Here is a 55,342-nt window from a genome sequence, read left to right on the forward strand (position 1 = left end):
GCGTCCGACGGCAAGGCGTGGTCGTACCCGCTAACGCCCGACCTGCTGTAGAGCGGCTCCCGTTTTCACCCGACGCACTACCTTGCAAGCGACGGCACCGTCGCCATCGAGGGGCGACCGCCGGCGCCGGCGGCACCGCTCTACGGTGGACGGGTATCGAAAACGAAAACGAGCGTCGAACTCGAACGACCGACTTACAGGTCCGCCTCGAAGTCCTCGAGGGCGAACACGGTGTCGGCGCCGCGGCGGTCGAGCGTCTCGTTGGCGAGCAGCCAGTAGACGACCGACAGCGCGCGTCGACCCTTGTTGTTCGTCGGGATGACGAGGTCGACGTTCGACAGCTGGTTGTTCGAGTCGCACATGGCGATCACCGGAATGCCGACCGTGATCGCCTCCTTGACGGCCTGCGCGTCGCCGATCGGGTCGGTGACGACCACGACGTCCGGCTCGATGTAGCCGGCGTAGTCGGGGTTCGTCAGCGTCCCGGGGATGAAGCGACCGGTGCGTGCGCGGGCGCCGATGGCGTCCGCGAACTTCTCGGCCGGGAAGCGGCCGTACTGGCGCGAGGACGTGACCAGGATCTGCTCCGGGCTGTAGTTGGACAGGAAGTTCGCAGCCGTGCGGATCCGCTGGTCGGTGAGGCTCACGTCGAGCACGTAGAGGCCGTCGTCACGGACGCGGTGGATGAACCGCTCCATGGCGGCCGTCTTCTGCTGCGTCCCGATGTGGACGCCGGCGCCGAGGTAGTCCTCGACGGGGATGAGCAGGTCGACGTCCTCGTCGGGCATGACGTCGTCGTCGAACGGCGACGCCTCCTCCTCCTCGGCTTCGGCTTCGGCTTCTGCCTCGTCGTCGGCCGCCGCGGCCGCCGTCTCGGCGGGCTGTTCCTCGGTCGTGTCGGTCTCCTCCTCGACGGCGGCGTCGACCGCCTCGGCCTCCGCGTCCTCGTCGAGTTCGACCGCGTCGTTGTCTTCCGTCATTCGTGGGTCGTCTCCGTCATACCGCGTCGTCCGCGATGCGGATCAGTTCGTTGAGCTTGGCGGTTCGCTCGCCGCCGACCGTGCCGGTCTTGATGAACGCGGCGTCGGTCGCGACGGCGAGGTGTGCGATGGTGGTGTCCTCCGTCTCGCCGGAGCGGTGGGAGATAACGCTCTCGTAGCCGTTCCGGGTTGCCAGCTCGACCGCGTCGAACGCGTCCGACAGCGTGCCGATCTGGTTGGGCTTGATGAGGATGCTGTTGGCGGCGCCGACGTCGATCCCCTCCTGGAGGCGCTCGACGTTCGTCACGAACAGGTCGTCGCCACAGACCAGCGTCCGGTCGCCGACCCGGTCGGTGAGCTCGGCGAACGCCTCGTAGTCGTTCTCGTCGAGGGGGTCCTCGACGTACGCGAGGTCGTACTCCGCGACGAGCTCCGCGATGTAGTCGACCATCTCCGCGGTCGACTTCGTCTCGTCGCCGAGGACGTAGCCCTCGCCCTCCTCGTACAGCTCGGCCGCGGCCACGTCGAGCCCGAAGCGGACCTCGAAGCCCACTTCCTCCTCGACGCGGTCGACGGCCTCCTCGACGACCTCGAACGCCTCAGCGTCCGAGATCGGCGGCGCCCAGGCACCCTCGTCACCCTTCGCGGCGGGAACGCCGCGCTCGTCGAGCACGTCCGCGACGGCCGCGTGAACGGCGGCGTTCGCGAAGACGGCCTCCTGCACGGAGGGCGCCCCGACGGGGGCTGCGAGGAACTCCTGAATGTGTGTCGCCTCCTTGGCGTGCTCCCCGCCGCCGACGACGTTGCCGAGCGGGATCGGGAAGTTGGTGCCACGGAAGGCGCCGCCGAGGTGCTGGTACAGCGGCGCGCCGAGCACGTCGGCCGCCGCCTTCGCGGCAGCCATCGAGATCGCGACCGCGCTGTTGGCGCCGATCTCCGAGAAGTTCTCGGTGCCGTCGGCCGCACGAAGCGCAGCGTCGACCTCGCGCTGGTCGCCAGCGAATGCGCCCTCAAGTCGCGGCACGGCGTGGTTACGGGCGGCGGCGATCGCCTCTCCCGGCGGAAGCTCGATCGCCTCGAACTCGCCGGTTGAGGCACCGCTTGGCGCCGCCGCACGGCCGAAGCCGCCGGACTCGGTCAGCACGTCGGCCTCGACCGTGGGATTGCCCCGCGAGTCGAGGACGCGACGGAGTGAGACGCTGGTGATTCGGGTCATTAGTTGGTCTCCCGGCGAACGGTGAACGGAAGCGCGCCCGCGTCGTACTCCTCCGCGGCGACGAGGATCGGCTCCGTCTGGTTCGTCTCGATCAGCACGGGCGCCCCGTAGGACACCTGCAGCGCGCGTGCGCCGAGGATGCGGGCCTTCTCGTATCGGTTGTAGCGCTGGTCTGACATGGGTTACTGGTACGGCGAGACGACATCGACGAGGTCGCGGTGCGACACCATCATGCGCCGGCAGCAGTGGCGCTCAACGCCGAGCTCGTCGAGGACCTCGCCGGGGTCCTCATCGCCTTCGCGGGCACGAGCCTTGAACTCCTCCCAGTGTTCACCCACGACGTTGCCGCACGTGAAACACCGGACGGGAATCATCATGACTGGATCACCTTAGCGGTAGGACTTCTGGTAACGAGCACGTGCACCCGGTCCGCCCCACTTCTTGGGTTCGGACTGGCGAACGTCGTTGACCAGCAGCGAGCGGTCGAAGTTCATGTACGCGTCGCGCAGCTCGGCGTCGCCCAGATGTTGGACGACGCCGCGAGCGATGGCGGTGCGGACGGCGTCAGCCTGTCCGCTGAATCCGCCACCCTCCACGTTGACGTCGATGTCGACGTCGTTGCGAAGGTCCTCGCCGGCGATGCGGAACGGCTCCAGCATCTTCAGGCGGGCCTGCTCCGGTTCGACCAGCTCGACGGGCTGGGAGTTGATGCGAACGCGACCCTCGCCCTCGCGCACGGTGGCGCGGGCGACGGCCGTCTTCTTCTTGCCTGAGGTATTAGTTACCATGTGACGTTAGCTCCCAGAGACTCGGAGATGTCTCCGAGCGTGGTGAATTTGATGTTCGAGAGTCGGTCCAGCGAGGTGCCCTCGAGGACGACCTCGTCGGCGTCGTCGTCGCGCTCGTAGGGGTTGCCCACGTAGACGCGCACGTTCGAGAAGGCCTCTCGACCGTCCTCCGTCTTGTACGGCAGCATGCCGCGGATGGCACGCTTGAAGATCCGGTCGGGACGCTTGGGGTAGTACGGACCACTGTCGGAGCCGAGCTCCGCGCGCTTGTGGTACGTCTCCATCGTGGCTTCCTCGTTACCGGTGATGACGGCGCGCTCGGCGTTGACGACGGCGACGGACTCGCCGTCGAGCACCTTCTGTGCGACCTCCGAGGAGACGCGACCGAGAATGCAGTCGCGCGCGTCGACGACGACGTCCGCGTCGTAGTCGGCTGCGCTCATCGGATCACCCGCACGTTGTTGCCGTCGGGGTTCTGTTCAACGAACTGTTCCAGCGTCACTGCTTCGCCAGCCTGGTCGATCTTCGTGCGGGCCGTTCCCGAGAAGTCGACTGCGGCGACCGTGACGTTCTTCTCCAGCACACCGCTGCCCAGCACCTTGCCGGGGACGACGACCGTCTCGTCTTCCTGAGCGTACCGCTCGATGCGACCCAGGTTGACCTCAGCGTGCGTGCGCCGGGGCTTCTCGAGTCGGTCCGCGATGTCCTGCCACACGTTGGCTCCGGACTCGCGCGAGACCGACTTCAGCTCGGCGATGAGGTTCTGTAGTTTCGGATTCGTTTTGCTACTCATAGGTGTCCCTCCTGTTCGGAGAGTTTCGGAAAAACGGAGTGCAGGGAGCAGGATTTGAACCTGCGGACCTCTACAGGACAGCGCCCTGAACGCTGCGCCGTTGGCCAGACTTGGCTATCCCTGCGTGCACTCCATCGTAATCCGGCTCCCTTCAAACCACTTTCGGTCCGCCCGTCGTTCGACACACCGTCACTCACCGCGGCAGCGCCGAGGCTGTCGGCGCCGCACGCGGCGGCGAGCGGGGCGAACGTCGATTGGGTGGTGGTTCGAAGGGTGGACATTACTTAGACCGCGACTTTCGTTCGTAGTTCGTCCGCGCGCTCCTCGATGGAGTCGATCGCGCGAAGCAGCAGTTCGTCGACGGCAAAGGAGCCGTCAGTCTCGATGTGGAAGACGAAGGCGCCGGGGACATCCTCGACGCTCACCTTCTTGCCGGGATACTTCTTCGTGAGGTCGTTGTCGAACTCGTCGGTGACGATGACCTCGCCGTCTTCCGTCTCGATGACGCCGCGAAGGATGTTCGGCTCCTCGTCGTCGAACTCGCCGAGGTCGCCCTCGACGGTCACGCGCTGGAGGTGCCGATAGCCGACGGAGACGCCGCCCTGATGTTTGGCGTGCTCCTTGCCGGTGTCGAGGACCGCGTCGGCCTCGAACTCCAGCCGCTGGCCTTCCTTCAGCTCGATGATCGGCACGTTCTTGTCGGCGGGCTCGACCATCGGGTCCGAGGTTTCGATGTCCCCGGAGTAGGCGGTCGCCGGCCCCTCGACGTCGAGCGCGAGCGTGACCTCGTCACCGACCTCGAACTCGTCGCCCGGCGTCGTCAGGGGGATGAGCCCCAGACGGAGGCCGATCATCTCGTCGAACATCACCGAGGAGTTCTCGACGAACCGGACGGTGTCGATCGAGAACGTCGGCACGTCCGCGACCATCGCACGGCGGATGCCGTTGGCGAACGCCGGCGTCAGCCCACGCAGTAACACGCGGGCACTCCGGTCGTCCTGTTCGACGTATTCAACGTCGAAATCGGCGTCGGTCATGTTAGACTCGCTTGTTCTTCGGCGCCTTCGTCCCGTCGTGCGGGATCGGCGTCACGTCCTCGATCCGGCCGATCTCGACGCCGGCGCGCGAGAGCGCGCGGATCGTCGCCTGAGCGCCCGGACCCGTGGACTTGTTGAGGTTGCCGCCGGGGCCGCGCACGCGAACGTGCACGCCCTCGAGGCCGGCTTCCTTCACTCGTTCCGCGACGACCTCGGCCATCTGCATGGCGGCGTACGGCGAGGCCTCGTCGCGGTTCTGCTTCACAACGGTCCCACCGGAGGACTTGGCGATCGTCTCCGCGCCAGTCTCGTCGGTGACCGTGATGAGCGTGTTGTTGAACGATGCGTAGACGTGGGCGATTCCCCACTTTTCGTCCTGTGTCTCACTCATGATTGGTTACTCCTGTGACTCCGCGCGTTCGGGGTGGAGGTCGTCGGCGAGCGGACTCGTCTCGTCGAAGGCGATCGTGCCCTCGTCGGACACGTCGACCTTGACGGAGGGACGAGTGACGCGCGCGCCGTCCATCGTCACGTGACCGTGAACGATGAACTGTCGTGCCTGCTGCGGCGAGGACGCGAGGCCCTGCCGGTACGCGACGGTCTGGAACCGTCGCTCAAGCAGGTCCGTCACGTCCAGCGACAGGACCGCCGAGATGTCGTCGTTGTCGCCGAGGATGCCGATGCGGCGGAGCCGTGCAACGAACTCCGAGCCGGCCTCCTGGGCGGCGTCGACGTCACCCTGCGCCTCGCCGAGGAGGCGTCGGGCCTCCCGGCGCATGTTGCGCAGTTCGGACTGTGCACGCCAGAACTCCTCTTTGTTGGCGAGGCCGTACCGCGAGAGAAGGTCGGACTCCTCGGCGATGCGCTCGCCCTGGTACGGGTGGTTCGGCGTCTCGTAACCCTTCGTGTTCTTTCCGGTGCTCATTCTTCCTCACCGCCCTCTTCGTCCGCCATCTCCTCGCGGATCTCCTCGACGTTGACGCCGATGGTCCCCTCGGTACGACCGGTGGACTTCGTGCGCTGTCCGCGGACCTTCTGGCCGCGCTTGTGTCGGATACCCTTGTACGATTCGATCAGTTTCATGCGGTTGATGTCGTGCCGGCGCTGCTCGGAGAGGTCCGTCCCGATCTGGTGGGACGTCTCTCCCGTGAAGAAGTCGTTCTGCCGGTTGACCATCCACGACGGGACGTGGTCCTCGAGGTTCTCGACGACGTCGACGACGGTTTCAATGTCGTCCTCGTCGAGCAGACCGAACGTGGACGTCCGGTCCACGTCGGCTTCCTCGGCGACCAGCCGCGCCGTGCGCGTGCCGATGCCGTTGAGTTCTGACAGGCTTCGCTCGACCGTCTTCGTCCCGTCGAGGTCCGCTCCCCCGATCCGGACGAAATACTGGAGGTCCTCATCCTCCTCCGGCGAGCCATCCTGTGGTTCTTCCGAGCTCATGTTGTTGGTTGTGGTGAGTCCTACCGGAAGCGGATCCGGCGGTTCTCTGTCGTTCGAGCGTTACGGCGGGGATTCGAACCCCGGAGGCAGTGACGCCACAGAGTTAGCAACCCTGCGCCTTGGGCCAGACTTGGCTACCGTAACCCGCGTTGTATCATCGCCCTCGTGGACTCGGGACCCGATCGCCCCTGCAGTTCGTGCATCCTGATCAACCGCGTTTCGGTACTTAAACGTCACGAAAGCCGCGGCCGGCTGTAAGGCGTTCACACGCCGGACGGCGCGGGGTCCGTTCGGAGCGGCTCCTGCCGGAGTTCCCGTATCGCCGTTGCTCGTCGACGGCCTGAAACTGCGGCCGCCGTCCGGAGCCCCTGATCGGCCACAAAGCTCGAAAAGGTGCCGCCCGAAGGCGGGAGTATGCCACCAGAATGTCCGGACTGTGGCGGCGACCTCGTCGTCGGCGCGGCCCACGAGCCCGCGGAGGGCGTCCACCGCGTCTACGAGTGCAACGCCTGTGGAACCATGTACGAACTCACGGACGTGACCGAGGATCGGCGGCCGCCGGAGGACCCGACGAAGAACGTCGACTGACGGTCCGCCGGCCTCAGTCGGCGGCCGAGGGCGTGCCGAGGTACTTCTCGTTGAACTCGTACTCGCCCTCGTCGTTCTCCACGAGGTACTCGCCGTAGTAGGGGACGCGCTCGGCGACGACCTGCTCGAACGCCTCCGCGATCTCCTCGCGGCTCATCTCGCCCATCGACTTCAGGTCGTCGTTGCGGTTGAGACAGCCCTTGAGGTACCCCTCGTGAGTGACGCGGACGCGGCCGCAGTTGGCACAGAAGTCGGCGTTCTCGACGGGGTCGACGATCTCGACCATGCCGCCCTCGGAGGCGTCGGTCGGGTCGTTGGTGCCGTCGCCGACGAAGTAGCGCCGGCGGTCGTGCATCTCGCGGTTCTCGATGTGGTCGGCCTGCTCCGCCAGCCAGTCGTGGACGCGCTGGATGTCGATGTTCCACTCGGGTTTGCCCGTCAGCTCCGGCATGTACTCGATCAGCTGGAGCTGGAGCCCCTCGTTTTCGGCGACGTGGTCGACCATCTCCTCGACGTAGCCGGCCGTATGGGTGAACACGACCATGTTGAGCTTCACCGGGTCGAGCCCGGCGTCGACCGCCGCGCGCACGCCCTCCAGCACCTGCTCGTAGGCGCCGGACTTGGTGACCTCCGCGAAGTCGTCGGGGTCGAGCGCGTCCTGTGAGACGTTGACGCGGTCGAGACCGGCGGCCTTCAGGTCCTCGGCGCGGCCGGGAAGGAACGTCCCGTTGGTCGTCATGGACACCTCCATCGAGTCGGGGGTACGCCGGATGATCTCCTCCAAGTCCTGCCGGAGCATCGGCTCGCCGCCGGTGAACTTCACCTTCTCGACGCCGTACCCCTCGACGACCTCGAGAAAGCGCACGACGTCGTCCGTGCTCATCTCGTCGTCGCCGGGCTCCATCGGGCCGCGCGTGTCTCCCAGCCCCTCGTTGTGACAGTAGATGCAGTCGAAGTTACAGCGGTCGGTGAGGGACACCCGAACCCCCGTCACCTCGCGCCCGAAGTCGTCCGCAAGTGGACCGCTCATGGACGAAGGGTGCCACTACGCGTGCTTAAATAGCAGGGTCGATCGTGGATCTCCGTAACTGCGAACCGTTACGTACGGCGATCCCCGGCGGGCCGGTTCGCCACCCACGGTGCGTCCCGCTGGCGCTCCTACCGCCCACGTGAGTCGTACGCCGCGTCGAAGAACGCGACCTCCAGCTCGACGGTGCGTGCGAACAGCTCCGTCACGCGCTCCTGCCGACGCTCGGAGAGCGTGGGCCCGACACGGTCGAGCTCGCTCCGCAGGAACCCCACGAAGTCGGCAAACGCCGGAATCGCGTGGAGCTCGATCCACTCGTCGTAGCGGGCGTTCGCCGGCCGGTCGTCGGCCTCCCGGGTCGCCCACTCCAGGTACACCCACTCGGCAGGAACGAGGACGGCAAGGGTCTCCGCGTAGCTCCCCTCGTGACGGGCCCGGCCGAGCAGGTCGCGAAACGCCGCCGTCGGTGGCGCAAGCTCGGGGTCGGTCCGGTCGGCGGGGGTCGCGCCGACGGCGTCGAACGCCCGCTCGAAGAAGTCGTTCTCCTCGGCGGTGAGCGTGTCGAGGAACTCGACGTACGGCCGGCGCGCGTCCATCGTGGGGGCGTCCGCGGCCGCCGCGGCGAACGCGGCCGTCAGGTCTCCCACGAACGCGTAGTCCTGCACGACGTACCGGCGAAAGACCGCCTCGTCGAGCGTTCCGTCACCGAACTCGTGAGTGAACCGGTGGTCGACCGCTGCGGTCCAGTCGTCCGCGACCGACTCCCGAAGGGCCGTCGTGAAGCGGTCGCCGTCGCTCGGATCGCTCGTCGTCTCGCCTCGGTCCGTCATTCGTCCCACTCCTCTTGGGTGTACGCCATCTCCCAGAAGGCGAGTTCGAGACGGGCGCTCGTGCGGAACGCCTCGTGCATCTCGTCGTGGTAGCCGGGGTAGCGCTCGGCGTAGTCGTCGACGAGCTCGCGGAGCGCGGCGGTCTCCGCCCGGAACTCCTCGCCGGTGTACGTTTCGATGAACGGCGTGTAGCGGTGCTCCTCCGTCGCGAGGTCGGCCATGTGGTCGGCCACGTCGAGGTAGCCCTGCATGCAGGGATAGAGCGCGGCGGCTGCGACCGGAACGGGGCGGTCGTACGCCGTGCGCACGAGGAAGCTCGTGTACGCCTCGCAGGTCGGGCGCTTCGTCGTGGCGGCGAGCTCCTCGGCCGTGACGCCGTACTCCGCGGCGAACGAGCGGTGGAGGTCGAGCTCGCCGTTGAGCACGGCGTCGGCCCCGCCGAGCAGCGTCGCCATCGCGTCCTCGTCGCGGGCCTTCGCGCCGGCGACGGCGAACGTCCGCGCGTAGTCGAAGAGGTACCGGTAGTCCTGTGCCAGCCAGCAGCGGAACGCCGCCTCGTCGAGGGTGCCGGCGGCCAACTCGGTGACGAACGGGTGGTCGAACTGCGCGGCCCACACGTCGGCGCCGTTGTCGAGCAGATCGTCGGTAAACGCCATACGCCGGCTCGCCGTTCGCTGATTATAAGTGTGTGGTATTAGTGTCTAATACCCTTCAAAAACGACCGTCAAGCCGTCGTGGGGGATTTTCACGTCCCCCTCGAACCCGGCCGCCTGCACGCTGTCGACCATCTCGGACTCCTTGCCGCGGGTGTGTGGGTAGAGGTGCGAGAGGTAGAGCGTGCCGGGATCCGAGCCGGCGAGCGCCTCCCCGAGGGTGGTCGGGTTCGGATGGTTGGAGACGTCGATCCCGTCCGGGAACGAGCAGTCGTGAACGAGCGCCTCGCTCCCCTCCGCGAAGCGGGCGAGGCCGGCGAACGCCTCGGTGTCGCCCGAAAGCGTGAGCGGTCCCTCCGACGCCGGCGTGTCGGCGTCCGCGGGGGCGAACCGGTAGGCGTGACACGTCGGCATCGAGTGACGCACTTCGCGGGCCGTCACGTCGAAGCCGCCGGCGGTGAACGGCTCCGCGTCGGACACCTCCCGCACGGCGAGGTCGACCCGGTCAACGAGGTAGTCGTGCATATCGAGGAGCCCGTCAATGAGCGCTTTCGTCCCCGGCGGGCCGACGACCTCCAGGTGCTCCTCGCCGGCGAGCCAGCGAGCCTTCAACAGGGGGAGCACGTCGGCCACGTGGTCGAGATGGAGATGCGTGAGCAGCACCGTCGAGACACCCTCATAGCCGGGTTCCGTCTCCGAGAGCCGGTTGAGCACGCCGCTCCCGCAGTCCACGAGGAGCGCGCGGTCGTCGTGCGTCAGCAGATAGCCGGCCTGCATCCGGTCGGGAACGGGCATGGCGCTCCCGGTGCCGAGAAACGTGAGTCGCATGGCCGGGCTTCGGGCGCGTCCGTCAAGAATCCGGCTACTCAGGCGTCGGTCGCCAAACAGGCGGTGTCCCGACCCGACGGCTACTTTATCAGGAACACCGGTACGCCGGCGTCGTCTGCCACCCGGTCGGAGACGGAGCCGAGCGCCCGGATCCGCTCTCTGGGGGATTTTCCCTCGGGCGCCATCACGATCACGTCGATCGCCTCCTCGTCGGCGTACGCGACGATCTCCTTATCAGGGGTGCCGTGACGAACGTCGGTGACGGCGTCCAGCCCGGCTGACTCGGCCCGCTTGCGGACCGCCTCGACGGCGTCCGCACCCTGTGTTTCGAGGTCGGCGACCACCTCGTCGTGGAGGTCGCCGGAGTTCGCCGTCGCGATCCGGCGGTCCACCACGTACAGCGCGTGGACGGTCGCGTCGTGGTCGCTCGCGAGCCGAAGCGCGTGGTCGAGCGCGCGGTCGACCGCGTCGCTTCCGTCAGTCGGCACGAGGACGGCGTCGTACATGGTCGACGTTTGCACCCCGACCCTCAAAAGGGTCCCTCCGGTCGGGGGGTGGTCGTCGGACGCGGCGTCGGAGAAATAACGAACAGCGTCCCTCGACCCGGTTCAGGCGTCGCGGACAGGTTTTATGGCATCCGGTCCGCACTCACGAACATGACCAACACACCGGACTCGTCGACGGATGCGGCCGCGTTCGGTGAGGATGCCGGGACCGGCCCCGCAAGCGAGCGGTTCCGGTCGCTCGCCGACCTCGTCGACGGCGGCGTGTTTCTGCTGGACGGCGACGGGCGGTTCCTTGAGGTCTCCGAGGGGTTCCGCGAGCGGACCGACTACGATCCCGGCGAGCTCGCGGGCGAGCCGTCCACCACGGTGTTCCCGGATGCCGGCGACCGACTCCCCTCCACCGCCAGCGACGCGGCCGACGACGGTGAGGCGGGACGTGGCGTGGAGACGACGCTGCAGCTGGCGGACGGCGAGCGGGTGACGGCGGTCGTCCGCCAGTCGCCGCTCGACAGCGACGCCGACATGGAGGAAACCGTCGGCGTCGTCGATCGGCTGTCCCCGGAGACGGGACAAACGGGCAGCCGGAACGCGGTTGCAGAGACCAAAGCCGAGTTCGAGTCGCTGGTCGATGCCGTCGAGGAGTACGCCATCTTCCGACTCGACCCCGACGGGACCGTGATCAGCTGGAACGAGGGGGCGGCCGAGATCAAGGGGTACGAGCCGGCGGAGATCCTCGGCCGGAGCTTCGAGACGTTCTACACCGATGCGGACCGCGAAGCCGGCATTCCGGAGGGGAACCTCGGCATGGCCGACGCGCGCGGCTCCTTCAGGGACGAGGGGTGGCGGCTCCGGAAGGACGGCACCCGATTCCGGGCGAACGTCACGATCACGCCGGTCTACGACGACGACGGCACCCACCGCGGCTATCTCAAGGTGACGCGGGACATGACCGACCGCTACGAGCGCGAGCGCGAGCTCGAGGACGAGCTCCAGCGCATCCTCGGCCGGGTCTCGGACGGATTCTACGCGCTCGACGAGTCGTGGGCATTCACTCACGCCAACGAGCGCGCCGAACGCCTTCTCGGACGCAGCGGCGGCGAACTCCTCGGGCGCTCGATCTGGGACGCGTTCACGGAGCTTCGCGGAACGGCGTTCGAGGAGCGGTTCCGCACGGCGATGACCGACCAGGAGCAGACGACGTTCGAGGCGTACTACCCGCCGAGCGACGTCTGGCTGGAGACCCACGCGTACCCCTCCGAGACGGGCCTGTCCGTCTACTTCCGCGACATCACCGAGCGCCGCCGGCGCCAGCGCGAGTTAGAGGAGAGCCAGCGCCGATACCGGGCGCTCGTCGACAACTTCCCGAACGGCGCCGTCGCACTGTTCGACGCGGATCTGCGATACACCGTCGCCGGCGGCGAGCTGTTCGAGGAGCTCGCCGTCGACGGCGACGACCTCGTCGGCGAGCACGTCGGCGGGAATCACGCTGCGGCACTGTTCGCCGACCACACGGACCGGTTCCACGCGGCGCTCGACGGGGAGCCGAGCAGGTTCGAGGTGTCCCTCTCCACCCACGAGCTCGTCGTCCACACCCTCCCGCTGCGGGACGCCGACGGCGACGTCCACACGGGGATGGTGATGGCACAGGACATCACCGAACGCGAGGAGTACGAGCGAAAACTGGAGGCCACCAACGAGCGGCTCGAAACCTCCAACGAGCGGCTGGAAAAGTTCGCGTACGCGGCCTCACACGACCTCCGTGAGCCGCTTCGGATGGTGTCGAGCTACCTCCAGCTGATCGAGCAGCGCTACGCCGACGAGCTCGACGAGGACGGGGAGGAGTTCATCGAGTTCGCCGTCGACGGCGCCGACCGGATGAGCGACATGATCGAGGCGCTGTTGCAGTACTCCCGGGTCGAGACGCGTGGCGACTCGTTCGAGCCGACCGACCTGAACGAGCTGGTCGAGGAAGTCCGCGCCGACCTCAGACTGCGCCTCGGGGAAGCGGACGCGACGATTACCGTCGACGATCTCCCCGCAGTCCGGGCAGACCCGGACCAGCTCCGGCAGGTGTTCCAGAACCTGATCGACAACGGGGTCGAGTACAGCGGCGATGCGCCGCCCTCGATGCACGTCTCGGCCGAGCGCGCCGGCGACCGGGTCGTGGTCGCGGTCGCCGACGAGGGGATCGGGATCGGCGAGGACGGCCAGGAGCGCGTGTTCGACGTGTTCGAGCGGCTCCACACCCGTGACGAGCATCCGGGAACGGGGATCGGGCTAGCGCTCTGCCGACGAATCATCGAACGGCACAACGGAGAGATGTGGGTGGACTCCGAGCCCGGGGCGGGCGCGACGTTCTCGTTTACTCTGCCGGCGGCGGAGTGACCAGTTTCGGTCCGCGGCGACACCTTATCACCGGGTGGGCACTATCCGTCGGTGACACCAATGGCCTCCTCCACCCCGGAGCCGCGCGCCGACGGACCGCCGATTACGGTCCACGTCGGCGATGACGACGCACTCCTGCAGGACGCGCGCCGAGCGCAGTCTCCCGATCACCTGATCGTCACGCCCGTCGACCTCCACCAGCGGAACATCGAGCGTCGGCTTCGGGAGGCCGCCCGCCCGAAGAGCAGTCTGGCATTCGCCCGGATCCGTGACGTCGCCGAGCGCGTTGCGACCGCCGGCGACCTGCCCGACTCCGGGCTCGACCGCGTCGACCGGCTGGCGCTGATCCGCGAGGCGCTTGCCGACGCGCCCGACGACCGATACGCCGACCTCGCCGCCGTGCTCGGCGAGCCGCTTGCCAACCACGTCGAGAGCCTGGAGCGGACCAGAAGCGAACTCGAGCTGGTGACGGGGTTCAAGCAGCGACACATGGCGGCGTTCGAGGCCGCACTGGCGGAGACTCACGGCCCCGTTCACGACGACACGCTCGACCTGCTCGACGGCGTGGCTCGGCTCCACGACGACCTCCGGGAACGCCTCGCCGGCGCGGCGCAGGACGGTGCATCGGCTCCGGACGACGAGGTGGCGCCGGACAACGAGGCCACCCAGACGGTTTCCGAGACGGGATTGCTCGCGCGCGCATCGGACGCGATCGCGGACGACCCCGACCTCTGGACCGAGAGCTACCCCGACATCGAGCGGCTCTCGGTGGCGGGCGCGAGCATGCTGACGGCCCCGCTGGAGCGGTTCTGTCGCGTGGTCGCCCGGGAGACCGCCGTCGATGTTCACCTACACCTCCGTCCGGCCAGCGGTCCGGCCATCGCCGAGACTCTCGGTGCGGAGGCTACCGCCGGCGATCCGCTCGACCGCGTGGCGTCCCCGCCCGCGGTCGAGGTCGTCGCCCGAACCAGACAGGAGGAGGCACGCGCCGCGGTCGCGACCGTCGCCGGGCTCGTCGACCGCGGCGTCTCGCCGAGCGACATCGCGATCACCGCCGTCGACGTCGACCCCTATGAGGACGCGCTGACGCGAGCAGCCCGCCGGTACGGGATGACGCTCGCGGTGTGGACGCCGCTGCGGCTGAAGCGAACGGAGCCCTACCGGCTGTTGGCGAGCACGGTCGACGCGCTTCGTGCGCGTGACGCCGCGAACGGGGTCACGGCGGAGACGCTCGCCGAGCCGCTCCGGTTCGGCTGGGTGCCGGCGGACGGCGGACGGGGACCGGTCGACCCCGCGGCGGTCGACGCCCTCGTCCGCGACCACCCGGACGCAGCGTACACCCTCACCGACTGGCGGACGGCGGTCGCCGAGAGTGCACTCGACACCGGCGACACGCAGGCGTGGATGGCGTACTGCAACTGGCTGGACGCGCAGCCGTCCCGGCCGTCGCCCGAGGCGGTTCGCGAGACGCTCGTTCCCCTGCTCGACGGCTACGAGGCCGCCGTGCTCCCCGACCCCTCGGACGGAGCGGTGGTGAGCCGGGTGGCAGAGACGGTTCGCGGGTTCGACCGGACCGAAGAGCTGCTTCGCATGACCGGCCGGCGGTACGACAAGTGGCTCGACTACGGGCGCGCCGACCGGCGCTGGGACGACGTTGCCGGGCTCCTCGACGCGTTCGCCTCGACTGTCCCCGGTCGGCGGGAGCTGCCGACCGCGGCGGCGGTCGACGTGGTGTCGGCCAACGACCTCTGGGCGCTCGAAGTCCCGTACGTCGTGGCGGTCGGGCTGGTCGACAGCGAGTGGCCACGAACGCCGGCGTCCGCGGTCCCCTCCGCGGCCCGCGCTGCGACGGTGAGACGGGGCGGAGACGACGATGAGGGAACGCCGGAGCCGACCGGTCCCGCGATCCGGCCCCATTCCACGTGGACCACGGCTCGGGACCACGACCACTTCGTTGCCGCGGTCGACGCGGCGACCCAGTTGCTCGTCGCCACCCGCTACGCGGAGGACGGCGACGGCGTCGAACGGCGCCCATCCCGGTTCCTCGCGGATCTCGAAACGACGCCGGTCGAGGGTACAGCACGCGACGATCTCGTCGGTGACCCGACGGCGCTGCCCGCAGCCATCGCGGAACACGTCACGGGGGATGAGCGATGAGCCAGGAGAACCGCGAGGGGGGGCCCGGAAGCGACGACCGCGAGATTCCCGAGCTGGACCCTCATCAGCGCCGCGCGGTCGAGGCGTATCTCGGGATGGACAGCGGGTTGGTGACGCTCGCAAGCGTTCCCGGCGCCGGCAAGTCCACCGTCGCCGGCAAGGCGGTCGCCGCGGAGCTGCTCGAACGGACGGCCGCCGGCGACCCGCGCCCCCACGAACGGCTGGTGTCGGCGTCGTTCTCGCGCGAGGACGCCTCCGACATCGTCCCCGACGTTATCGCGTGGATCGAGACATTGTACGAACGCGGGGAGGCGCCGCCGGAGGTGGATCGCGCGGCCGTCGACCGGCTGGCCGACCAGCTCCGGGAGGCGCCCCGGATCGGCACCGTCGACAGTGTGCTCCGCTCCGTCTTCGGTGAGGTGGCGACGAGCGTCGGCTTCGGCCGCATGCCGACCGTGGGAAACGCCGCGCTGATCCGGCGCGTTCACGCGGACACCTTCGAGGCAGTCGCCGACGACTTTCCGGCCCGGATCGAGCGACTCCGGGAGGCGTACCCGGACGGCGAGTGGGACGACGGCGTCGACGACATGCTCCGGGCGGCGTTCCGGTTCACGCGCCGCCACGACCTCTCGATGGACGCCTTCGAGTCACGAGTCCGCGCGGCGGTCGAGCGCAACTTCGGGGGCGAAGAAGGGAGCGAGGGTGGCAAAGAGGGCAACGAGGGCGGCGAGCCGTCGTCGTTCGACGACCTGCTCGCGGACGTCCAGCGCTATCGAGGCGCCCCCCGTGCGGAGCGCGTCGCCGAGGAGTCGTCGGCCGACGAACGCGAGGCGCTCGTTGCCGCGGACCGGCGGATCTACCGCGAGTGGACGGGAATCGTCGGCACGTTCCGGACGGTGCTGGAGCGGTACGTCTCGCGCTACGACGCCCACTGCACGGAGCGCGGCGTGGTGTCGCACCTCGACTGCGCCTACTGGGTGGATCGCTTTTTTACCCACGAGAGTCACGAGGGACCGCGCCGGCGCCGGCTGCTCGCGCGCTACCACGACGAGATCGAGAGCGCGGTCGTCGACGAGGCACAGGACGTGAGCCGGATCCAACACGACGCGCTCGCGCACCTGATCGACGCCGACACGCGGGTGCTGCTCGCCGGCGACGTGCAGCAGTGCATCTACCAGTGGCGCGACGCGACCCCGGAGCTGTTCGGGCGAGCGATCGCCGACGGCGAGTACTTCGGCCGGGTCTGGGAGCCGCGGACCAACGAGACCGCTGACCGCAACTACCGGTCCCGACCGGGGATCGTCCGGCTCGCCAACGCGGTCGCCGAGCGCACGCTGAACCACCCGGAGCGCGGTGGGCTCGGCGACGTGGACGCGGCGACGCCGTCGCTGCACGCCAAACGCGATGCGGGGGAGGGGCCGTCCGTCCACGTCGCGGCGTTCGACGGCGACGGTGAGCCCGGCTCGAAAAACTGGGTGGACCCCGAGCTCGGCGGCAGGGAGGCGCCGGTCGTCGCCAACTACGTCGCGGGTGCGCTGGCGGACGGCCGGTTCGGTGGGGGCGAGAGGGACGACGGGAGGGACGAGGCCGACGACAGTGGCGACGGCGACCAACCGAGTATCACCGTCCTGTTCGCCAACCGGACACACATGGACGCGTACGCGACCTGCTTCGAGAACCGCGGGTTCACGGTGGCAAACGCCAGCGCGCACCTGTTTGCCTCGCAGTCCGTCCGAGCGGTCGTCGACACCGTAAGATGGCTGGTTGACCCGTCCGATCCGGCCCGAACGCGGACGCTGATCACGGGATCCGCGCTCGCCGGCGTCACGCCGAACCCGTACGCCGACGACTACGAGGGATTCGACTCGGCGCTCAACGTGCTTCGGGAGGTCGATTGGTCGGTGTCGGATGCCGCCGGCGCCGACGGACTCGACTCGGGCTGTGCGACGGTCCTCGCCGGGCTATCCGACCTGCAGGCGGACGCCCGCCGGCTCGCCACGGAGCCGGCCGCGGTCGTCGTCCGCGAAGTGGTCGACCGGCTGCGGCTCGAAGCCGACCCGCTGGAGATCGACCCTGACACCGACCAGCCACAGCGCGTCGCCACGCTCGACGCGCTGGTCGCACTGGTCGGGGAGTGGGAGGGTGACGACCGCTACGACAACGCGGAGCTCTGCACGCTGTTCGAGCCGTTCCTCGAACGCCCGCAGCGTGGCCCCACCCAACCCGTAGCCGACCCCGACGCGGTCGACGTGGTGTTCCGGACCATCCACTCGATGAAGGGCGATCAGGACGACGTGGTGGTGTTGGCCGACGCCGCCACTCGCATCGGGCCGGACGCGCACAACACCGACCGGTTCGTGGCCGCCGGCGCGGACCCCGCCCTCGCACCGCCCGTCTCGGCGGTGGAGGGGGCCCCAAATCTGCCGGCCGTCTCCGGCGGACTGTACGCGCCGGATGCAGACGTTCCGCGTCGGTCGGGTCCGAACGCTGCCGGCCTCCGGTGGCGGCCCGAGTACTGGCTCGCGGGGGATGCGAGCGAGGGCGAGGACGACCCCCACGAGGTGCTGGTGGGACCACCCGTCCGCCGCGAGGCGGCCGCCGCCGACCGGGCGGAGTCCTGGCGGACGCTCCACGTCGCGCTCACGCGCGCGTCGGATCACCTCGTCATCCCCCTCCCGCGGGACGACGACCGACTCCGCGGTCGGGACCACTGGGCGGCGGTGCTGTACGACGTACTCGGCAGTGACGCCGTCACGGGCAACGGCATCTCGACCGTCGACCTCCCTGACGGCGACGGGACGCTTCAGCCGACTCGCGTCGCGGTGAATGGTGTCACGCTCGGGGCCGTTCTCGGGATGGACGACACGGACCGCCCGACGCCGCCACCGCGTGGGCCGGATCCGGCGCCGTCGACCGACGTGTTGGGCGAGGCGTGGCTGCCGCGCTTCGTCGGCCCCAGCACGCTTGCTCCGCTGGTCGAGGACCCCGCCTCCGCGCTAGTGCCGTTCCTGCGCGGGCGGGAGGTCCACACCGTCAGCGAGTCAGTCGACGACGGGCTCCCGCTGTCGTTCGACCGCGTCCGGACGGAGACGGTCGGCACGCTCGTTCACGACCTCGTCGCCGCGCTCGCCGACGGGGAGTGTTCCGCGGCGGAGCTGGACGGGGACCGCGGGCGACGGATCGCGGACGAACTGCTGGAGCGGGCGGTGCCGGATGGGGTCGGCGACACGGAGCGTGAGGGGCTTCGGACGTTCCTCCACGAGTGGGTGCTTCCCGACCTCGCGACCTCCGCGCTCTGGTCGCGGGTCGAGCGCGCGGAGACGGTGTACACGGACGAGCCGCTCCAAGCAGTGACCCGGATCGCGGGCGTCGAACTGGAAGTGCAGGGAGAAGCCGACCTGCTGCTCGCGATGCCGGACGGGAGCTGGGCAGTCGAGGACGTGAAGGCCGCGCTCGCCGAGCCGACGCCGGCGCAACGCCGACGATACCGGATGCAGGTCGACGTGTACGCCTGGACGCTCACCCGGCAGCTCGACGAAGCAGCGACTGGCAGTGACATCGCGGGGGAGCCGCAAGTCGTCCCCCGAGTGACCACGGTCGGCGTGTCCGCCGAGGAGTACGGCCCGGACCCGACGGCAGGGTCGTGGCGCGAGGCGGTCCGTGGAATGGCGGAGTGAGCGGGAGGCTTACCCCGCCGGCGGCCGTCGGATCGGACGTAATGACCGAGACACAAACCGGCGACCCACCCACCCAGCGAGTCGCCGCGCACGACGACGCCGGCGACCTCGACGCGTTCGTGGCGGACGCGCCGGTGGCGCTGGTGGAGTTCTACACCAACGGGTGCGGCCTCTGTGAGAGCATGGACCCGGTGCTCTCGAACCTGACCCGCGCGCTCGACGACCTCGCGGTGGCGACGGTGAACCCGCGGGACGACCCGCCCCTTATCGAGCGGTTCGACGTGCGGAGCGTCCCGCTGCTCGTCCTGTTCGTGGACGGCGAGCCGGTGGCCCGAATCGCGGACGGGTTCGTCGGCGGCGACGAGCTGACGGCGTGGGTGCGTGAGCACGCTCCCGCCGGCGCGCTGTAACGGAAATACCAGTCCTCCAGGCCGACGCGAACCCTTATTCGCCGCCGAGCGAAACGGCTGGCATGGATGCGGAATCGGCCGACGACGATCCGACGTTCGACCGCGATCTGGTTCGCCGGCAGGCGCTGTACGTCGCGCTCACCTTCACCGGGATGCTCGTCGGGCTCGTCGGCGGGTGGCTCGACGCACCCGACACGGTCGTCTGGGGCGGCTACGCCGTCGCGTACGCGTTTGGTGGCTGGTACGGGCTGGTCGGCAGCGTTCGTGCCCTGCGCGCGCGCACCGTCGAGATCGACCTCCTGATGGTCACGGCGGCGCTCGGCGCGCTGATTATCGGGGCTCCCTTCGAGGGAGCGCTGTTGTTGTTCCTGTTCTCGCTGTCGGGCGTGTTAGAGGAGTACGCGATCGGCCGGTCGCGGACGGCGATCAAGTCGCTGGTCGAAATGCGCCCGGACGCCGCCGACGTGCTCCGAAACGGCACTGAAGTGACGGTGCCGATCGACGAGGTCGAGGTCGGGGACGTGTACGTCGTCCGTCCGGGCGACAGCCTGCCGCTCGACGGCGAGGTCGTCGCCGGCGAGAGCACGGTCGACCAGTCCTCGCTCACCGGCGAGTCCGTCCCGGTCGCGAAAGCGCCCGGCGACGAGGTGTTCGGCGGGACCATCAACGAGACGGGGAGCCTCGAGATTCGGGTCACGCGCGAGGCAACCGAGTCCGCCATTTCCCGGCTGATCCACATGGTCGAGGAGGCACAGGACAAGCAGGCGCCGACCCAGCAGCTGATCGACCGCTACGAGCAGCCGTACGTGCTCGGCGTGTTCGCGATGACGGCTATCGCCGTCGCGCTCCCCATCGTCCTGCTGGATCACGCGTTCGACCCGACCTTCTACCGGGCGATGACGCTCATGGTTGCCGCCTCGCCGTGTGCGGTGATCATCTCCACGCCGGCGGCCGTCCTCTCGGCCATCTCCGCCGGCGGCCGGCAGGGAGTGCTGTTCAAGGGTGGCGAGCACATCGAAACCGCGGGCAGCGTCGACGCCGTCGCGTTCGACAAGACGGGGACGCTCACGGAGGGGAACACGCGGCTAACCGACGTGGCGAGTCGGCAGGATGCCACCTTCGACGACGAGGCGGTGACGGACGACACGCTCTTGACGGTCGCGGCCGCGGTCCAGTCGCGCTCGGAACACCATTTGGCCGAGGCGACCGTCGAGGCGGCCGCCGAGCGCTCGCTGTCGCTCCCCGCGGTGACCGGCTTCGACGCCGTCGTCGGGAAGGGCGTCCACGCCGACGTGGAGGGGCGGACCATCCACATCGGAAACACCCGCTACTTCGAGAGTTACACCACCGAGCAGGCGATTTCGGGATACGATGATGGTCTCGACGCCGTCCGCGAACACGAAGCCGAGGGGAAAACGAGCGTGTTCGTCGTGGGTGAGAGGGACGGCGAGATGACCGTGCTCGGCTGGCTCGCCTACGCGGACACCGTCCGCGAGGACGCCGCGGAGACCGTCGCCGCGCTTCGGGAAACCGGCGTCGAGAAGGTCGTGATGCTCACCGGTGACAACGAGCGCGTCGCCCGCCACGTGGCCGACGAGGTCGGCATCGACGCGGTGTACGCCGAGCTCCTCCCCGAGGAGAAAGTCGAGCACGTGGAGGCGCTGAAGGAGCGACATCGTGGCGTCGCGATGGTTGGCGACGGCGTCAACGACGCGCCGGCGCTCGCGACCGCCGACATCAGCATCGGCATGGGTGGCGCGGGGACGGACGTCGCCCTCGAAACGGCCGATATCGTGTTGATGTCCGACAAACTCGGCCGGCTCCCGTACGCGTTCGCGCTCAGCCGCGAGACGCGCCGGACGCTGTACATCAACTTCGCCATCGCGTTCGGCGCCATCGCGATCATGATCGTGGCGATCCTCACGGCGGGCATCCCGCTGCCGCTCGCGGTCATCGGCCACGAGGGGTCGACCGTGCTCGTCAGCCTGATCGGGCTCCGGTTGCTCGGCTTCGAGGGGTGATCGGGTAAGCTGGCCGACGCAGTCGCCACCCGCGTCTACGGCGCTTCCGCGACGATGACGAACGTTTCGCGTCGCAGCGACGCGGACTCGATCGTGAAGCCGGCCCCGCGCATCGCCGTCGCGGCCTCCGCCGACGTGAATCGCTCCTCGACCGTGGGGCCGTCGGCGCCATCGCCGTCGCGCGCCCAGTCCACGGTGACCAGCCGGCCACCGGGTGCGAGCACCCGTGCGAGCTCGGCGAGTGTGGCCGGCGTCGCGAACTCGTGGTACGTCATCGTGGAGAAGGCGGCGTCGAGCGCGTCGTCCTCGAAGGGGAGATCCTCGATGCCGCTCGTCACGAGCGTCACGTTCTCCGGGACGCCCTTCTCACGGTACAGGTCGTGCATCTCGGACTGGATGTCGACGCCGTACACCTGCGCCGCGTAGGGGGCCACGTCGTCGGTGTAGAATCCCGTTCCGCTCCCGAGATCGGCGACGGTGGCGTCGGCCTCGCGTTCCGGGAGGTCGAGCGCGGCGACGAGCTCCTCGCGCGAGCAGAAGCGGTAGCGTCCCGGGTCCTCGAGCCGGTCCGCTTTCGCGACGTCGAAGGTGTGAAAGGCCATACGGGGTGTTCGTGGGAGACGACGAGAACGTTCCTCGTGTTAGTCGGGTGTCGGCTGGATCGGGGTCGGAGCCTCCAGTCTCGAACGGGTCAGTCCGCCGTCTGCCCGCCGTCGACCGGGAGCACCTGTCCGGTGATGTAGGAGGCGTCCGTCGAGGCAAGAAACGCGATCGCGCCGGCGATCTCCTCGGGATCGCCGAGCCGCCCCATCGGCGTTTTGGCGTGTTTGTCGATGATGCCGCCCGAGAGCCAGTTCAGCACGCGGCCCGAGACGCCCTTTCCCGCGGTGGCGCCGTCCGGGAGCAGGTCAAGGAACCAGTCGGGCGTCTCCTCGGCTCCCTGCGGCTTGATGTCGGTTTTCGTCGGCCCGGGCGCGACGGCGTTGATCCGCACGTCGCGGTCGGCGTACTCCAGCGCCGTCGAGCGGGTGAGGCCGACCACGCCGTGTTTGCTCGCGGAGTAGCCCGAGAGCGCGGGCATCCCGACCAGTCCCGCGACGGAGGCGACGTTGACGACCGCGCCGCCGCCGTCCGCCAGTTCCGGGAGTTCGGCCCGCATGCAGTTGCGAACTCCTGTGAGGTTGATGTCGAGAACGCGCTCCCAGTCGTCGTCCGTGATCTCCTCCATCTCGACCAACTGCGTGATGATCCCGGCGTTGTTCACGGCGATGTCGAGCCCGCCGTACGTCTCGACGGCGGCCTCGACCATGGCGGCGGCCGCATCCGGGTCCGACACGTCCGTCTCGACGAACGAGGCGTCTCCGCCGGCCGAGCGGATCGCCCGGACCGTCTCGGTGCCCGCCTCTCGGTCGACGTCCGCGACGACGACGCTCGCGCCCTCATCCGCGAGGCGCATCGCCGTCGCCTTGCCGATCCCCTTCGATCCGCCGGTAACCACCGCGACCGCGCCATCTATGCCGTTCATGATGCAGTCACCCACTCACGCAGTCACCATAGGTGTCACGCCGGGGTCGTATCGATAGGTGTCCCGGCGAGTCCCGGTCGGCTCCGGCCGCGCCCGCCGCTGGACGTGTTCGCCGGGAACCGTTCAAGTGCCATGATGTCGTGTCACCACCACACGACGCAATCCCAAGTAGGTTGTTCCCGTTCTCGACTCCCCCTTCGTTTATAAGCAACCTCTTCCACCGAGCAGTCACTTATAAGTGAGTATTTAATGACCTGAACGTGTTCAGATGGTCCCTCGCAAAGTGAGAGTCGAAGAGGCACTTAGCGCCCTCCGGAGGCGATGTTCAGTCGTAATGTCCAACGACTCCAACGGCGGACGACGGTTGACTTCGCGGCGAAGCTTCCTCTCGGCGGTGGCGACGGCGGGCGCCGTCGGCCTCGCGGGCTGTGGCGCTCCACGCTCCGACGACGGCGGGAGCGCGGCCGCCGAGAGCGAGCCGGCCGCTCCCGTGGAGGACTGGTCGCCGAGCGACTCCACCGACGTCGAGACCGACTACCGGTACACGGCGCCGCCCGAAGTCGTCGACCTGGACGAAACGGACGGCGAGGTGACGCTCTCGACGGAGCCGTGTCGCCACCAACTGCTCGGTGAGGAGACGCAGGGCGGCCCCTGGGAACTCCCCGAGGTGTGGGGGTGGAAGACGGCCGACGGCGAGCCGAGCGTCCCGGGCCCCATCCTCCGTGTCACCGAGGGGACGGAGATGGCGATCACCTACGACAACACCAACCACTCGCGACCACACACGTTCCACGTTCACGCGCTGGAGAAGAGCTGGATGGACGACGGCGCGCCGACGACCACCGGACGGCAGGTCGCTCCCGGGGAGGAGCAGACGTACGACATCGTCGCCGACGTGCCCGGCACGCACCTCTACCACTGCCACTTCCAGACGCAGAACCACCTCGACCTGGGGATGTACGGCATCCTCCGCGTCGATCCGGTCGACTACGAGCCGCCGGATAAGGAGTTCTTCATGACGATCAAAGACTGGGACACGCGGCTGTCGGCGTCGACCGCCGGCGGCGACGTGTCGTTCAGCCACCGCGACCGAAATCCCGACGTGTTCACGGTCAACGGGCGTGCGGCGCCGTACACGCTCCACCCGGAAGCCGGCTCGCCGATGGTCGTTGAGGAGGGCGACCGCGTGCGGGTCCACCTGACCAACAACGGCTACGAGGCCCACTCGATGCACACGCACAACCACCGGTTCGAGCTAGTCGAGAAGGACGGCGGCATGATCCCGCCCGAGCAGCGACACAAGGAGGACGTGATTCCGCTGTCGCCCGCCGAGCGCAAGACGATCGAGTTCACCGCCGACGCCGACCCCGGCATCTACGCGATGCACTGTCACAAGGTGAACCACGTGATGAACGGCGAGACGTACCCCGGCGGAATGCTCACCGGAATCGTCTACGAGTCCGCCGTCGACACCGAGCAGTTCGCCGACCTCATGGCGGGCGCCGGCTTCGACGGCTGATCGACGCCGGACGATTCCGGAGTGTGGGTGTGGTGACGTGGAGTGGTCACTTCACTCGGACACGCCAGCACCGTCGAGCGCCGCAGCAAGGTCGTCGCCGAGCACGGCCGCGAGCTCCTGCGCGCGGTCGACCTCCGACATCGTCGCGAATCCGTGAACCATGTCGTCGTAGTTCTCATAGCGGGTGGGGACCCCCGCACGGTCGAGTCGCTCGGCGTACGCCCGCCCGCCGTCGCGAAGTGGATCGAACCCGGCGGTGACGACGGTCGCGGGTGCGACCTTGGAGAGGTCCGCCGCGTTCATGGGGTCGGCGTACGGGTTTCGCCGGTGGATCTCGCTGCCGTAGTAGCAGTTCTGGAACCAGCGCAAGTCCGCTTCCGAGAGGACGATGCCGGCATGCTCCTGCACCGACGGCTGGTTTTCGTCGACGCCGACCGCAGGATAGACTAACGCCTGATACTCGATCTTCGGTCCGTCGCGCTCGGCGGCCATGAGCGAGACGACGGCCGCAAGCGTCCCGCCGGCGGAGTCGCCGGCGACCGCAAGCGAGCCGTCACCTCCCAGCGAATCGGTGTTTGCCGCCGCCCACTCCGTCACGGCATACGCGTCCTCGACGGCTGCGGGGAACGGATGCTCCGGTGCGAGACGATACTCCACGGAGAGGACGCCACACCCGCTTTCGCGCGTAAGCTGTCGACACAGCCGGTCGTGGGTGTCGACGTTGCCGAGCACGAAGCCGCCGCCGTGGAAGAACACGACCGTCGGAACCGGTCGGTTGGCCTCGGGAAGATAGAGGCGGGCGTCGAGGTCGCCGTCCGCGCCCGGTACCGTGCCGTCAACCGTTTGACCGACGGCGGGCGCGTTCCGGTTCTCGATCCGGGCCGAGAGTCGGCTCACGGGGCGGAGCAGTTTGAGGGCGAGGCGGTTATGAGGTAGGGTGATCCGGCTTTGGCGGCGCACTGCTGCCGCGGCCTGCGGGTGTATCTCGTCGGCCTCCATGCGCCGGCGTTCGCCGGCGACGGCCAAAGACCTCCGGGTGGTCGACCGGAGACCGGCGACTCTCCGGAAGGAAACTCGCGAAAGGAAGAAATGCTCCAGCTGGGATTTGAACCCAGGTCATTGCCGTGAGAGGGCAATATGATTGGCCGGACTACACCACCAGAGCGTTCGTCCGCGTCCTGCTTGACGCATTTCTGCGTATGGTGTTGCTAATTAAAACGGTGTCGCTTTGGGTGCGCCGTGGGTGGGTCTGACGTAGCCCGCAGTGGGCGACGGCGCCGGCGCAAACGAGATCGGACGGCGACCGACCGGTCGGGTCAGACCACCTGATCGCCGTCAACGAAGACGGCCTCCGGGTCGCGCCATGCGCTCGCGTTTTCGTTGGGATCGTCCTCGAGGACGACCAGGTCCGCACGGTACCCCTCCGTGACCCGTCCGGCGTTCTCGAAGCCGACGAGCTCGGCGGCGGTGACCGTCGCGGCCTCCAGCGCCTCCGCCGGCGTGAGCCCGTATTCGACCATGTACTCCATCTCCTGGGGGATGTCCGAGAAGTGGTTGAACGGGGTCCCGGCGTCCGTCCCCATCGCGATCGTCACGCTGGCGTCGAGGGCGTGCTCCCAGGCGGTCTCAAAGCGGTCGGCGGCGTCCTCCGCCTTTCGGACGGCGTCCTCCGGGATGCCCGATTCGACGCCGTTGTCGACGATGCCGTGGAGCGCGCTCGCGGTCGGCACCCAGTAGGTACCCTTCTCGGCCATCAGCTCGGCAGCTTCGCGGTCCATGAACGTCCCGTGTTCGATGCTGGTGATCCCGGCACGAACGGCGTTTTTGATCCCCTCCTCGCCGTGGGCGTGTGCCGCCGTCGGCGTGTCCGTGGGCGCCGCGGCGTCGGTGAACGCCTCCAGTTCGGCGGGGGTGAGCTCGGGTGCCCCGGTCACGGCGCCCTCGGTGAGCACGCCGCCGGTCGCCATCGTTTTGAGCACGTCGGCGCCGGCCTTCAGCTGTTCGCGTGCCGCCTTCCGGACTTCGTCAGGGCCGTCGGCCTCGCGGCCGAACCAGTTGCCGTGGCCGCCGGTCATGATCACGTTGCGCCCGCAGGCGGCGACGCGAGGGCCGACAAGGGTTCCCTCCTCGATCGCGTCGCGTGCGTCGAGCGCGAGGGTGTCCCGAGCGCCGAGGTCCCGGACGCCGGTCACGCCGGCCTCGACCGCCTCGCGCAGATGTTCGGTCGCACGGTAGCTCGCGGTGAAGTCGGACTCGGCGACCGCCGTCGACACGTCGGCGCGGCCGTCCATCATCAGGTGGACGTGTGAGTCGATCAGGCCGGGTGCGACGACCTTGCCGCCCACGTCCGTCCGTTCGGTGCCGCGCCCCACGTCGCCGACGGCGACGATCTCGCCGTCTTCGATCGCCACGTCAGCCTTCCTGGTTCCGTCAACGTCCGCAATGCGCCCGCCGGTAAGTACGTGCATACGGAGTCAGGGACGCGAGACGGGGTAAAACGTTGGGAGGCGGAAGTGTAGCTGACTCGTCGAGCCCGCGGATCGTCGTCCGGGGTGGTAACGGGACAGCCAGTTCGACGGGGAAATCTTCATTGGGTTGTACACGAATAGCACACACATGGTGGCGCAGCCTCCCGCGACCGGCGACCGGCTCCGGACGGCGGCCCGCAAACGCGGTGTTTCGGTCGACGACTCGGCGAACGGCGGCGGCGATGCCGGGCACGATGGCGGCGTCGAGGTCTCCCGGATTCCCCCCGACCACGATCAGGACACGTTCGCGGTCGAGGGGCTCGACACGAAACGCGACGAGCGGCTGCTGGAGGCGGTGTTGGCCGATCACGACGGCGTGAGTGCGGCGTCGGCGACGCATCGGAACGGAACCGTTCGGGTCCATCACGCCGCGGATGTCGACCGCGAGACGCTGCGCGCGGAGCTCGCGTCGCTCGGACTGGTCGTCGCACCGGGCGACGACGCGTTCGAGACCAGACGCGCCGGCCAGTTCGCGAACGCTCGGGTGGCGGTCGCGGTGTTGTTCGGGCTGATGGTGGCCGTCCCCTACATTGGCGTCCTGTATCCCACACGCGTGGAGTGGCTGTTCTACGACCCCGCGACCGTGGCGTACCTGCAGGGTCTGCTCGCCTCCTCGGTGGCGACACACTTCTACGTCAATCTCGCGGCGCTGTCCGGGGTGGCGTTCCTGATAGCGTGCGGCCCGACCATCGGTCGCGCTCGCCGAGCGCTCGCGGATCGGCGGCTCACCCGCGAGGTCGGCTTCGTCGCCGGCGTCGTCGTCGTCCACGCGTACAGCTCGCTGGCCGCGTTCACCGCGTTCGGCGGTGCAGTCCACTACGACCTCGTGGCGTACGCGGTCGTCGCGGTGACCCTGTACGGCCACTTCGTCGCCTCCCCATCCCCGATGGAGACCGGCACGGTCGCCGGCGTTGCAGCGTCCGCCGTCGACGAGGAGCCGGCTGGGACGGCAGGGTCCGGTGCTGACGATGACGCGGTTGCGCTGACCGACGGCGGCCGGTGAGATCGTGGCGTTTCGGACACTGCGCTTTTTGGCCAACACTGGTCGCGGTGGAGGAGATTCCCGCAACTGTGGACACGGGTGAGGGGTGTATCAGCGGGGCATCGGCGAAGTTGTGAGCGGGTTGTCGGGTGTGTTTGAATGGCGGAGTCCTGGTGCTGTGCTGGTGAGAACCGCCTGTGACACCGCTGATGGCACCTGATAAGCAGTTAGTGGAGCGAGTCCGCCGGCGAACAGCTCCAGCGCCTCAGCCGGCTTCGGTCGCGGGGTTCGGACGCGGGGTTCGGACGCGGGGTTCGGACAACGGTCCGGCTCGCGCTGGTTCCCGCCTGCGGCGGGAACGGCTGCCCCGTTGTGTCCCACCCGCCCCACCCCGCACGGCACCGCAACCTCAGCCCTCCCCAGCCTCGGTCGCCGGCGGCCGCGGGACCGCTCCGCGGCCGCCGGCGACCTCCCTCGCGCGCGTTCCTCGCGCGCGCCGACCGCAGTCCGAATTTAACGGGGAGCAGCGGTCCATCCATGGTCGTTCGTTCGCGATCACCGATGACGCCGGTTGCAATACCCAGTCCCAGTATCGCTCTTCGAGAGCCTTGTAGACGACAACCAGCTGAAAGCGTGCCATCTGCGGGGATTTCAATGGAGCCGTAGTGGTCCTCTATATTGTATGTATTGCACAATTCTTTAATATCTCATGTGCGTATTGGTAGCTGTATGGCAGTGCAATCCGCAACTACGACGACGTTCGATGAAGGTTGGGAGTACGGAGAAATAACGAGCAAGCTGCTCGGGATGTTCACGGCTGTTGCGGTCGTCGGATGGTTGGTGACGGTGTTGCTGACCGCCATCCATTTGTTTGCAATTCCTGCAATACCGGATGGCGCGCCGGTGCAGGGAAGCATCGAGGTGATCACGAGCCAGTGGGCGTACGTGTTCGGCATCCCGCTCGCGACGCTGGGCGGGTTCTACTACCTCACGACCATCGGGCTCGCGCTCTGGTGGTTCGACACGCGACACCCACTGATCCTGAAGATCCTGACGCCGATCACCGCAACCGGCGTGCTGTTCTCGGCGTCCTTCGTCTACCTCCAGTTGGGCGTCATCGGGGCGATCTGTCCGTTCTGTATGGTGTCCGCGGGCGCGACCGTCGTGCTGTTCGCGCTCGAACTGGCCGCCCTCTCGACGAGCTCGACGCCGGCGCTCTCGGCGATGGTCGGTGACCTTCGTCCGCTGGTGGCCCGAACCAACCTCGCCGGCGTGCTCGTTCCGGTGGCGCTCGGCGTCGTGACGCTCGTCGGCCTCTTCGTGGTCCCGCTGTTGCCGCTGCCCGAGGTCGTCCCGTTTTAAACGGGTCTCATTTCCTGTAGCCTTATTCGACAGGGGTGCGAACTACCGCTAACTGAATGAGCAACCCCGACGGCGACGACTACCGGCTCGACGACATCGACAGACGGATCATCCACGCGCTGATGGACGATGCCCGGAACACGTCCGCACCGATGGTGGCCGAGACGGTCAACGTCTCACCGGGGACGATCCGCAACCGGATCGACCGGCTAGAACAACACGGTGTTATCCGTGGCTACACGGCGCAAGTGGACTTCGCTCGCGCCGCCGACAAGCTCACGTACCTCTACGTCTGTACGGTGGCGCCCGCGGAACTCTCGGCGGTCGTCCGCGAAGTGCGCTCCATTCCGGGTGTCACGAACGTCCGAGAGCTACTCGGCGGGAACGAAAACCTCCACGTCACTGCCGTGGGTGACGACAGTCGGGACCACGACCGGATCGTCGCCGCGCTCGTCGAGTCCGGCGCGTCGGTCGTCGACGAGCGGCTCATTCGTGAGGAGTTCGACGAGCCGTACACCCCGTTCGGTCTCGACGAGGATTCGCCGGCGTGGGAGCCCGCGGACTTCGTGAGCCTCGCCGGTGGCGCCAACATCGTCGAGGTAACCGTCGCCGAGGGCGCGCCGGCGGCGGGACGCTCCCTCGCGGAGGCGGCTCAAACCGACCTCCTCGACGACGAGGCGCTTGTGGTCGCCATCGAGCGCGACGGCGTCGTGTTGACACCGCGCGGTGATACCGTATTCCAACCGGACGACGTGGTCACCCTGCTCTCACGTGGAAACGAGCTGGACCGCACGCTGACGGCCTTCAGCGAAAAGCGGTCGGCGCAGTCATCGACCCACGACTGAGGTCGTGGGCTTCCGACTCGAATACGTGTGACATCGGTGGACGCTCGCCGACAGGGAGGGTCATTCACCCGCCCAGAGATCAGTTAGCAGTAGAGGAACCATAATATTACTCTCTGATTGCTCACTCCGCAATAGAGAAGCATTATAATCCTTCATCCACAATCCGGGAGCGGAGCACAGCGGATCCCGTCGTGTCGTTCGGGATTCACGTTCAGCATACGATGTCTACTGCATTCAGAGCCCACGAAGCGGTGTTCGCATGAAGGTCGTCATCATCGGCGCCGGCGAGGTCGGGACGACCATCGCCGCCAATCTGGCGTCTGCCCACGAGGTGACGGTCATCGACAAGGACCCGGAGCGGGCGGAGCAGCTCAAATACGATCTGGACGTGTTGACGCTCGCCGGTGACGGCACCGAGCTGACGACGCTGGAGACCGCCGGCGTCGGAGATGCTGGTATGTTCATCGCGTGTGCGGACGACGACCTCACCAATCTCGTTGCCTGCGGGACGGCCAAGACGCTCGGCGACCCGTTCACCATCGCGCGCACGAGACGGACGGAGTACCTCCGAACGTGGGAGCGTGACCACACGGCGTTCGGGGCCGATTTCGTCGTCTGTTCCGACTTGCTCACCGCCGAGAGCATCGTCCGGGTGATCGGACTGCCGGCTGCCGTCGACGTGGACCCGTTCGCCGGCGGTCTCGTCCAGATGGCCGAGTTCGAAATCGACGGAGGGAGCCCCGTCGCCGGCCAGACGGTCGCGGAGGCCGACCGCTTCGATTCGCTCACCTTCGCCGGCCTGTTTCGCGACGGCGAGATGGTGCTGGCACGCGGCGACACGGATATCCGCGCCGGCGACCGCGCGGTCGTGATCGGGAGCCCGGAGAGCGTCCGGTCGTTCGCACGACACGTGAGCCCACAGGCGACGCCGGATGCGGCCGACGAGATCGTGGTGGTTGGTGGTTCGGAGGTGGGCTACCAGACCGCCCGACTGTTGGAGGAGAGCGGGCTCAAACCGCGGCTGATCGAACAGGACGCCGAGCGAGCCCGCTGGCTCGCGGAGAACCTCCCGAACACGCTGGTGATGGAACACGACGCGACCGACACCGAGTTCCTCGCGCGCGAGCACGTCGACGAGGCCGACATCGTCGTCGCCGCGCTCGACTCCGACGAGCAGAACCTGCTCGTCTCCGTGCTCGCCAAACGCCTCGGCTGTGCGCGGGTGATGGCCGTCGTGGACAGCGGCGACTACGTCACCCTGTTCGAGGAGGTCGGCGTCGACGTGGCAGTCAACCCCCGCATGGTGACCGCCGAGGAGATCACCCGATTCAGCTACGAGACGATCGCAGAGAACGTCGCCGTACTGGAGGACGACCAGGCGGAGGTCGTCGAAATCGAGCTCGGCACCGACAGCGAGATCGCGGGCCGACGGATCAGCGAGGTGGTCGCCGACCTCGACGGCCGGTTCGTCATCGGCGCGATCACCCGGAATCGCGAACTCGTGACGCCGCGTGGTGAGACGGAGCTCAAACTCGGCGACCACGTCGTCTTCTTCGTGGAGTCGTCGTACGTGAACGAGCTCACGGGGTTGGCATGATACGACACGCAAACTGGCATGCCAGCCTGAGTCTCGTGGGAACGGTCGTGAAGTATCTCGCGGTGACGATGCTGGTTCCGCTCGGGGTGGGGCTATACTACGGCGAGGATGCGTGGGTGTTCATGGCCACCATCGCGATCGCCGTCGTCATCGGCCTCGTCCTGGAACGCCTCGATCCGGATCCCGAGATGGGGCCCGCGGAGGCACTGTTGTTGGTGGCCGTGGCGTGGCTCGCGGCCGCCGGCATCGGTGCCGTACCCTACTTGCTCGCGGGCTACGGCACCGAATCGACCGTCGGGCTCCAGACGGGGTCGACGGCTGCGCTCGTCGGGTCGCTGGTCAACGCGCTGTTCGAGTCGATGAGCGGGTTCACGACGACGGGCGCGACGGTACTCGGCGAGATCAGCGTCGACCGCCACTCACACGCGCTGTTGCTGTGGCGACAGCTCACCCAGTGGCTCGGCGGCATGGGGATCATCGTGTTGATGATCGCGATCCTCCCCGAGTTGGCAGTCAACGGCGCGCAGCTGATGGACTCGGAAGCGCCGGGGCCGGACCTGCAGAAGCTCACGCCACGCATCGCCGAAACCGCGCGGGCGCTGTGGGTGGTGTACCTCGGATTCACCGTCGTCCTCGCGGCGTTGCTTTACGGTGCGCACTTGCTGGGCCACGCCCCGAACATGGACCTCTACAATGCCGTCGCACACGCCTTCACGACGATGCCGACTGGCGGATTCTCCCCGCAGGCGGACAGCATCGGCGCCTTCTCCGCCGTCGTCCAGTGGATCATCATTCCGTTCATGGTCGCGGCCGGCGTCAACTTCGCGCTGTTCTGGCAGGTGCTCCACGGGGAGGTGAAGGCGCTCCGGGAGAACGCCGAATTTCGAGTGTACGTCGGCGCGTTCGCCGTGATCTCCGGGTTCCTTGCGCTGTTGCTCGTCCGCGGAGCTGCGCCGGCGACGGAGCCTGGCGGCATGACGGCTGGAATGACTGAAAACGCGCTTCGGCAGGCCGTCTTCCAGATCGGATCCCTGATGAACTCCACCGGGTTCGCGACTGCCGACTTCGCACAGTGGGACGCGAGTGCGCAGCTGGTGTTGCTGCTCGCGATGTTCGTCGGCGGGTCTGCAGGATCAACCGGCGGCGGGATCAAGGTGGTGCGGTGGATCGTCGCGTTGAAAGCGGTCGAGCGGGAGCTGTTCCGCTCGGCGAACCCCGACGTGGTTCGCCCGATTCGACTCGGCGAGCACGTCGTCGACGAGGGGGCGGTCCGAGGCGTGTTGGCGTACACGGTGTTGTACGTGGTGCTGTTCGGGCTCGCCGCCGTCTTCATCGGCCTCGATTCCGCGCGAATCGGCGTCGAGCTCACGGTGCTCGAAGCCGCGAGTGCATCGCTCGCCACGATCGGGAACATTGGCCCCGGGTTCGGTCGGCTGGGGCCGTTCGGGAGCTATCTGTTCTTCCCGGACAGCTCGAAGCTGCTCATGGTATTTTTGATGTGGGTGGGCCGGCTGGAGATCGTCCCCGTGCTCGCGTTGCTCGTCGGCGGGATCGAAGAGCGCGGGTGAGCCATCGGCGGCCGACGGGCATCTGGCGCCCGGATCGGTCGTCCCGGATCTACGCACCCGTTCGAGAGCTCTACCAGAAACAGGAAACCCGAACGGCGCTAATGTCCGATCGTGACGGACGAACTTCGACGACGAACGCTTCTGGGTAGCGTTGCGGTTGGCGTCGGTGCCGGAATCGCCGGCTGTGCCGACGACGAGGCGCCCGGCGACGACGGCGACGCCGACTCGTCGGACCAGGACGACGAACCTGCTGACGACTCGGACACGCCGGAGGGGACGGAGACGGAACCGGTACTCGACGCCGGCACGAGCGTCTTCCTCGCGCTCGCACCCGACCGGATCGCGGCGGTCGATCCCGAAACCGGCGAGGTGCTCGCCGACACCGAGGACGTGTCGGGCGTTTCGTGGGGCGACGCGAGACAGCTCTCGAACGGCGACGTGTACGCCTGTGACGGCTCGCGTGCGCAGGCGGTCGTGCTCGATCCCGCGACGATGACGGTCGAAGCCCGGATCGACGTGGGGCCGGATCCGGTCCACATGTTCGAACCCCGACCCGGCGAAGCGTGGGTCCACTCGGACGATGAGGGGCGGTTCCACGTGATCGACGCCGCGGAGCGCACCGTCGTCGACACCGTCGACTCCGGGCTCGACGAGGGCGGGCACGGCAAGCTCGTCACGCACGAGTCCCTCGACGGGGCCGCCTACGGCACGAACGTGACGAGCGCGGCGGCGACGACCATCGACGTCGACGCTCGCGAGCAGACCGGCCACGTGGAGCTGTGTGACGGCGCCGGCACCCACTACGGGGCCTATTCGCCCTGGAACGGCCACGCCTACTTCGAGTGCACCGACGGTCGCCTCGCGATCGTCGACACGGAAACGGACGAGCGCCTCGACGCTCGCGAGTACGGCGGCGGCCTCTACGTCGGCGCCGAGCTGCTCGGCATCGTCGACGGCAACACGGTGCACTTCCTCGACGCCACGAGCGCGGACGACGAGCGCGTCGCGTCGGTCGAACTCGACGAGGGCGGTCCGGATACCCTCGGCTTCCACGAGGCCGACGGAACGACGTACGCCTTCGCCGCAAACACGGGAACGCCGGACGTGACTGTCATCGACGTGGACGCGGAGACGATCGTCGACCGCATCGGCGCCGGCGACATCGAGCGGCCGGACGACGCCGACCATCTCCACCGGGCGGCGACGACCGGCGACGGCTACTACGCCACGCCCGCGGATGCCGACGGCGTGCTTGCCGTGATCGACATGGCCGCACGCGAGCGGGTCGCGCTGGCCGAAGTAGGCGAGGGCGTCGACACGGTGACGTACCTGACGGTCTGATGCGGGCCACACGCTCCCGAGATGAGGGCGGGTCCGCCAACGCCTCCCGAGCGGCGGGGCTGCTCGTCGGCCTCCTGCTCGTGGCCGTCATCGCGGGTGCGCTCGCGGCGCCCGTCGCCGGCCACGCCTACCTCGCGGAGTCCTCACCCGAGAGCGGGGAGTCGGTCGACGCGCTGCCCGAGACGGTGACGCTGGAGTACACGGGTGACGGCGTGCAGATCGCCGACGTGGCCGTGACCGCACCGAACGGCGAGAACGTCGCGAGCGAGGTGGCCGTCGACGGCGCCGACCGGTCGGTGGTCAGGGCGACGCTCGACGGTGCGGCTGCGGAGGGGGGTGACGCGGCGGACGACGGGGCGAGTGACGAGGGCGTCTACACCGTCGAGTGGGAGGTGCTCGCCGACGACGGCCACACCACGAGCGGGAGCTTCTTCTTCGTCGTGGGCGAGGACGCGCTCGACCGCGAGCAAGTGCTGGACAGCCACCGCGAGGCGGACGACGACGGCATGCCGCCGGCGGAGAGCTTTCTGAAGGGGCTCCTCCTGCTCGGCGTGCTCGGCCTGATCGGGCTGCCGACGACCGTCTACGGCGCGGTGTACCCGGCACTCAACGGCACCGCAGTCGTCCCGACGGTACGGCGGCGAAGCGGCCGGCTGCTGGCGGGGGTGGCTGCGGTGACGACGGTCGCCGCCTTCGGGCTGGGGCTCGCCCGGCTGCTGGACGTGCGGAGCGGGCTGACGCCGGCCGCGGTCGTCGAGTTCGCGGGCGTGCCGCTCGGCCGGGTGTGGCTCGCACAGACCACCATCGCGGCTGTCGGCACCGCAGCGATCGTCGCCTGCCACCGGCGTCCGACGGCCAACCGACCGCTGCTCGGCACCGCGGTCGCAACCGGGCTCGCGCTCGCCGGCACGGTGGCGTGGTCAAGCCACTCCGCGGTCACCGTCGACCGGCTGCTTGGCACGTGGTTCGACGGGCTGCACCTCGTCGGCGCCGGCCTCTGGTTGGGAGGATTGGCCACGCTCGCGCTCATCGCGCTGCCGGCGATCGACCGACTTGAGACGGACGACGAGGAGCGCGTCGAACGGACGACCGCAATCGTCGAGCGGTTCTCGCTCGCGGCGCTCGCGGGCGTCAGCCTCGCAGTACTCACCGGGGCGGGACTGTTCGCGTGGCACGTCCCCTCCGAGAGCGCGCTGGCAACGACGACGTACGGTGCCGCGCTCGCGGCGAAGGTCGGCGTGCTGCTCGTCGCGTTCGGACTCGGCGCGTTCGCACGCACGGTCGTCCTGCGTCGTCTTCGGAAAGGGTCGGTCGCCGCGCTGGACACGCTGCGCGCCGGCGTCCGTGTCGAGGTCGTCGTCCTCGTCGCCGTCGTGCTACTTGCGGGTGTCGTCACGTCCGTGGCTCCGGCTGCGATGGTCCTCGGTCACGAGGCCGCCGGGACCGGGTCGCTGTCCGGTGAGACGGGAGCTGACGGCGAGACGATGGTTGAGCTGTCCGTCACGCCCGGGAGCACGGTGTCGGACCGGGCGGTCGTCGTTCGCGAGAACGAGCCCACGGTGTTCGACGTGCGGGCGACGCGGGACGGCGAACCCCTTCCGGACGCCGACGCGTCGCTGTACCTGTATCACCCGCACGACGGAATCTCACGGAGCCTGGAGCTTGAGGCAGTCGAGGAGGGAACGTACGGAACCGTCCACTCCATCTCCCGGATCGGCGGGTGGGAGGTTCGCGTCGACCTCGACACGGCGGACGGCCCCGAGAGCATCTGGTTCGACATGTACGTCATCCTGGCCGAACACGACCACCACGTCGCCGACGACGCCGGCGAGGTGACCGAGTTCGGCGAGAACGTCCGGCTCGTCGGGCTGGTCGTGGGAGTTCTCGGTCTCCTCGCGCTGGCGTACGAAACCACAGCGTTCGTTCGCCGGCGTCGGTAGTCGCCGATCGTTGGACTTCTCGCCTCTCGGCGGCTCCGCTATCCTACTCTACCTTACCCTACCCTGGCGACCGCTTCCTCGGCCACTCGCGGAAACGCGACCGTGCCGACGAGCGCGATGCCGACCGCCCAGCCGAGGCCGACGGCGACCGCAATCGTGTCGCCGGCGTTCGGCGCGCCGACCACCCCGCCAACGACGAGACCGCCGAAGATGGCGAGTGCGAACAGGGCGTTGAAGTACGGAATGCGGACGACCAGCGGCACCGGAGCGAGCGTCACCCAGCCGGGGGTTGCCGATCCCAACGGCCGAATCCACCCGCCGCGCACGAGCGTCCCTGCAACGATGGCGACCGTCAGCGCCAGCAAACCGGTCGCCTTGGCGTCGAACCATCCGGTGGTGGGCGAGTCCATCACGAACAGCAGTACGGGAAGCGCGAGAACCGTCATCTCGGCGGAGATGCGAGTGGCGTCGTGGAGGAAGATGCCGACGCCGCTCTTCTCGGTTCGCGTGAGGGTGCCGTAGCCGTACCACGTTCGGCGCACGTTCGACCGTGCAGCGGCGGTTTCTCGGCCACGGGGCCCCTCGCGCCGGCTCACTGGTGGCGGCCTGCTGCGTGTCGGATCATTGCGTGTCGGACGCCGGCACGCGGTCGCCCAACTCGAGGAGGTCCCCGGTTTCGACGACGGTTCCCCACGAGGATTCCGGAACGACGGTGTTCACCATCAGCCGGAAGTCGTGGTCGAACCAGTCGCCGCCGGACCAGTCGGGCATCGTCTCACGCCGCTTCCGGAGGAACGTCTCGCGGAACTCCGGGTGCTCGGCGCCCGTATCCGGGTGGCGCGACGGAACGACGCACCGCTGGCAGGGGTTGACGCCGAACAGCGTCGCCTCGCCGAGCGAAAATCGGACGCGGGAGTCGCGGTCGGCGAACAGCCGGTCCTCGAAGAACGGCTCGTCGGCCGAGAGCACGACGTTCGGCCGAAGCCGCCGGCGCAGCTCCGTCGCGTCGGCCACGCCGTCGAACCACGAGGCGACCTCCACGAGCGTCCCGTGCCCGACGACCGTCGGCCCCGTTGCCTCGCGGTCGTCCGGAAAGCCGCCCTTTGGCTCGCGGACGACGTCGACCTCGTAGCCGAGGAACTCGCCGACCCAGTCGGCGAGCGCCGCACCCTCCTCGGGAAGCGCGAACCGCCGGCGGTCGGCGGGCGCGCCCGTCTGCTCGCTTTCCGGTCGCTCCAGCGTCACGGCGGTCGGCGTGGCATCGCCCGGATCGTCGACCAGCTCGTAGCTGGCCGAGAGTTGGTGGATCCGGCATTCGCTTTTGCCGTTGACGTAGCCGCCTCCGCCGCCGACGGACGCGTCGTGGGGGTCGACGCCCGCCTTGACGAGCGCGTACGAGCGGTCGCCGCGGAGCGCGCCGCGCGGACCGAGCTCGGCGCGCTCGACGGCGACGCCGTCGAGCGACTTGAACGGGTACGCGACGAGTTCGTCGACGTGTGTCATGCCCGGAGCTATAGCGCCCGCCGACAAAAGCGTCCCGTGCACTCACGTCAGCGTTTGGACGGAGTCGGCGAGTACACATTGTGAGAATTTCAGAAATTGTGTTCTGCTGAGAGCCCTATTTAAATGAGCCACAGAGACGGTCGGCGGAGGTTGCTAATTGAACGATAGCGGGAGTGGGTGTTGCAATTCGTCGCCGGCGGGAGAGTATATAAACTGTCGAGAGTGGCGCTGACGCACGCCTTATAAACGGACGCGCGGTGCGGTGGCGCGCCCGGCGAGCGCCCAGCGGGCGCTCGTCGGCGCGCGAGGGACGCCGCGAGCGAAGCGAGCGGCGAGGCTGGGGAGGCGTGAGGTGCGGTGCTGTGCGGTGCGGGGTGGGACTCAAAGGGGCAGCCGGCTCCGGGAAGACGGGCGACGTAAGCACTCAAAAGGCCGGGCGGTGCCGAGAGGCCTTTTGAGCGCGCAGCGAGCCCCTCGACCGGAGCCGGCTGGGGCTTTTGAAGGCGGTCCCCACCAGCGCAAAACCAGCACCTCACCGAACAAACACGCCTTATAAACAGAAACCAACCACACCAACGCACCACTTATAAACGACGAACCTGCCCACGTGATAGACCCACTCCCGAGGTCACTTACTGGGCGTCAATCGGGACGCAATCGACCAGAATTCGGCCTCTGCTGCGGATTTCAGCAGAGTAAGAACGTGGAGAACGTGTGATCCGCGCTGCACAAGGAGGCGTCCGGACGGTGGGGCAGCCGGCGACCGACTGCCACCGGGACCGCGGGTCCGGAGTCGCCGGTTATTCCTCGTCGGCGTCGCTTCCGTCGTCCGCGTCGGCGTCGTCCTCCTCGTCCGTCTCGGGGAGTTCGACAGCCGAGCGGTCGAACGCGTCGGCGACGTCCTCGGCGGAGAGGTCGACGAAGCCGTCCGCCTCGGTGATCGTCGCGATGGAGACGTGGGTCGGCTCGAGGTCGTCGGCGTGCTCGCCGAGCGCTTCGAGCGCGAGTTCGACGCCGTCGTCCAGCGTCAGGTCCTCGCTCCACTCCGCTTCGAGGTGCTCCTGAATCTCCTGACGGCCGCCGCCGATGACGGTCGCCTTCCACTCGTAAGGGGTGCCGGAGGGGTCGGCGGCGAACAGGCGCGGCTCGCCGTTGTCGATGCCGCCGATCAGCAGCGCGGCGCCGTACGGCCGCGACCCGCCGAGCTGCGTGTTCTCCTGAACGTGGTCGGTGACGTACTTGGTGAGCGTCTCGACGCCGACGGGCTCGCCGTAGCGGAGGCGGTTGCCCTGTGCCTGGCGTCGGGCGAAGTCGATCAGCTTGCGCGCGTCGGCGACGTGGCCGGCGCTCGCAGTTCCGACGTGGTCGTCGAGCTTGTGGAGCTTCTCGATGCTCTCGGCCTCCATCAGCGAGGAGCGCGCCCGGCTCATCGCCGCGAGCACGACGCCCTCGCTCGTGCGGATGCCGACGCTCGGTGCACCCTGCGAGACCGCCTCGTGGGCGTACTCCACCTGGTAGATCCGGCCGTCGGGCGAGAACAGCGACGTACCGCGGTCGTACGCCTGCTGGTCGTTACCGCCCATCATCGTCGACCACCCACTCGCGTGTGTACGCGTTCGCTCATTGGGACCCTCTTATCGGGGGCGACGGAAAAAGCCTCCTTAACCGGTACGCGACTCCCCGAGCACGTCGCCGGATTGAGAGAGAGAGTAACACGCATTACGTTGCTGTACCGGTATCGCAGGTTTTCGCCGGGGGACCAGTGTTCGTCGTCGGCACGGTGTCGGTCGCCCATTTTCTCTCGCACGTGTTTCTGCTGGCGTATCCGCCGCTTTTCCCGCTGTTGGCCGCTAATTTCGGCGTGTCGACGACTCAACTCGGACTGTTGGTGACCGCCATCTACGTCCCGCAGCTGCTCTTGCAGGTGCCGCTCGGCGTCGTCGCCATCGTCGCCACGCCGGGGGCCGACCTCGCGGTCGCGTTCGGCCTGTTCACGCCCGCCGGGTTCCTCACCGTGGCGGGGTTCCTCGTGGTCGCCGCCGGGGTTGGGGTCGTGGTCATCGCCATTCGGCGTCAGTGAGCGTCGTCCGGCTGGCAGCCGGTCACGTTTCGGTCGTCGACCGACGGTCGTACGTCAGAAACGTCAGTTCTCCCGATACCTCGCGGTCGACCGCCGTCCACTCCGCCTCGTCGTACACCGGAAACGTGGTGTCCCCCTCCGGGAACTCGGGGACCTCGGTGATGACGAGGCGGTCCGCGACCGGAAGGAACGCCCGGTAGACGGTCCCGCCGCCGGCGACGTAGATCGTGTCGACATCGCGCTCACGGGCGTCGGCGACCGCGAGGTCGACCGCCGTTTGCAGGTCATCGGCGTGGACGGCACCCTCAGGGAGGTCGAGGTCGGAGCGGGAGAGCACGACGCTGGTTCGTCCAGGAAGCGGCTCGCCGATGGCCTCGATGATCGACTCGTAGGTGGTCCGCCCCATGATCAGGGGGTGGCCGGTCGTCGTGCGCTTGAAGTGGGCGAGGTCGGCGGGATAGTGCCACGGCACCCCCTCGTCGTCGCCGATGACGCGGTTCTCGCCCACGGCCGCGATCAGCGCGAGCGTCAGGTCCTCGCTCCACTCCGCTTCGAGGTGCTCCTGAATCTCCTGACGGCCGCCGCCGATGACGGTCGCCTTCCACTCGTAGGGGGTGCCCGAGGGATCGGCCGCGAAAAGACGCGGCTCGCCGTTCTCGATGCCGCCGATCAGCAGCGCGGCGCCGTACGGCCGCGACCCGCCGAGCTGCGTGTTCTCCTGAACGTGGTCGGTGACGTACTTGGTGAGCGTCTCGACGCCGACGGGCTCGCCGTAGCGGAGGCGGTTGCCCTGTGCCTGGCGTCGGGCGAAGTCGATCAGCTTGCGCGCGTCGGCGACGTGGCCGGCGCTCGCAGTTCCGACGTGGTCGTCGAGCTTGTGGAGCTTCTCGATGCTCTCGGCTTCCATCAGCGAGGAGCGCGCTCGGCTCATCGCCGCGAGCACGACGCCCTCGCTCGTGCGGATGCCGACGCTCGGTGCACCCTGCGAAACCGCCTCGTGGGCGTACTCCACCTGGTAGATCCGACCGTCGGGCGAGAACAGCGACGTACCCCGGTCGTACGCCTGCTGGTCGTTACCGCCCATCATCGTCGACCACCCGCTCGCGTGTGTACGCGTTCGCTCATTGGGACCCTCTTATCGGGGGCGACGGAAAAAGCCTCCTTAACCGGTACGCGACTCCCCGAGCACGTCGCCGGATTGAGAGAGAGAGTAACACGCATTACGTTGCTGTACCGGTATCGCAGGTTTTCGCCGGGGGACCAGTGTTCGTCGTCGGCACGGTGTCGGTCGCCCATTTTCTCTCGCACGTGTTTCTGCTGGCGTATCCGCCGCTTTTCCCGCTGTTGGCCGCTAATTTCGGCGTGTCGACGACTCAACTCGGACTGTTGGTGACCGCCATCTACGTCCCGCAGCTGCTCTTGCAGGTGCCGCTCGGCGTCGTCGCCATCGTCGCCACGCCGGGGGCCGACCTCGCGGTCGCGTTCGGCCTGTTCACGCCCGCCGGGTTCCTCACCGTGGCGGGGTTCCTCGTGGTCGCCGCCGGGGTTGGGGTCGTGGTCATCGCCATTCGGCGTCAGTGAGCGTCGTCCGGCTGGCAGCCGGTCACGTTTCGGTCGTCGACCGACGGTCGTACGTCAGAAACGTCAGTTCTCCCGATACCTCGCGGTCGACCGCCGTCCACTCCGCCTCGTCGTACACCGGAAACGTGGTGTCCCCCTCCGGGAACTCGGGGACCTCGGTGATGACGAGGCGGTCCGCGACCGGAAGGAACGCCCGGTAGACGGTCCCGCCGCCGGCGACGTAGATCGTGTCGACATCGCGCTCACGGGCGTCGGCGACCGCGAGGTCGACCGCCGTTTGCAGGTCATCGGCGTGGACGGCACCCTCAGGGAGGTCGAGGTCGGAGCGGGAGAGCACGACGCTGGTTCGTCCAGGAAGCGGCTCGCCGATGGCCTCGATGATCGACTCGTAGGTGGTCCGCCCCATGATCAGGGGGTGGCCGGTCGTCGTGCGCTTGAAGTGGGCGAGGTCGGCGGGATAGTGCCACGGCATCCCCTCGTCGTCGCCGATGACGCGGTTCTCGCCCACGGCCGCGATCAGCGCGAGCGTCAGGTCGCCGGGAACCTCGGGCGGCTCGGGAGGCCGGGAGGGCGACGACGGATCGGGCTCCCCGGTCATTCCGCGACGGAGAACTCCAGCGCGTCGGCCGACTCGTAGTCGACAACCTCCACGTCATCGTACGTCAGCTCGTCGAGCGGCTTGTCCGCGATGCGGATCGCCGGGCGGTCGCGGGGCTCCCGGGAGAGCTGTTCGAGCAGGCCGGGGACGTGGTCGTACCCCTCGTCGTCCGGTCGCTCATCGGGCGCCGTGCGCACCACCCAGTCTTTCACGTCGAGGTAGTCCGCCTTCGTCTCGACGTTGGCGAGCCGCTCTTGGACGTACTGGAGGTTGTTGGCGTACCAGCGCCCGCGCTCGCCGCGCCCGCAGTACACGTGCGCGTCGACGACCGTATGCCCGAACTCGCCGACCTCGAAGCCGGTGCGCTGAGCCAGCGCGTTCGCCAGCAGGGCGTACGCCGCGACGTTGAACGGGACGCCGAGCGCGATGTCGCCCGAACGCTGCGTGAGGTGGAGATTGAGCTTGCCGCCCTGGACGTTGACGACGAACGAGTAGTGGCACGGTGGCAGCGTCGAGACGGTCGCGTTGGCGGGATGCCACGCGTTGACGACCATCCGGCGGGAGTGCGGGTTCTCCTCCAGCGTGTCGAGCACGTACTGGATCTGGTCGAACACCCGGCGCGCGCCGCCATCGGCCGTCTCCTCGACGCTCACCCAGCGGTGGGCGTCGTCGGGCCACGTCTCGCCGGGGAGCGCGGCGTCGTCCTCCGGAACGGGATACCGTCGCCAGAAGCGACCATAGGCGGTGTCGAGGAGCCCTTCCTCGTCGGCCCACGCGTCCCAGATCTTCGTTTCCTCGCGGAGGTTGCGGATGTGCTCCTCGCCGGAGAGGTACCAGAGCACCTCGTGGATCAGCGAGTTCCAGCGATAGCCGTCCATCTTCTTCGTCGTGAGCAGTGGGAATCCCTCCGAGAGGTCGACCGTGTACTGGCCGCTGAAGCTCGCGATCGTGTCGACGCCCGTCCGATTCCGCTTGTATGTGCCCGTCGAGAGCGTGTCGTCGACGAGATCGAGATACTGTTGCATGGTGGTCGGTGCCGACCCGCGGCGCCCTGCCGGCGGGCCGGCGGCTCTATGTGAGCCAACGCGCGGGGCACCAAAAACCGTTCGCAGATGGGTTCGGGGATCCGCACGGATGTTCCCCATCCGTGGTATTTGCGTCGCTCCGCGGGGAACGCTCGCCTGTCAACGGACGGCTGCGAGGAGCTGACGGACTGCCACGACCCCCCTGGGGAGCGCGGGCGGCGTGCCGGGCCGGGACCAGCGGACGACAATGCCCGACACCGGCACGCCGGCGCGCTCGAAACAGCGCCCGGCGCTGTCGACGGTCCGCCACGAGAAGCGCACCGACGACCGTATGGCGAACTGCTCGACGAGCTCGACCGGGACACCCTCTCCGCCGAGGAGACCGCCGTCCGCGAGGTCGTCGCCCGCGTGCGCAACGAGACTCGTCGCCGTACACCGCTTTTCGGCGCCACCGACGAGGCCCAACCACCGTCACGGAAGTGAGCCGCCGCTGCGTGGGACAACCATATACGCGCGGCTATCCAATTGTCAGTCATGGCAAGTGCTTCCGGCGACATGTCGACGCGTCGCCTCCGGGTCGACCTCGACATCGAGCCGGGGGCCGACTGGGACTGCCCCATCGTCGACGGCGCCGACAACGTCGCGGCGGTCGACATCAACGCCGTCGGCGACGAGTGTAGCGTCGACCTCAAGCCGGCCGACGGCGACGAGGTGTACCGGGCGACCGGCGAGGTCGGCAACGACTGCCTCTGTTACGTGTTCCAGCAGCACGGCTGTGTCCCTCGCGTTCGGCAGGTCCACGAGGGGACGATGCTCGTGACGACCTACGTCGACGACCGCAACACGGTCCGCGAGATCGTCGAGGGGCTGCGCGACGTGCTCGGCGGCGTTCGACTGGTCCGGCTCGCCGTCGTCGAGGGGCCGGAGGCCACCGAGCAGGTGACGTTCGACCTCTCCGATCTCACGCCGAAACAGCGTGAGGGACTGGAGCTCGCCGTCGTGCGCGGCTACTTCGACGAGGACGGCGGCGCGGACCTCGCGGAGCTCGCCGCCGAGCTCGGGATCAGCAAGTCCGCGCTCTCCCAGCGGCTCCGCACGGCACAGGCGAAGCTCGTGAAGGACGTGTTCGACGACGCCGGCGTCTGAACCCGGCGTGTAAAGACCTTAACGGGTCAAGGGGACGAACCACGGTGATGTGTGCTCAGTATGCACAGATGAGCCGGCACGACGACCCCCACGACCGATCCTCCCCGGAGTCAGCGCGGAACTCACGGAACCCGACTGATAGTGCTTACTGCGAGTTTTCACCGCCGTGACGATCCGTGTCGGTGATGAGAGCTGCTGGACCGGCGTCTTTCGACACCGTCCATGAAACTATTCGCAGTAATCACTATGAGGCGAACGTCCCGGAGGCCGATGACGAGCGTCTTCCAATAGTTGCCGACGATGACCATCCTGTTCCCGCGGAGTTCGATGCCGACCGGCTGGTGCGTGACGCCACCGGCGTCGCGCGCGGAGAGATATCCGACCGAACGTTCGCCCGCAAGTACGGCGACGGTGACTCGAAAGACGGTGACACGAGTCCGGATTCGCCGGAGTGAGCGCCGGCGGCAAACAACCGATACGCGGACTGTGACGGGTGATATGCGGTCGTGTAGCGGCGGGCGTAAGGGACGCTACTAATTGAGTACAACTTCTGTAGTAACACAGTCCAAAGCTATATGTTGGACTGTGTGTAACGTGCAAACCGTCATGGTCGATACTGATTCACACGGTGATGAGGATGGACCCGTTTCCAGGCGCCGGTTCATGGCGGCGACGGGGACGGGAGCGGCGATGGGGATCGCGGGCTGTACCGGCGGAGACGACGAGGACGAAAACGTTCTCGTGCTGTCGGGCGACTCCGACCTCTCGGAGATCGAGGACGAGCTCGAAGCCGCGCTCCACGATGCCGGCTGGAGCGAGGAGTACGAGCTGGAGGTGCGCGCCGGCGACTTCGAGACCGACTCCCGGCGTGACGACTATCAGGCGGGGCTCGACTCCAACCGGGGGACTCCCGACCTGTTCATGATGGACAGCGGATGGACCATCCCGTTCATCATGCGCGAACAGCTGCTGAACGTCGAGGAGGAGCTCCCCGACGACATCGTCGACCTCGTGCGCGACGAGTATCTCGACTCCGCCGTCGACACCGTCTCACACCCCGAGACCGGCGACCTCTACGGCATCCCGTTCTTCCCGGACTACCCCGTGATGGTGTACCGGAAGGACCTCGTCGAAGAGGCGGGCTACGACCCCGAAGGCGACGACTGGGCCACCGACCCGATGAGCTGGCAGGAGTTTTCCGAGACGGTCGCCGACGTGTGGGACCACCACGGCGGGGAGGACGAGTACACCTACGGCTTCATCACGCAGGCGGACTCCTACGAGGGGCTCGCCTGCTGTACGTTCAACGAGACGATAACGTCGTTCGGCGGCGCCTACTTCGGCGGCCGCGACAACCTCTTTGGCCCCATCGGCGACCGCCCGATCACCGTCGAGGAGGAGCCCGTCCTCGAGACGATCCGGATGATGCGTGCGTTCATGTACGGCGACGAGGACGAGGAGGCACACCCGGACTACCCGCAGATCACCAACGACGACATCACGGTGTACAACGAGGAGGACTCCGTCGAGGCGCTCACCGCGGATAACGCCATCTTCCAGCGTAACTGGCCCTACTCGATCGTCGAGGCCCACGACAACTTCGACGACGACCAGATCGGCGTGATGCCGCTCCCATACGGCGTCGAGGAGGGCGAGACGGAGTACGAGGGCACCGGCGGCACGCAGGCCGCGCTCGGCGGCTGGCATCTCACCGTCAACCCGTACTCGGACAAAAACGACATGGCGATCGAGGCGTTGGAGGCGTTCACCGAGCCGAACGTGATGCTCACTGTCTTCGAGCTCAACGGTAATCTCCCGCCGCGTCCCTCCGTCATCGAGGATGCGGACGCCGACGAGGTCGGCCCGGTTGGGAATTACCTCGACACGCTGTCGATCGCCGGCGAGAACACGATCGCGCGGCCCGTCACGGAGATCTGGCCCCAGCAGGCCTCGCTGATCTACCAGGAGGTCAACGACGCCTACCGGCAGGAGAAGACGCCTGCGGAGGCGATGGAGACTCTCGCCGAGCAGCTAGAGGACAGCGAGCAGGCCTAGCTCCATGGCCGCGGACCGTTCGGACGAGACGAAAGGGGGGATCCAACAGCTCCTCGCTCGTCCGGTCAACCGGATGGAGACGCTCAGCGAGGCCGCCTACGCCTATCTGCTGTTGGTGCCGGCGTTCCTGCTTTTGGCGGTCGTCGCGTTCTACCCGCTCGCCGAAACGCTCCGGATGTCGCTGTACGAGGACTCGCTTGGCGCCGAGCCGCTCGGCGAGTTCGTCGGCATCCAGAACTACCTTGACATGCTCGCAGGCGACACGCGGCTCACGCGGGAGGTCGTCGACGTCGGGCTCTCGGGGTCGTTCCCGTTCCTCGAGCTCGGCACGCCGTTCTTCCGCCAGGCGCTGTTCGTCACGCTGGCGTTCGCGATCCTCAGCGTCCTCTTCGAGACTCTGATCGGGTTCGGCCAGGCGCTGATCCTCGACAAGGAGTTCCGTGGTCGTCGCTGGGTCCGCGTCGCGATCATCCTGCCGTGGGCGATTCCGGTGGCGATTCAGGGGATGTTGTTCTACCTGCTGTTCCAGCCGCAGGTCGGATTCGCCTCCGACCTGATGCAGTGGCTCGGCCTGTTCGGATCGACGCCGCTTGGAAGCAGCCGAGACGGCTTCTTCATCGTTCTCATCGCCGACATCTGGAAGACGTCGGCGTTCATGGCGCTGTTGATCCTCGCCGGGCTCCAGAGCATCGACCGCAGCCTCTACGACGTGGCTCGCGTGTCGGGCGCGTCGCCGTGGCAGCGATTCAAGCTGATCACGCTGCCGCTCATCATGCCGGCGCTGCTCGTCGCGATGCTGTTCCGGACGATGGACGCGATGCGGGTGTACGGTGTGATCGACTCGACGATCGGCTGTTCGACCGTGCCCTCGCTCACCTGCATGGTGGTCGACGGCATCTTCAGCACGCGGATATACGGGACGGCGGCGACCGTCGCGTTCTTCACCGCACTGCTGATCGGTGGCTTCATCGTCGTGTATCTCTGGCAGTTCCGTGAGGCCGAAGGAGGGTTGACCTGATGAACGCAGACCAGTCCGACGAGTTGACGGAGTACGACACCGAAGAGGAGCCCGAGCTCGACCGCGGCCCCCTTGAGCAGTGGGCCGCGAACGCGATCAAGAATCCCGAGCGCACCTACAAGGCGATGTTCTACACCGCCACGGTGTTTTTCCTCGTCACCACGCTGTTCCCGTTCTACTGGCTGCTGATGGTTGCGCTCACGGAGCGCGGCAACCTGCAGGACATCGTGTTCACGCCCGGCAGCTTCGACCCGGCGCTGCTTGCGGAGGGCGACCTGACGATGGGGATCAACGTCTACGCGTTCGTGGAGGTGTTCACCACCGTTCCGTTCCACCGGTACGTGTTCAACAGCTTCGTCATCGCGGCGGTGACGACGGCGATCGTCATCGTCGTCGCCAGCCTCGCGGGATACGTGTTCGGCCGGCTCCAGTTCCCGTATAAGGGGCCGCTGATGCTGCTGGTGCTCATCGTGTCGTTCTTCCCGCCGGCGGCGTTCTTCATCCCGCTCAACCAGCTGTTCAATACGCCGGTGGCGGTGTTGGAGCCGATCATGTCCGACGGGACGCTGTACAACACGCCACACGCGATGTTGATCCCCTTCTCGGCGCTGTTCATGCCGCTGGCGATCTTCATCCTCACCACGTTCTACGCGCAGATCCCGGACGGGTTGGAGGACGCCGCGCGCGTCGAGGGGACGACCCGGATCGGCGCGCTGTTCCGGGTGATCGTCCCGCTGTCGGCGCCCGGCGTCGCGACCGCCGGCGTGTTGACGTTCATCGCCGTCTACAACGAGTACTTCTTCTCCTCGTTGATGACGGACGGCCAACAGGGCAACTGGGCGCCGCTGGTGGAGGGGATCCTCCGCTACCAGGGCCAGTACGAGGTACTGTTCAACCTGATGGCGGCGGCGAGCATCATCGGCGTCATTCCGGTGGCGCTGCTCGTCGTCGTCGCACAGGAGAAGATCGTGAGCGGACTCACCACGGGGGCACTTAAGGAGTAATCATGGCGGACGTTACACTCGAACACATCACCAAGCAGTACGACGACGTAACGGCGGTCGACGACATGAACCTGGAGATCGAGGACGGCGAGTTCGTCACCTTCGTCGGTCCCTCGGGCTGTGGGAAGTCGACGACCATGGAGACGATCGCCGGACTCACGCTGCCCACCTCGGGCGACGTGTGGATCGGCGACCGGAACGTCACCGACCTCCCGCCGAAGGACCGCGGGGTGTCGATGGTGTTCCAGAACATCGCGCTGTTCCCGCATATGGACGTGTACGACAACATCTCCTTCGGGCTTCGCCTGCGGAAGTACGACCAGGCGGAGATCGACCGCCGCGTCGAACACGCGGCCGAGGTCGTCCAACTGGAGGGGATGATGGACCGGATGCCCGACGAGATGTCGGGCGGGCAGCGCCAGCGCGTCGCCATCGCCCGCGCGATCGTCCGGAACCCCGACGTGTTCCTGATGGACGAGCCGCTGGCGAATCTCGACGCGAAGCTCCGGGTCCACATGCGCACGGAGCTCCAGCGGCTCCACGAGGAGCTCGACACGACGATCATCTACGTCACGCACGACCAGGCCGAGGCGATGACGATGTCCGACCGGATCGCCGTCATCGACGCCGGCGAGCTCCAGCAGATCGCCCCGCCGCTGGTCTGCTACAACGAGCCGGCAAACCGGTTCGTCGCCGGCTTCATCGGCTCACCGGCGATGAACTTCCTTGACGGCGAAGTGACTGAGAACGGCTTCGAATCCCCGTTCGTCGACATCCAGTTCGACCTCGACGCCTACGACGTGGCGGTCGGCGACGAGGTGACGCTCGGGGTGCGTCCCGAGGACGTGTACATCGCGGATTCGGAGGCGTCGGTCGCCGACCCGTCCGTCCGCTTCGACGCGAGCTCGGACGTGTTGGAGCCGATGGGCAACGAGATCTTCGTCTATCTGCTGTTGGATGACGCCGAGGACGTGTCGATCGAACGTGACAGCGATGCCCAAGTCCTGATGAGCGTCGATCCCGACGTGGCGATCGAACCCGACCAGGATATCGACATCGTCTTCGACCGCTCCAAGCTCCACCTGTTTGACGGAGACGGCGGCGAGGCGATCAGTCACGGGTTCTGAGTCGTCCACGGACCGTTCCCTCTCGAATCGTGTGGAACGTGAGGACACCGCGGGCACCGTCCGCCTCCGTGAACTTTAACAACGATTGTTGTGAATTCCACAGCATGACTGACGCAGACGACGTGGCGGTCGGCATCGTCGGCCTCGGCGGCATCGGCCACCACCACGCAACGCGACTCCAGGAGCGCGGCGCGAACCTCGTCGGCGGCATGGACATCGACGTGGACGCCCGCGAGCGCTTCCACGAGGAGTTCGGCGTCCACGCCTACGAGAGCGAGGGAGACCTCTACGAGGCGTGCGATGCGGTTCTGGTGACGACGCCGAACCGCTTCCACGAGGAGTACGCCGTCTCCGCACTGGAGGCCGGCCTCGACGTGCTCCTGGAGAAGCCGCTCGCGCATACGCTGGAGAGCGCCGAGCGCATCGCCGGGGCGGCCCGTGAGGCCGACGGCTTCTGCATGGTCGGCTTCAACAACCGGTTTGCCGACCCAGTGCAGGTCATCAAGCACTACCAGAACGAGGGGCGCTTCGGCGAGACCACGCACGTCGAGGCGAACTACGTCCGCCGGCGCGGCGTGCCGGGCCGCGGGTCGTGGTTCACCTCGAAGGGCGTCTCCGGCGGCGGCGCGCTCATCGACATCGGCGTCCACGCCATCGACCTCGCGCTCTACTTCCTCGACCATCCCGAGGTGGTCGAGGTCTCCGGCGAGACGCGCTCGGAGTTCGGCGGGCGCGACGACTACGCGTACGTCCACATGTGGGGCGACGACGCCGGTCCCGAAGGGTTCGACGTCGACGACTCCGCATCCGCGTTCATCCGCGACGCGGACGGCAACACCGTCTCACTGGAAGTGGCGTGGGCGACCAACCGCCCCACCAACGACGAGTTCGTGATCCGCGGCACCGAGGCCGGGGCCACGTTCGACCGCGGCGAGGACGAGCTGACGATCCACGAGGCCGCCGTCGACGGCGGCCACCACCTCTCCGACGCCGAGATCGAGACCCGCGAAACCGACAGCCACGCGGCCGAGCAGGGCGTGTTCCTGGAGGCGGTCGCCGCCGGCGAGGCGCCGTCGATCAACACGGTGGAGGAAGCGCTGACCGTCCAGCGCGTCATCGACGCGATCTACCGGTCCTCGGAGACCGGTACCGCCGTTCGACTGGACTGAGAACGGTTCGGCCGGCCGTCACTCATCGACGCCGGCCAACGGCGTGGTCCCCTCCCCCGCCGACGCTCACGCCGGCGGGTCGCGCGATTCTCCCGCTTGCTCCAAGAGCTGCTCGAAGCTCTTCCGTTCGGCCGTTCGGAGATGTTGTGAGAACGTCGCCGCGGAGATGTCGAGCATCTCGGCGACCTCCTCGCCGCTGGTCTCACGGGGCCACTCGAAGTAGCCGGAGAAGTACGCCGTTTCGAGGACGGTTCGCTGCCGGTCGGTGAGCTCGGCGAGCACCGAGTCGGCATCCGCGTCGACCGGCGTCTCCGCGTTCGTCACCTGTCGGCGTGCGACGGGCTCGGCGTCCGGGAACGTCTCACGAACGGCCTCGACCACACGGCGCACGCCGACGTTCTGGGAGAGATGGGCGGTTACGCGAACGTCCCCGTCGGAGATCACCATCTCCTCGATCGAGCCGCCGAGTCCCGCCAGCGTCGAGGCGACCGGTGCCTCCGAGAGCCGGACCTCGAAGCGGGACGATTGCTCACCCTCGCCGATCCGACGGGCCGTCCGCCAGTTCGGAGCCGCCTCCTGAACCCGGTCGACGAACTCGATGTCGTCGGTGGGGACGGAGACGTATGCCACGTACTCGTCGTCGGCTACCGGGAGGATTCGGTCGAGGGTCATCGTGCCTACCGGCGTCTCGGTCGCCCCGAGTTCAGCGAGCGCGTTCGGGATCCGGAGTTCGAGCTCGACCACGCTGTCGCTCATGAGGGCTCGCTTGCGGTCGGCGGCGGCGATCGCGTGGCCGATCACCTCGCCGAGCTGTGTGAGTACGGTTCGTTCCTCGTCGCGGAACGCGTCCGAACGGGTTGCGTAGACGTTCAACACGCCGTAGATGGTCTCTTCGTGGACGATCGGGATGGCGGCGGACGAGCGAACGCCGCGCGCAGCGGCCGCGTCGGACCACGGCTCGTAGTCGGGATCCTCACGGATGTCGTCGACGGCGCACACCTCGCCGGAGAGAAGGGCACGCCCCGTCGGACCACGGCTCGTCGGGTCGTCCGGGTCGAGGCTGATCTCGAGGTCGTCGAGGTACGAACCGGCGTTGGCGGCGGCGCGGACCTGGACCGCGTCGGTCGCGGCGTCGCGCTCGCCGATCCACGCGAACGCGTACGACGCCGATTCCGCGATCCGCTCGCAGGCGATCCGTTCGATCTCCTCGCGCGTCGATCGCTCGATGACGGCGCCGGTGACGCCGTGGACCACGCGGTTGAGGTGGTTGATCGCCGCGAGCCGCTCCCGCTGGCGCTGGAGCCGTCGTTCGCTTGCCTTCCGCTCGACGGCGTGTGCCACCGACCGCACCAGCACGTCGGCGTTGATCTCGTCTTTCACGAGATACTCCTCGGCGCCACGACGGAGGGCGTCGATACCCGTCTCACGGTCGCTGACGCCGGTGAGGACAACAATAGGCGTGTCGGGGTCCTCCTCGTTAACCCGTGAAAGCGTCTCCAACCCCGTGCTGTCCGGGAGGTGCAGATCGAGCAACACCGCGTCGAACGACTCCGCAGTAAGCCGGTCGATGCCCGCAGCGAGCCTCGATTCGTGGGTCATGGAGACGCCGTCGTCCGCTGGTGGCGCGGCGTTCGCGTCGGCGCCCCCGCCTCGGGCGCGGCTTGTCGCAGCGCTCTCGCCGGCCGCGGGAACACCGCCGTCGCCCGCCGGCACGATCCGACGGGAGACCTCGGTGGCCTCGGAGAGCAGCTCCTCGATGTAGCGAGCGTCGCCGGGATTGTCCTCGATGAGGAGGACCCGTGGGGAGTCGGGGTTCGTCATCAGCCCTCCTGTGGTGGGAGCTGGACCAGCGTGAACCAGAACTCCTCGAATGAGCGCACGACATCGACGAACTCGTCGGGGTCGATGGGCTTCGTGAGGTAGGCGTTGGTGTGCAGCTCGTAGCTACGGGCGATGTCCTCCTCGGCCGCCGAGCTCGTCAACACCGTCACGGGAATCGAACGAAGGTCCTCGTCGGCTTTGATCTCCGCTAACACCTCGTCACCATCCCGCTTCGGGAGGTTCAAATCGAGCAGGATGAGCCGGGGCCGGGGTGCGTCCTCGTGCTCCCCGCGCTGGTGTAGGAAGTCGAGTGCTTCCTCGCCGTCACGCGCAACGTGAAGTTCATTGCTGATCCGTGCCTTCGTGAACGCCTCGCGGGTGAGACGAACGTCGCCGGGATTGTCCTCGATCAGCAGGATGTCTACCGGCTCTCCGTCCCATTGTTCATTCATCGTTCCTGCAAGCTAACTGGGACCGAGGGATAAAACGTTGACTCCTCAATGGGAACATTCGAGAACCCGAGTGGGCGTTCGAAACCGCCCCGAGTTCGCCGGCGCTCGCCGGCGCCTGGCGGCGCTTGCCGGCGTTCTCCCGCGCTCGCGTGTCCAACTGACCGGGAGAAGGACAGTGGCCCCGTGCGCTTCCGCGGAGCGTGACGGTGAAGTCGGTGAAGTACACGCGCATACGCGACCGGTGTACGACCGGAAGAGGGGACCCGCGACGGGAGTGGCAGCGGAGCCAAGGTGTTTAGGGACGCTTGACAAGTGGCCGTGGCCGTTACTGGTTGTTGCCCGGTGAGGACGACTCGGGCGCGACATGGCGTGGAATGCCGCGATCGACGCGCGACGCGACGTGGAATGCCGCGATCGACGCACCCGAGCCGGAGGGGGACGGTCCCACGTATCGGTGACCCCCGGAAGTCCGTTCCTTCGCCGGACTCAGTTCCGGGACCGTTCCCGTTTCCTACTTCGTCTCGTTGGGAGCCACGACCTGATTCCGTAGCGTGCCGACGCCCTCGTAGGAGATCTCCACGGGCTCGCCCGGCTCGACCAGCCCGGGGTTCGCCGGGCTCCCGAAGGCGACGCAGTCGCCCGGACGAAGCGTGAATCGCTCGGAGAGGTACGCCACGACCTCGAACGGGTCGAACAGCATCAGCTCCGTGTTGGCGTCCTGTCGCAGCTCCCCGCCGACAGTCGTCTTCACGTCGAGCGCCGTCGGGTCGACGTCCGTCTCGATCCACGGACCGAGCGGCGCGGAGCCGTCGAACGCCTTTCGGGCGGTTCGGCCTTGCTGGTCCAGCGCGTCCACGTCGTTGAGGATCGTGTAGCCGCGAACCACTCCGGGCACCTCGGCGGGGTCGAGGTTCCGGCACCGCTCGTCGATCACCGCCACGAGCTCGCCGGCGTACGTGAGCTCGTCGGTCCAGTTCGGATAGCGAATCGACTGTCGGTGCGCCAGGAGGCTCGCCGGCGGCTTGATGAAGAAGTCGGGTTCCTCGGGGCGCTCGTACTCCATCTGGTCCAGCGTCTCCGCGTAGTTGCGGCCCACGCAGTAGAGCGCGCTGGGCTCACACGGCGGGAGCAGCCGCCCGTCCCTTCCGACCTCGTACACGCCGTCGTCGGCCACGATCGTCCCGTCCTCGTATCGTCCCGACACCGGTCCCTCCGGCGTCAGCAGTCGCGCGAGTCGCATACGGCGACGTGCTTGCCGACCCACAATAGGGGTTCGGTCGCCGGCAACCGTTCCGTCCCCACTGCTGCCGCCGTTCAGGTCCACCGGTCCAGGCCGGTTTGGACCTGCGACTCCTGAATCCGCTCGAAGCCGCGCTCGACCTCGTCCGGGTCGACGCCCCACTCGTCGACGACGTACGCGCGGGCGGCCTCCACGTCCGGGTTCACGGTCGTGTCGACGGCGACATCGGTCACCGGCGGGTCGAAAAAGAGGGTCCGCACGGCCTCGGCGTTGGGGATCTCGGCGTCGTGTGCCTCGAGCACGGCCCAGAGGTCGCCGTGCGCCTTCACCTCCTTGACGGCGGTTTTGGGGCCGATGCCTCGGACGCCCTCGTTGAAGTCGGTGCCACACAGCATCGCCACGTCGACGAGCCCCTGGCGGTCGAGTTCGAGGTCGTCGAGCGTGGCGTCGAGGTCCATCAGCTCCGGGTCACCCTTGCTAGTGAGCTGTCTGAGGGTGTAGGGGGCGCCGAACAGCAGCGTGTCGTAGTCCTCGCTGCCGGCGTAGTCGGCGGTTCCCGTCGCGGCCATGTGGGCACACTGCGCCTCCCCCTCGGCGGGCGCCTCGACGATCGGCACGTCGAGCAGGGAGAGCAGTTCGCGCGTGGTCTCCTGAATGGTGTCGGTGAGCCGCTGGGTGCGCGCCTCCAGCCGGGCGGCCTCGACGGCGTCGCCGCGCTCCTCGGCGGCGGCCTGCCGCTTTTCGGCCTTCTCACGCTGTTCGCGGCGCTCGGCCACCTCGTCGGCTTTGAGGTCGGTGACGGCGCCGTCGAACACCATCACCGGGATCAGGTCGTGCTCGAAGAACTTGGGCAGTCCCTGGACGACGCCGATCAGGTTCGCTACCTCCGTGCCGTCGTCGGTCGTGTACTTGTGGTCGCTCGTCCACTTCACCGTCGTGGTGAGGTAGCGGTACAGCCAGTTGTGGGCGTCGACGGC

55 protein-coding genes, 3 tRNA genes and 1 pseudogene (2 of these 59 only partly in view) are annotated in these 55,342 nt (G+C 68.0%); 25 read left to right on the plus strand and 34 right to left on the minus strand.

The features are described from left to right. Window positions 1-51: the 3' portion of a DUF4870 domain-containing protein gene (locus tag ACYQ07_RS14890; RefSeq protein ID WP_459883066.1), read on the plus strand. It extends 198 nt beyond the left edge of the window; 51 of the gene's 249 nt are visible here — the last part of the coding sequence; the start codon falls outside the window, past its left edge; it ends in the stop codon at window positions 49-51. 143 nt (window positions 52-194) lie between these two features. Here the strand turns inward: ACYQ07_RS14890 and rpsB are convergent, their stop codons facing one another. The 13 genes from rpsB to ACYQ07_RS14955 form a co-directional block, all read right to left on the minus strand. Next, the gene (rpsB, locus tag ACYQ07_RS14895; protein ID WP_459882920.1) at window positions 195-980 is read right to left on the minus strand and encodes a 30S ribosomal protein S2; all 786 of its coding nucleotides are present in this window, start codon (window positions 978-980) and stop codon (window positions 195-197) included. 16 nt (window positions 981-996) lie between these two features. Then, a complete protein-coding gene (gene eno, locus ACYQ07_RS14900; RefSeq protein ID WP_459882921.1) occupies window positions 997-2,196 on the minus strand; it encodes a phosphopyruvate hydratase in 1,200 nt (399 codons plus the stop codon). Then, entirely contained in the window at window positions 2,196-2,375 is a 180-nt protein-coding gene (locus tag ACYQ07_RS14905; protein WP_459882922.1) for a DNA-directed RNA polymerase subunit K, read from the minus strand. Before ACYQ07_RS14905 ends, eno begins: the two co-directional genes overlap by 1 nt. 3 nt (window positions 2,376-2,378) lie before the next feature. After that, a complete protein-coding gene (locus ACYQ07_RS14910) occupies window positions 2,379-2,573 on the minus strand; it encodes a DNA-directed RNA polymerase subunit N (protein WP_459882923.1) in 195 nt (64 codons plus the stop codon). A gap of 12 nt (window positions 2,574-2,585) precedes the next feature. Continuing rightward, window positions 2,586-2,984, minus strand: coding sequence for a 30S ribosomal protein S9 (locus tag ACYQ07_RS14915; RefSeq protein ID WP_459882924.1), 399 nt, complete (start codon window positions 2,982-2,984; stop codon window positions 2,586-2,588). Beyond that, the gene (locus ACYQ07_RS14920) at window positions 2,978-3,427 is read right to left on the minus strand and encodes a 50S ribosomal protein L13 (protein WP_459882925.1); all 450 of its coding nucleotides are present in this window, start codon (window positions 3,425-3,427) and stop codon (window positions 2,978-2,980) included. The genes ACYQ07_RS14915 and ACYQ07_RS14920 overlap by 7 nt, the downstream gene beginning before the upstream one ends. After that, complete coding sequence (locus ACYQ07_RS14925; RefSeq protein ID WP_459882926.1) at window positions 3,424-3,777, minus strand: 50S ribosomal protein L18e; 354 nt, start codon at window positions 3,775-3,777, stop codon at window positions 3,424-3,426. Before ACYQ07_RS14925 ends, ACYQ07_RS14920 begins: the two co-directional genes overlap by 4 nt. A 39-nt stretch (window positions 3,778-3,816) precedes the next feature. Next, window positions 3,817-3,901 (minus strand) — tRNA-Leu (locus ACYQ07_RS14930). A gap of 160 nt (window positions 3,902-4,061) precedes the next feature. Beyond that, window positions 4,062-4,814, minus strand: coding sequence for a DNA-directed RNA polymerase subunit D (locus ACYQ07_RS14935; protein ID WP_459882928.1), 753 nt, complete (start codon window positions 4,812-4,814; stop codon window positions 4,062-4,064). A gap of 1 nt (window position 4,815) precedes the next feature. Continuing rightward, window positions 4,816-5,205 carry a 30S ribosomal protein S11 gene (locus ACYQ07_RS14940; protein WP_459882930.1) on the minus strand — a complete coding sequence of 130 codons (390 nt, stop codon included), beginning with the start codon at window positions 5,203-5,205 and terminating at the stop codon, window positions 4,816-4,818. Window positions 5,206-5,211: 6 nt separating this feature from the next. After that, window positions 5,212-5,739 (minus strand): 30S ribosomal protein S4, encoded by a 528-nt coding sequence (locus ACYQ07_RS14945; protein ID WP_459882931.1) that lies wholly within the window; start codon window positions 5,737-5,739, stop codon window positions 5,212-5,214. Further along, the gene (locus ACYQ07_RS14950; RefSeq protein ID WP_459882933.1) at window positions 5,736-6,257 is read right to left on the minus strand and encodes a 30S ribosomal protein S13; all 522 of its coding nucleotides are present in this window, start codon (window positions 6,255-6,257) and stop codon (window positions 5,736-5,738) included. Before ACYQ07_RS14950 ends, ACYQ07_RS14945 begins: the two co-directional genes overlap by 4 nt. Window positions 6,258-6,315: 58 nt before the next feature. Continuing rightward, window positions 6,316-6,401: transfer RNA gene (locus tag ACYQ07_RS14955), tRNA-Ser, on the minus strand. A 270-nt stretch (window positions 6,402-6,671) separates the two neighbouring features. Between ACYQ07_RS14955 and ACYQ07_RS14960 the strand changes: the two genes are divergently transcribed. Next, window positions 6,672-6,845 (plus strand): hypothetical protein, encoded by a 174-nt coding sequence (locus ACYQ07_RS14960; RefSeq protein ID WP_459882935.1) that lies wholly within the window; start codon window positions 6,672-6,674, stop codon window positions 6,843-6,845. A gap of 13 nt (window positions 6,846-6,858) precedes the next feature. On the opposite strand, the gene moaA is transcribed toward ACYQ07_RS14960, so the two are convergent. The 5 genes from moaA to ACYQ07_RS14985 form a co-directional block, all read right to left on the minus strand. Next, window positions 6,859-7,875 carry a GTP 3',8-cyclase MoaA gene (gene moaA / locus ACYQ07_RS14965; protein WP_459882937.1) on the minus strand — a complete coding sequence of 339 codons (1,017 nt, stop codon included), beginning with the start codon at window positions 7,873-7,875 and terminating at the stop codon, window positions 6,859-6,861. A 128-nt stretch (window positions 7,876-8,003) separates the two neighbouring features. Beyond that, on the minus strand, window positions 8,004-8,702 hold the full coding sequence (locus tag ACYQ07_RS14970) for a TenA family protein (protein WP_459882939.1): 699 nt from the start codon (window positions 8,700-8,702) through the stop codon (window positions 8,004-8,006). Then, window positions 8,699-9,358, minus strand: a complete 660-nt coding sequence (tenA, locus tag ACYQ07_RS14975) for a thiaminase II (RefSeq protein ID WP_459882940.1) — start codon at window positions 9,356-9,358, stop codon at window positions 8,699-8,701. Before tenA ends, ACYQ07_RS14970 begins: the two co-directional genes overlap by 4 nt. A 45-nt stretch (window positions 9,359-9,403) precedes the next feature. Next, window positions 9,404-10,183: an MBL fold metallo-hydrolase gene (locus ACYQ07_RS14980; RefSeq protein WP_459882942.1), complete on the minus strand. Its 780-nt coding sequence runs from the start codon at window positions 10,181-10,183 to the stop codon at window positions 9,404-9,406. 80 nt (window positions 10,184-10,263) lie between these two features. Further along, the gene (locus ACYQ07_RS14985) at window positions 10,264-10,689 is read right to left on the minus strand and encodes a universal stress protein (protein WP_459882943.1); all 426 of its coding nucleotides are present in this window, start codon (window positions 10,687-10,689) and stop codon (window positions 10,264-10,266) included. 150 nt (window positions 10,690-10,839) lie between these two features. On the opposite strand from ACYQ07_RS14985, the pseudogene ACYQ07_RS14990 reads away from it, so the two are divergent. The 6 genes and pseudogenes from ACYQ07_RS14990 to ACYQ07_RS15015 form a co-directional block, all read left to right on the plus strand. Then, window positions 10,840-11,214: pseudogene (locus ACYQ07_RS14990) on the plus strand (PAS domain-containing protein); the annotation flags it as partial. Next, entirely contained in the window at window positions 11,212-13,074 is a 1,863-nt protein-coding gene (locus ACYQ07_RS14995) for a PAS domain-containing sensor histidine kinase (RefSeq protein ID WP_459883067.1), read from the plus strand. The pseudogene ACYQ07_RS14990 and the gene ACYQ07_RS14995, both read left to right, overlap by 3 nt. 60 nt (window positions 13,075-13,134) lie before the next feature. After that, a complete protein-coding gene (locus tag ACYQ07_RS15000) occupies window positions 13,135-15,231 on the plus strand; it encodes a PD-(D/E)XK nuclease family protein (protein ID WP_459882945.1) in 2,097 nt (698 codons plus the stop codon). After that, window positions 15,228-18,908, plus strand: a complete 3,681-nt coding sequence (locus tag ACYQ07_RS15005; protein WP_459882946.1) for a UvrD-helicase domain-containing protein — start codon at window positions 15,228-15,230, stop codon at window positions 18,906-18,908. The genes ACYQ07_RS15000 and ACYQ07_RS15005 overlap by 4 nt, the downstream gene beginning before the upstream one ends. A 41-nt stretch (window positions 18,909-18,949) precedes the next feature. Further along, the gene (locus ACYQ07_RS15010) at window positions 18,950-19,318 is read left to right on the plus strand and encodes a thioredoxin family protein (RefSeq protein WP_459882947.1); all 369 of its coding nucleotides are present in this window, start codon (window positions 18,950-18,952) and stop codon (window positions 19,316-19,318) included. 62 nt (window positions 19,319-19,380) lie between these two features. After that, window positions 19,381-21,339 carry a heavy metal translocating P-type ATPase gene (locus tag ACYQ07_RS15015; RefSeq protein ID WP_459882948.1) on the plus strand — a complete coding sequence of 653 codons (1,959 nt, stop codon included), beginning with the start codon at window positions 19,381-19,383 and terminating at the stop codon, window positions 21,337-21,339. A 35-nt stretch (window positions 21,340-21,374) separates the two neighbouring features. Here the strand turns inward: ACYQ07_RS15015 and ACYQ07_RS15020 are convergent, their stop codons facing one another. Both ACYQ07_RS15020 and ACYQ07_RS15025 read right to left on the minus strand, forming a co-directional pair. Next, complete coding sequence (locus tag ACYQ07_RS15020; protein ID WP_459882949.1) at window positions 21,375-21,941, minus strand: class I SAM-dependent methyltransferase; 567 nt, start codon at window positions 21,939-21,941, stop codon at window positions 21,375-21,377. Between the two features lie 89 nt (window positions 21,942-22,030). Then, the gene (locus ACYQ07_RS15025) at window positions 22,031-22,864 is read right to left on the minus strand and encodes an SDR family NAD(P)-dependent oxidoreductase (protein ID WP_459882950.1); all 834 of its coding nucleotides are present in this window, start codon (window positions 22,862-22,864) and stop codon (window positions 22,031-22,033) included. Between the two features lie 334 nt (window positions 22,865-23,198). Between ACYQ07_RS15025 and ACYQ07_RS15030 the strand changes: the two genes are divergently transcribed. Beyond that, window positions 23,199-24,383: a multicopper oxidase domain-containing protein gene (locus ACYQ07_RS15030; RefSeq protein ID WP_459882951.1), complete on the plus strand. Its 1,185-nt coding sequence runs from the start codon at window positions 23,199-23,201 to the stop codon at window positions 24,381-24,383. A gap of 51 nt (window positions 24,384-24,434) precedes the next feature. Here ACYQ07_RS15030 and ACYQ07_RS15035 read toward each other — a convergent pair whose 3' ends face one another. The 3 genes from ACYQ07_RS15035 to ACYQ07_RS15045 all read right to left on the minus strand — a co-directional run bounded on the left by ACYQ07_RS15035 (window position 24,435) and on the right by ACYQ07_RS15045 (window position 26,851). After that, window positions 24,435-25,382 carry an alpha/beta hydrolase gene (locus tag ACYQ07_RS15035; protein WP_459882952.1) on the minus strand — a complete coding sequence of 316 codons (948 nt, stop codon included), beginning with the start codon at window positions 25,380-25,382 and terminating at the stop codon, window positions 24,435-24,437. A 91-nt stretch (window positions 25,383-25,473) separates the two neighbouring features. Beyond that, window positions 25,474-25,548, minus strand: a tRNA-Glu gene (locus ACYQ07_RS15040). 151 nt (window positions 25,549-25,699) lie between these two features. Further along, window positions 25,700-26,851 carry a metal-dependent hydrolase family protein gene (locus ACYQ07_RS15045; RefSeq protein WP_459882953.1) on the minus strand — a complete coding sequence of 384 codons (1,152 nt, stop codon included), beginning with the start codon at window positions 26,849-26,851 and terminating at the stop codon, window positions 25,700-25,702. Window positions 26,852-26,999: 148 nt separating this feature from the next. Between ACYQ07_RS15045 and ACYQ07_RS15050 the strand changes: the two genes are divergently transcribed. The 7 genes from ACYQ07_RS15050 to ACYQ07_RS15080 all read left to right on the plus strand — a co-directional run bounded on the left by ACYQ07_RS15050 (window position 27,000) and on the right by ACYQ07_RS15080 (window position 36,546). Next, window positions 27,000-27,914, plus strand: a complete 915-nt coding sequence (locus ACYQ07_RS15050) for a hypothetical protein (protein WP_459882954.1) — start codon at window positions 27,000-27,002, stop codon at window positions 27,912-27,914. 708 nt (window positions 27,915-28,622) lie between these two features. Further along, window positions 28,623-29,255 (plus strand): vitamin K epoxide reductase family protein, encoded by a 633-nt coding sequence (locus tag ACYQ07_RS15055; protein WP_459882955.1) that lies wholly within the window; start codon window positions 28,623-28,625, stop codon window positions 29,253-29,255. A 56-nt stretch (window positions 29,256-29,311) separates the two neighbouring features. Next, a complete protein-coding gene (locus tag ACYQ07_RS15060) occupies window positions 29,312-30,100 on the plus strand; it encodes an Lrp/AsnC family transcriptional regulator (RefSeq protein WP_459882956.1) in 789 nt (262 codons plus the stop codon). Window positions 30,101-30,359: 259 nt separating this feature from the next. Continuing rightward, window positions 30,360-31,697 carry a Trk system potassium transporter TrkA gene (gene trkA / locus ACYQ07_RS15065; RefSeq protein ID WP_459882957.1) on the plus strand — a complete coding sequence of 446 codons (1,338 nt, stop codon included), beginning with the start codon at window positions 30,360-30,362 and terminating at the stop codon, window positions 31,695-31,697. Further along, a complete protein-coding gene (locus ACYQ07_RS15070; RefSeq protein WP_459882958.1) occupies window positions 31,694-33,265 on the plus strand; it encodes a TrkH family potassium uptake protein in 1,572 nt (523 codons plus the stop codon). Before trkA ends, ACYQ07_RS15070 begins: the two co-directional genes overlap by 4 nt. Before the next feature lie 111 nt (window positions 33,266-33,376). Further along, window positions 33,377-34,606, plus strand: a complete 1,230-nt coding sequence (locus ACYQ07_RS15075; RefSeq protein ID WP_459882959.1) for a YncE family protein — start codon at window positions 33,377-33,379, stop codon at window positions 34,604-34,606. Further along, on the plus strand, window positions 34,606-36,546 hold the full coding sequence (locus tag ACYQ07_RS15080) for a copper resistance CopC/CopD family protein (protein WP_459882961.1): 1,941 nt from the start codon (window positions 34,606-34,608) through the stop codon (window positions 36,544-36,546). Before ACYQ07_RS15075 ends, ACYQ07_RS15080 begins: the two co-directional genes overlap by 1 nt. Window positions 36,547-36,599: 53 nt before the next feature. On the opposite strand, the gene ACYQ07_RS15085 is transcribed toward ACYQ07_RS15080, so the two are convergent. The 3 genes from ACYQ07_RS15085 to psmA form a co-directional block, all read right to left on the minus strand. Further along, window positions 36,600-37,088 (minus strand): DUF8215 family protein, encoded by a 489-nt coding sequence (locus tag ACYQ07_RS15085; protein WP_459882962.1) that lies wholly within the window; start codon window positions 37,086-37,088, stop codon window positions 36,600-36,602. 79 nt (window positions 37,089-37,167) lie between these two features. Then, window positions 37,168-38,049, minus strand: coding sequence for an MOSC domain-containing protein (locus ACYQ07_RS15090; protein WP_459882964.1), 882 nt, complete (start codon window positions 38,047-38,049; stop codon window positions 37,168-37,170). Window positions 38,050-38,849: 800 nt separating this feature from the next. Continuing rightward, complete coding sequence (psmA, locus tag ACYQ07_RS15095) at window positions 38,850-39,635, minus strand: archaeal proteasome endopeptidase complex subunit alpha (RefSeq protein ID WP_459882965.1); 786 nt, start codon at window positions 39,633-39,635, stop codon at window positions 38,850-38,852. 176 nt (window positions 39,636-39,811) lie between these two features. Between psmA and ACYQ07_RS15100 the strand changes: the two genes are divergently transcribed. Next, a complete protein-coding gene (locus ACYQ07_RS15100; RefSeq protein ID WP_459882967.1) occupies window positions 39,812-40,129 on the plus strand; it encodes a hypothetical protein in 318 nt (105 codons plus the stop codon). Between the two features lie 22 nt (window positions 40,130-40,151). Here the strand turns inward: ACYQ07_RS15100 and ACYQ07_RS15105 are convergent, their stop codons facing one another. Next, entirely contained in the window at window positions 40,152-41,216 is a 1,065-nt protein-coding gene (locus ACYQ07_RS15105; RefSeq protein WP_459882968.1) for an archaeal proteasome endopeptidase complex subunit alpha, read from the minus strand. A 176-nt stretch (window positions 41,217-41,392) separates the two neighbouring features. On the opposite strand from ACYQ07_RS15105, the gene ACYQ07_RS15110 reads away from it, so the two are divergent. Continuing rightward, the gene (locus ACYQ07_RS15110; RefSeq protein WP_459882967.1) at window positions 41,393-41,710 is read left to right on the plus strand and encodes a hypothetical protein; all 318 of its coding nucleotides are present in this window, start codon (window positions 41,393-41,395) and stop codon (window positions 41,708-41,710) included. Window positions 41,711-41,732: 22 nt separating this feature from the next. On the opposite strand, the gene ACYQ07_RS15115 is transcribed toward ACYQ07_RS15110, so the two are convergent. From ACYQ07_RS15115 to ACYQ07_RS15125, 3 genes are all read right to left on the minus strand, one after another. Then, window positions 41,733-42,308 carry a dihydrofolate reductase gene (locus ACYQ07_RS15115; RefSeq protein ID WP_459882970.1) on the minus strand — a complete coding sequence of 192 codons (576 nt, stop codon included), beginning with the start codon at window positions 42,306-42,308 and terminating at the stop codon, window positions 41,733-41,735. Continuing rightward, window positions 42,305-43,333 carry a thymidylate synthase gene (gene thyA, locus ACYQ07_RS15120; RefSeq protein WP_459882971.1) on the minus strand — a complete coding sequence of 343 codons (1,029 nt, stop codon included), beginning with the start codon at window positions 43,331-43,333 and terminating at the stop codon, window positions 42,305-42,307. The genes ACYQ07_RS15115 and thyA overlap by 4 nt, the downstream gene beginning before the upstream one ends. 159 nt (window positions 43,334-43,492) lie before the next feature. Beyond that, on the minus strand, window positions 43,493-43,798 hold the full coding sequence (locus ACYQ07_RS15125; RefSeq protein WP_459882972.1) for a hypothetical protein: 306 nt from the start codon (window positions 43,796-43,798) through the stop codon (window positions 43,493-43,495). A 69-nt stretch (window positions 43,799-43,867) separates the two neighbouring features. On the opposite strand from ACYQ07_RS15125, the gene ACYQ07_RS15130 reads away from it, so the two are divergent. The 7 genes from ACYQ07_RS15130 to ACYQ07_RS15160 all read left to right on the plus strand — a co-directional run bounded on the left by ACYQ07_RS15130 (window position 43,868) and on the right by ACYQ07_RS15160 (window position 50,852). Further along, on the plus strand, window positions 43,868-44,479 hold the full coding sequence (locus tag ACYQ07_RS15130; RefSeq protein WP_459882974.1) for a helix-turn-helix domain-containing protein: 612 nt from the start codon (window positions 43,868-43,870) through the stop codon (window positions 44,477-44,479). A gap of 185 nt (window positions 44,480-44,664) precedes the next feature. Further along, on the plus strand, window positions 44,665-44,934 hold the full coding sequence (locus ACYQ07_RS15135; RefSeq protein ID WP_459882975.1) for a hypothetical protein: 270 nt from the start codon (window positions 44,665-44,667) through the stop codon (window positions 44,932-44,934). Window positions 44,935-45,085: 151 nt separating this feature from the next. Beyond that, complete coding sequence (locus ACYQ07_RS15140) at window positions 45,086-46,534, plus strand: extracellular solute-binding protein (RefSeq protein ID WP_459882977.1); 1,449 nt, start codon at window positions 45,086-45,088, stop codon at window positions 46,532-46,534. A gap of 4 nt (window positions 46,535-46,538) precedes the next feature. After that, a complete protein-coding gene (locus ACYQ07_RS15145; RefSeq protein WP_459882979.1) occupies window positions 46,539-47,552 on the plus strand; it encodes a carbohydrate ABC transporter permease in 1,014 nt (337 codons plus the stop codon). Next, complete coding sequence (locus ACYQ07_RS15150; protein ID WP_459882981.1) at window positions 47,552-48,556, plus strand: carbohydrate ABC transporter permease; 1,005 nt, start codon at window positions 47,552-47,554, stop codon at window positions 48,554-48,556. Before ACYQ07_RS15145 ends, ACYQ07_RS15150 begins: the two co-directional genes overlap by 1 nt. Before the next feature lie 2 nt (window positions 48,557-48,558). Then, window positions 48,559-49,683: an ABC transporter ATP-binding protein gene (locus ACYQ07_RS15155; protein ID WP_459882983.1), complete on the plus strand. Its 1,125-nt coding sequence runs from the start codon at window positions 48,559-48,561 to the stop codon at window positions 49,681-49,683. A 104-nt stretch (window positions 49,684-49,787) separates the two neighbouring features. Next, a complete protein-coding gene (locus ACYQ07_RS15160) occupies window positions 49,788-50,852 on the plus strand; it encodes a Gfo/Idh/MocA family protein (protein WP_459882985.1) in 1,065 nt (354 codons plus the stop codon). 66 nt (window positions 50,853-50,918) lie between these two features. Here ACYQ07_RS15160 and ACYQ07_RS15165 read toward each other — a convergent pair whose 3' ends face one another. The 4 genes from ACYQ07_RS15165 to fen all read right to left on the minus strand — a co-directional run. Next, window positions 50,919-52,673 (minus strand): bacterio-opsin activator domain-containing protein, encoded by a 1,755-nt coding sequence (locus tag ACYQ07_RS15165; RefSeq protein ID WP_459882986.1) that lies wholly within the window; start codon window positions 52,671-52,673, stop codon window positions 50,919-50,921. Then, the gene (locus tag ACYQ07_RS15170; RefSeq protein WP_459882988.1) at window positions 52,673-53,125 is read right to left on the minus strand and encodes a response regulator; all 453 of its coding nucleotides are present in this window, start codon (window positions 53,123-53,125) and stop codon (window positions 52,673-52,675) included. Before ACYQ07_RS15170 ends, ACYQ07_RS15165 begins: the two co-directional genes overlap by 1 nt. Before the next feature lie 511 nt (window positions 53,126-53,636). Beyond that, the gene (locus ACYQ07_RS15175; RefSeq protein WP_459882989.1) at window positions 53,637-54,365 is read right to left on the minus strand and encodes a fumarylacetoacetate hydrolase family protein; all 729 of its coding nucleotides are present in this window, start codon (window positions 54,363-54,365) and stop codon (window positions 53,637-53,639) included. A gap of 74 nt (window positions 54,366-54,439) precedes the next feature. After that, window positions 54,440-55,342, minus strand: partial view of a flap endonuclease-1 gene (fen, locus tag ACYQ07_RS15180; RefSeq protein WP_459882991.1) — the 3' portion only. It continues 75 nt past the right edge of the window; the window shows 903 of its 978 coding nt (coding positions 76-978); the start codon falls outside the window, past its right edge — the gene reads right to left on this strand; the stop codon is at window positions 54,440-54,442.

This window comes from Halorubrum gandharaense (assembly GCF_054654575.1).

Coding starts and splice junctions, on each gene's coding strand:
- ACYQ07_RS15160 (WP_459882985.1), top strand. CDS start 49,788: ATGACTGACGCAGACGACGTGGCGGTCGGCATCGTCGGCCTCGGCGGC.
- ACYQ07_RS15145 (WP_459882979.1), top strand. CDS start 46,539: ATGGCCGCGGACCGTTCGGACGAGACGAAAGGGGGGATCCAACAGCTC.
- thyA (WP_459882971.1), bottom strand. CDS start 43,333: ATGCAACAGTATCTCGATCTCGTCGACGACACGCTCTCGACGGGCACA.
- ACYQ07_RS15045 (WP_459882953.1), bottom strand. CDS start 26,851: ATGCACGTACTTACCGGCGGGCGCATTGCGGACGTTGACGGAACCAGG.
- ACYQ07_RS15015 (WP_459882948.1), top strand. CDS start 19,381: ATGGATGCGGAATCGGCCGACGACGATCCGACGTTCGACCGCGATCTG.
- tenA (WP_459882940.1), bottom strand. CDS start 9,358: ATGGCGTTTACCGACGATCTGCTCGACAACGGCGCCGACGTGTGGGCC.
- ACYQ07_RS14970 (WP_459882939.1), bottom strand. CDS start 8,702: ATGACGGACCGAGGCGAGACGACGAGCGATCCGAGCGACGGCGACCGC.
- ACYQ07_RS14950 (WP_459882933.1), bottom strand. CDS start 6,257: ATGAGCTCGGAAGAACCACAGGATGGCTCGCCGGAGGAGGATGAGGAC.
- moaA (WP_459882937.1), bottom strand. CDS start 7,875: ATGAGCGGTCCACTTGCGGACGACTTCGGGCGCGAGGTGACGGGGGTT.
- rpsB (WP_459882920.1), bottom strand. CDS start 980: ATGACGGAAGACAACGACGCGGTCGAACTCGACGAGGACGCGGAGGCC.
- ACYQ07_RS15140 (WP_459882977.1), top strand. CDS start 45,086: ATGGTCGATACTGATTCACACGGTGATGAGGATGGACCCGTTTCCAGG.
- ACYQ07_RS15010 (WP_459882947.1), top strand. CDS start 18,950: ATGACCGAGACACAAACCGGCGACCCACCCACCCAGCGAGTCGCCGCG.
- ACYQ07_RS15135 (WP_459882975.1), top strand. CDS start 44,665: ATGAGAGCTGCTGGACCGGCGTCTTTCGACACCGTCCATGAAACTATT.
- ACYQ07_RS14920 (WP_459882925.1), bottom strand. CDS start 3,427: ATGAGCGCAGCCGACTACGACGCGGACGTCGTCGTCGACGCGCGCGAC.
- ACYQ07_RS15170 (WP_459882988.1), bottom strand. CDS start 53,125: ATGAATGAACAATGGGACGGAGAGCCGGTAGACATCCTGCTGATCGAG.
- ACYQ07_RS15000 (WP_459882945.1), top strand. CDS start 13,135: ATGGCCTCCTCCACCCCGGAGCCGCGCGCCGACGGACCGCCGATTACG.
- ACYQ07_RS14960 (WP_459882935.1), top strand. CDS start 6,672: ATGCCACCAGAATGTCCGGACTGTGGCGGCGACCTCGTCGTCGGCGCG.
- ACYQ07_RS14945 (WP_459882931.1), bottom strand. CDS start 5,739: ATGAGCACCGGAAAGAACACGAAGGGTTACGAGACGCCGAACCACCCG.
- eno (WP_459882921.1), bottom strand. CDS start 2,196: ATGACCCGAATCACCAGCGTCTCACTCCGTCGCGTCCTCGACTCGCGG.
- ACYQ07_RS14925 (WP_459882926.1), bottom strand. CDS start 3,777: ATGAGTAGCAAAACGAATCCGAAACTACAGAACCTCATCGCCGAGCTG.
- ACYQ07_RS15060 (WP_459882956.1), top strand. CDS start 29,312: ATGAGCAACCCCGACGGCGACGACTACCGGCTCGACGACATCGACAGA.
- ACYQ07_RS14980 (WP_459882942.1), bottom strand. CDS start 10,183: ATGCGACTCACGTTTCTCGGCACCGGGAGCGCCATGCCCGTTCCCGAC.
- ACYQ07_RS14910 (WP_459882923.1), bottom strand. CDS start 2,573: ATGATGATTCCCGTCCGGTGTTTCACGTGCGGCAACGTCGTGGGTGAA.
- ACYQ07_RS14940 (WP_459882930.1), bottom strand. CDS start 5,205: ATGAGTGAGACACAGGACGAAAAGTGGGGAATCGCCCACGTCTACGCA.
- ACYQ07_RS14905 (WP_459882922.1), bottom strand. CDS start 2,375: ATGTCAGACCAGCGCTACAACCGATACGAGAAGGCCCGCATCCTCGGC.
- ACYQ07_RS15115 (WP_459882970.1), bottom strand. CDS start 42,308: ATGACCGGGGAGCCCGATCCGTCGTCGCCCTCCCGGCCTCCCGAGCCG.
- ACYQ07_RS15030 (WP_459882951.1), top strand. CDS start 23,199: ATGTCCAACGACTCCAACGGCGGACGACGGTTGACTTCGCGGCGAAGC.
- ACYQ07_RS14915 (WP_459882924.1), bottom strand. CDS start 2,984: ATGGTAACTAATACCTCAGGCAAGAAGAAGACGGCCGTCGCCCGCGCC.
- ACYQ07_RS15090 (WP_459882964.1), bottom strand. CDS start 38,049: ATGACACACGTCGACGAACTCGTCGCGTACCCGTTCAAGTCGCTCGAC.
- ACYQ07_RS15020 (WP_459882949.1), bottom strand. CDS start 21,941: ATGGCCTTTCACACCTTCGACGTCGCGAAAGCGGACCGGCTCGAGGAC.
- ACYQ07_RS15070 (WP_459882958.1), top strand. CDS start 31,694: ATGATACGACACGCAAACTGGCATGCCAGCCTGAGTCTCGTGGGAACG.
- ACYQ07_RS15055 (WP_459882955.1), top strand. CDS start 28,623: ATGGCAGTGCAATCCGCAACTACGACGACGTTCGATGAAGGTTGGGAG.
- ACYQ07_RS15130 (WP_459882974.1), top strand. CDS start 43,868: ATGGCAAGTGCTTCCGGCGACATGTCGACGCGTCGCCTCCGGGTCGAC.
- ACYQ07_RS15155 (WP_459882983.1), top strand. CDS start 48,559: ATGGCGGACGTTACACTCGAACACATCACCAAGCAGTACGACGACGTA.
- ACYQ07_RS14985 (WP_459882943.1), bottom strand. CDS start 10,689: ATGTACGACGCCGTCCTCGTGCCGACTGACGGAAGCGACGCGGTCGAC.
- trkA (WP_459882957.1), top strand. CDS start 30,360: ATGAAGGTCGTCATCATCGGCGCCGGCGAGGTCGGGACGACCATCGCC.
- ACYQ07_RS15025 (WP_459882950.1), bottom strand. CDS start 22,864: ATGAACGGCATAGATGGCGCGGTCGCGGTGGTTACCGGCGGATCGAAG.
- ACYQ07_RS15105 (WP_459882968.1), bottom strand. CDS start 41,216: ATGATGGGCGGTAACGACCAGCAGGCGTACGACCGGGGTACGTCGCTG.
- ACYQ07_RS15050 (WP_459882954.1), top strand. CDS start 27,000: ATGGTGGCGCAGCCTCCCGCGACCGGCGACCGGCTCCGGACGGCGGCC.
- ACYQ07_RS14935 (WP_459882928.1), bottom strand. CDS start 4,814: ATGACCGACGCCGATTTCGACGTTGAATACGTCGAACAGGACGACCGG.
- ACYQ07_RS15150 (WP_459882981.1), top strand. CDS start 47,552: ATGAACGCAGACCAGTCCGACGAGTTGACGGAGTACGACACCGAAGAG.
- ACYQ07_RS14995 (WP_459883067.1), top strand. CDS start 11,212: ATGGAGGAAACCGTCGGCGTCGTCGATCGGCTGTCCCCGGAGACGGGA.
- ACYQ07_RS15035 (WP_459882952.1), bottom strand. CDS start 25,382: ATGGAGGCCGACGAGATACACCCGCAGGCCGCGGCAGCAGTGCGCCGC.
- psmA (WP_459882965.1), bottom strand. CDS start 39,635: ATGATGGGCGGTAACGACCAGCAGGCGTACGACCGCGGTACGTCGCTG.
- ACYQ07_RS15175 (WP_459882989.1), bottom strand. CDS start 54,365: ATGCGACTCGCGCGACTGCTGACGCCGGAGGGACCGGTGTCGGGACGA.
- ACYQ07_RS15080 (WP_459882961.1), top strand. CDS start 34,606: ATGCGGGCCACACGCTCCCGAGATGAGGGCGGGTCCGCCAACGCCTCC.
- ACYQ07_RS15005 (WP_459882946.1), top strand. CDS start 15,228: ATGAGCCAGGAGAACCGCGAGGGGGGGCCCGGAAGCGACGACCGCGAG.
- ACYQ07_RS15165 (WP_459882986.1), bottom strand. CDS start 52,673: ATGACGAACCCCGACTCCCCACGGGTCCTCCTCATCGAGGACAATCCC.